This window comes from Desulfospira joergensenii DSM 10085, from assembly GCF_000420085.1.
Taxonomy (GTDB): Bacteria; Desulfobacterota; Desulfobacteria; order Desulfobacterales; family Desulfobacteraceae; genus Desulfospira; species Desulfospira joergensenii.
Genome location: NZ_ATUG01000001.1, coordinates 980416 through 1037322, shown reverse-complemented (window position 1 = coordinate 1037322; position 56907 = coordinate 980416). Strand labels below are relative to the sequence as shown.

General features: G+C 52.4%; 54 protein-coding genes and 1 pseudogene (1 of these 55 only partly in view). 30 read left to right on the top strand and 25 right to left on the bottom strand.

Annotated elements, in window-relative coordinates; all coding sequences use genetic code 11:
- From F608_RS30775 to F608_RS30770, 3 genes are all read left to right on the top strand, one after another.
- Positions 1 to 517, top strand: the 3' portion of a protein-coding gene (locus F608_RS30775) for an ABC transporter ATP-binding protein (protein WP_051148495.1). It extends 176 nt beyond the left edge of the window; the window shows 517 of its 693 coding nt (coding positions 177-693); its start codon lies beyond the left edge, outside the window; the stop codon is at positions 515 to 517.
- Between the two features lie 657 nt (positions 518 to 1174).
- Positions 1175 to 1426, top strand: coding sequence for a type II toxin-antitoxin system prevent-host-death family antitoxin (locus F608_RS0105190; RefSeq protein ID WP_022664560.1), 252 nt, complete (start codon positions 1175 to 1177; stop codon positions 1424 to 1426).
- A 358-nt stretch (positions 1427 to 1784) separates the two neighbouring features.
- On the top strand, positions 1785 to 1973 hold the full coding sequence (locus tag F608_RS30770; RefSeq protein ID WP_022664558.1) for a helix-turn-helix domain-containing protein: 189 nt from the start codon (positions 1785 to 1787) through the stop codon (positions 1971 to 1973).
- Positions 1974 to 2497: 524 nt separating this feature from the next.
- On the opposite strand, the gene F608_RS0105165 is transcribed toward F608_RS30770, so the two are convergent.
- Genes F608_RS0105165 through F608_RS0105145 form a run of 5 tightly spaced genes read right to left on the bottom strand, consistent with a single transcriptional unit; the run spans position 2498 to position 8071 of the window.
- The gene (locus F608_RS0105165; RefSeq protein ID WP_022664555.1) at positions 2498 to 3436 is read right to left on the bottom strand and encodes a GSU2086 family protein; all 939 of its coding nucleotides are present in this window, start codon (positions 3434 to 3436) and stop codon (positions 2498 to 2500) included.
- Positions 3423 to 3998: a D-sedoheptulose-7-phosphate isomerase gene (locus F608_RS0105160; RefSeq protein WP_027362498.1), complete on the bottom strand. Its 576-nt coding sequence runs from the start codon at positions 3996 to 3998 to the stop codon at positions 3423 to 3425. The genes F608_RS0105165 and F608_RS0105160 overlap by 14 nt, the downstream gene beginning before the upstream one ends.
- Before the next feature lie 29 nt (positions 3999 to 4027).
- Positions 4028 to 5287, bottom strand: coding sequence for a tetratricopeptide repeat protein (locus F608_RS0105155; RefSeq protein WP_022664553.1), 1260 nt, complete (start codon positions 5285 to 5287; stop codon positions 4028 to 4030).
- Positions 5284 to 6684 (bottom strand): L-seryl-tRNA(Sec) selenium transferase, encoded by a 1401-nt coding sequence (selA, locus tag F608_RS0105150; protein ID WP_022664552.1) that lies wholly within the window; start codon positions 6682 to 6684, stop codon positions 5284 to 5286. Before selA ends, F608_RS0105155 begins: the two co-directional genes overlap by 4 nt.
- 10 nt (positions 6685 to 6694) lie before the next feature.
- Positions 6695 to 8071, bottom strand: coding sequence for an HDOD domain-containing protein (locus F608_RS0105145; RefSeq protein WP_022664551.1), 1377 nt, complete (start codon positions 8069 to 8071; stop codon positions 6695 to 6697).
- 308 nt (positions 8072 to 8379) lie between these two features.
- Between F608_RS0105145 and F608_RS34405 the strand changes: the two genes are divergently transcribed.
- Positions 8380 to 9807, top strand: coding sequence for a hypothetical protein (locus F608_RS34405; protein ID WP_051148494.1), 1428 nt, complete (start codon positions 8380 to 8382; stop codon positions 9805 to 9807).
- Here the strand turns inward: F608_RS34405 and ilvN are convergent.
- The 3 genes from ilvN to F608_RS0105120 all read right to left on the bottom strand — a co-directional run bounded on the left by ilvN (position 9804) and on the right by F608_RS0105120 (position 11986).
- Complete coding sequence (ilvN, locus tag F608_RS0105130; RefSeq protein ID WP_027362496.1) at positions 9804 to 10289, bottom strand: acetolactate synthase small subunit; 486 nt, start codon at positions 10287 to 10289, stop codon at positions 9804 to 9806. The two genes, F608_RS34405 and ilvN, sit on opposite strands and share 4 nt — an antisense overlap.
- A 77-nt stretch (positions 10290 to 10366) precedes the next feature.
- Positions 10367 to 11434, bottom strand: a complete 1068-nt coding sequence (locus F608_RS30760) for a GGDEF domain-containing protein (protein ID WP_022664549.1) — start codon at positions 11432 to 11434, stop codon at positions 10367 to 10369.
- A 189-nt stretch (positions 11435 to 11623) separates the two neighbouring features.
- Entirely contained in the window at positions 11624 to 11986 is a 363-nt protein-coding gene (locus tag F608_RS0105120; protein WP_022664547.1) for a CoA-binding protein, read from the bottom strand.
- An 86-nt stretch (positions 11987 to 12072) separates the two neighbouring features.
- Between F608_RS0105120 and uvrB the strand changes: the two genes are divergently transcribed.
- The 5 genes from uvrB to F608_RS0105095 all read left to right on the top strand — a co-directional run bounded on the left by uvrB (position 12073) and on the right by F608_RS0105095 (position 18757).
- A complete protein-coding gene (uvrB, locus tag F608_RS0105115; protein WP_022664546.1) occupies positions 12073 to 14067 on the top strand; it encodes an excinuclease ABC subunit UvrB in 1995 nt (664 codons plus the stop codon).
- 3 nt (positions 14068 to 14070) lie between these two features.
- On the top strand, positions 14071 to 15933 hold the full coding sequence (uvrC, locus tag F608_RS0105110) for an excinuclease ABC subunit UvrC (protein WP_022664545.1): 1863 nt from the start codon (positions 14071 to 14073) through the stop codon (positions 15931 to 15933).
- Between the two features lie 111 nt (positions 15934 to 16044).
- Positions 16045 to 17493 carry a 30S ribosomal protein S1 gene (locus F608_RS0105105; RefSeq protein ID WP_022664544.1) on the top strand — a complete coding sequence of 483 codons (1449 nt, stop codon included), beginning with the start codon at positions 16045 to 16047 and terminating at the stop codon, positions 17491 to 17493.
- Positions 17494 to 17508: 15 nt separating this feature from the next.
- Positions 17509 to 17904, top strand: a complete 396-nt coding sequence (locus F608_RS0105100; protein WP_022664543.1) for a response regulator — start codon at positions 17509 to 17511, stop codon at positions 17902 to 17904.
- Positions 17891 to 18757: an HAD family hydrolase gene (locus tag F608_RS0105095; RefSeq protein ID WP_027362494.1), complete on the top strand. Its 867-nt coding sequence runs from the start codon at positions 17891 to 17893 to the stop codon at positions 18755 to 18757. Before F608_RS0105100 ends, F608_RS0105095 begins: the two co-directional genes overlap by 14 nt.
- A 56-nt stretch (positions 18758 to 18813) precedes the next feature.
- On the opposite strand, the gene F608_RS0105090 is transcribed toward F608_RS0105095, so the two are convergent.
- From F608_RS0105090 to F608_RS0105070, 5 genes are all read right to left on the bottom strand, one after another.
- Positions 18814 to 19791: a response regulator gene (locus tag F608_RS0105090; RefSeq protein ID WP_244154241.1), complete on the bottom strand. Its 978-nt coding sequence runs from the start codon at positions 19789 to 19791 to the stop codon at positions 18814 to 18816.
- A gap of 279 nt (positions 19792 to 20070) precedes the next feature.
- On the bottom strand, positions 20071 to 20790 hold the full coding sequence (locus F608_RS0105085) for a pyridoxine 5'-phosphate synthase (RefSeq protein WP_022664540.1): 720 nt from the start codon (positions 20788 to 20790) through the stop codon (positions 20071 to 20073).
- Positions 20791 to 20808: 18 nt separating this feature from the next.
- A complete protein-coding gene (gene ybeY / locus F608_RS0105080; protein ID WP_022664539.1) occupies positions 20809 to 21273 on the bottom strand; it encodes an rRNA maturation RNase YbeY in 465 nt (154 codons plus the stop codon).
- Positions 21170 to 23554, bottom strand: a complete 2385-nt coding sequence (locus tag F608_RS0105075; protein WP_022664538.1) for an HD family phosphohydrolase — start codon at positions 23552 to 23554, stop codon at positions 21170 to 21172. Before F608_RS0105075 ends, ybeY begins: the two co-directional genes overlap by 104 nt.
- The gene (locus F608_RS0105070) at positions 23535 to 24479 is read right to left on the bottom strand and encodes a PhoH family protein (RefSeq protein ID WP_027362492.1); all 945 of its coding nucleotides are present in this window, start codon (positions 24477 to 24479) and stop codon (positions 23535 to 23537) included. The genes F608_RS0105075 and F608_RS0105070 overlap by 20 nt, the downstream gene beginning before the upstream one ends.
- 109 nt (positions 24480 to 24588) lie before the next feature.
- Here F608_RS0105070 and F608_RS0105065 point away from each other — a divergent pair, with 109 nt between their 5' ends.
- Both F608_RS0105065 and mazG read left to right on the top strand, forming a co-directional pair.
- Positions 24589 to 25110 (top strand): CvpA family protein, encoded by a 522-nt coding sequence (locus F608_RS0105065; RefSeq protein ID WP_022664536.1) that lies wholly within the window; start codon positions 24589 to 24591, stop codon positions 25108 to 25110.
- A complete protein-coding gene (gene mazG / locus F608_RS0105060) occupies positions 25098 to 25898 on the top strand; it encodes a nucleoside triphosphate pyrophosphohydrolase (RefSeq protein WP_022664535.1) in 801 nt (266 codons plus the stop codon). The genes F608_RS0105065 and mazG overlap by 13 nt, the downstream gene beginning before the upstream one ends.
- Here the strand turns inward: mazG and F608_RS0105055 are convergent.
- The 4 genes from F608_RS0105055 to F608_RS0105040 all read right to left on the bottom strand — a co-directional run bounded on the left by F608_RS0105055 (position 25895) and on the right by F608_RS0105040 (position 28615).
- Positions 25895 to 26353 (bottom strand): hypothetical protein, encoded by a 459-nt coding sequence (locus F608_RS0105055; RefSeq protein WP_022664534.1) that lies wholly within the window; start codon positions 26351 to 26353, stop codon positions 25895 to 25897. The two genes, mazG and F608_RS0105055, sit on opposite strands and share 4 nt — an antisense overlap.
- A 173-nt stretch (positions 26354 to 26526) precedes the next feature.
- Positions 26527 to 26829, bottom strand: a complete 303-nt coding sequence (flgM, locus tag F608_RS0105050) for a flagellar biosynthesis anti-sigma factor FlgM (RefSeq protein WP_022664533.1) — start codon at positions 26827 to 26829, stop codon at positions 26527 to 26529.
- A gap of 12 nt (positions 26830 to 26841) precedes the next feature.
- Positions 26842 to 27264, bottom strand: coding sequence for a DVU0524 family FlgM-associated protein (locus F608_RS0105045; RefSeq protein WP_022664532.1), 423 nt, complete (start codon positions 27262 to 27264; stop codon positions 26842 to 26844).
- Positions 27265 to 27322: 58 nt separating this feature from the next.
- A complete protein-coding gene (locus F608_RS0105040) occupies positions 27323 to 28615 on the bottom strand; it encodes a class II fructose-bisphosphate aldolase (RefSeq protein WP_022664531.1) in 1293 nt (430 codons plus the stop codon).
- 404 nt (positions 28616 to 29019) lie between these two features.
- Between F608_RS0105040 and F608_RS0105030 the strand changes: the two genes are divergently transcribed.
- From F608_RS0105030 to F608_RS0104985, 8 genes are all read left to right on the top strand, one after another.
- The gene (locus F608_RS0105030) at positions 29020 to 29616 is read left to right on the top strand and encodes a TetR/AcrR family transcriptional regulator (RefSeq protein ID WP_022664529.1); all 597 of its coding nucleotides are present in this window, start codon (positions 29020 to 29022) and stop codon (positions 29614 to 29616) included.
- A 123-nt stretch (positions 29617 to 29739) separates the two neighbouring features.
- On the top strand, positions 29740 to 31800 hold the full coding sequence (locus F608_RS0105025; RefSeq protein WP_022664528.1) for a (Fe-S)-binding protein: 2061 nt from the start codon (positions 29740 to 29742) through the stop codon (positions 31798 to 31800).
- A 50-nt stretch (positions 31801 to 31850) separates the two neighbouring features.
- Positions 31851 to 32639 carry an electron transfer flavoprotein subunit beta/FixA family protein gene (locus F608_RS0105020; RefSeq protein WP_022664527.1) on the top strand — a complete coding sequence of 263 codons (789 nt, stop codon included), beginning with the start codon at positions 31851 to 31853 and terminating at the stop codon, positions 32637 to 32639.
- Between the two features lie 2 nt (positions 32640 to 32641).
- Entirely contained in the window at positions 32642 to 33610 is a 969-nt protein-coding gene (locus F608_RS0105015; protein WP_022664526.1) for an electron transfer flavoprotein subunit alpha/FixB family protein, read from the top strand.
- Positions 33611 to 33778: 168 nt separating this feature from the next.
- Positions 33779 to 34594, top strand: coding sequence for a substrate-binding periplasmic protein (locus tag F608_RS0105010; RefSeq protein WP_161626819.1), 816 nt, complete (start codon positions 33779 to 33781; stop codon positions 34592 to 34594).
- Between the two features lie 160 nt (positions 34595 to 34754).
- Entirely contained in the window at positions 34755 to 35723 is a 969-nt protein-coding gene (locus tag F608_RS0105000) for a GlxA family transcriptional regulator (protein WP_022664523.1), read from the top strand.
- A 33-nt stretch (positions 35724 to 35756) separates the two neighbouring features.
- Positions 35757 to 36506, top strand: coding sequence for an MBL fold metallo-hydrolase (locus tag F608_RS0104995; protein WP_022664522.1), 750 nt, complete (start codon positions 35757 to 35759; stop codon positions 36504 to 36506).
- 461 nt (positions 36507 to 36967) lie between these two features.
- Complete coding sequence (locus F608_RS0104985; protein WP_022664519.1) at positions 36968 to 37441, top strand: histidine kinase dimerization/phospho-acceptor domain-containing protein; 474 nt, start codon at positions 36968 to 36970, stop codon at positions 37439 to 37441.
- Between the two features lie 240 nt (positions 37442 to 37681).
- On the opposite strand, the gene F608_RS0104980 is transcribed toward F608_RS0104985, so the two are convergent.
- From F608_RS0104980 to F608_RS0104960, 5 genes are all read right to left on the bottom strand, one after another.
- Positions 37682 to 38602, bottom strand: coding sequence for a hypothetical protein (locus F608_RS0104980; protein ID WP_153307448.1), 921 nt, complete (start codon positions 38600 to 38602; stop codon positions 37682 to 37684).
- A gap of 93 nt (positions 38603 to 38695) precedes the next feature.
- Positions 38696 to 39229, bottom strand: a complete 534-nt coding sequence (locus F608_RS0104975; protein ID WP_022664517.1) for a hypothetical protein — start codon at positions 39227 to 39229, stop codon at positions 38696 to 38698.
- A gap of 154 nt (positions 39230 to 39383) precedes the next feature.
- A complete protein-coding gene (locus tag F608_RS0104970; RefSeq protein WP_022664516.1) occupies positions 39384 to 40628 on the bottom strand; it encodes a nickel-dependent lactate racemase family protein in 1245 nt (414 codons plus the stop codon).
- A 12-nt stretch (positions 40629 to 40640) separates the two neighbouring features.
- The gene (locus F608_RS0104965) at positions 40641 to 41591 is read right to left on the bottom strand and encodes a hydrogenase iron-sulfur subunit (protein WP_022664515.1); all 951 of its coding nucleotides are present in this window, start codon (positions 41589 to 41591) and stop codon (positions 40641 to 40643) included.
- A 15-nt stretch (positions 41592 to 41606) separates the two neighbouring features.
- Positions 41607 to 43040 carry an FAD-binding oxidoreductase gene (locus F608_RS0104960; RefSeq protein WP_022664514.1) on the bottom strand — a complete coding sequence of 478 codons (1434 nt, stop codon included), beginning with the start codon at positions 43038 to 43040 and terminating at the stop codon, positions 41607 to 41609.
- Positions 43041 to 43123: 83 nt separating this feature from the next.
- Here F608_RS0104960 and F608_RS37100 point away from each other — a divergent pair, with 83 nt between their 5' ends.
- The 9 genes and pseudogenes from F608_RS37100 to msrA form a co-directional block, all read left to right on the top strand.
- On the top strand, positions 43124 to 43258 hold the full coding sequence (locus F608_RS37100; RefSeq protein WP_022664513.1) for a hypothetical protein: 135 nt from the start codon (positions 43124 to 43126) through the stop codon (positions 43256 to 43258).
- Between the two features lie 3 nt (positions 43259 to 43261).
- Positions 43262 to 45199, top strand: a complete 1938-nt coding sequence (locus tag F608_RS0104950; protein ID WP_022664512.1) for an ASKHA domain-containing protein — start codon at positions 43262 to 43264, stop codon at positions 45197 to 45199.
- A 12-nt stretch (positions 45200 to 45211) separates the two neighbouring features.
- Positions 45212 to 46783 carry an ASKHA domain-containing protein gene (locus F608_RS0104945; RefSeq protein WP_022664511.1) on the top strand — a complete coding sequence of 524 codons (1572 nt, stop codon included), beginning with the start codon at positions 45212 to 45214 and terminating at the stop codon, positions 46781 to 46783.
- 33 nt (positions 46784 to 46816) lie between these two features.
- Positions 46817 to 47527 (top strand): response regulator transcription factor, encoded by a 711-nt coding sequence (locus F608_RS0104940; RefSeq protein ID WP_022664510.1) that lies wholly within the window; start codon positions 46817 to 46819, stop codon positions 47525 to 47527.
- A 46-nt stretch (positions 47528 to 47573) separates the two neighbouring features.
- Positions 47574 to 49049: a sensor histidine kinase gene (locus F608_RS37095; protein ID WP_022664509.1), complete on the top strand. Its 1476-nt coding sequence runs from the start codon at positions 47574 to 47576 to the stop codon at positions 49047 to 49049.
- A gap of 207 nt (positions 49050 to 49256) precedes the next feature.
- Positions 49257 to 49928 (top strand): spondin domain-containing protein, encoded by a 672-nt coding sequence (locus F608_RS0104930; protein ID WP_022664508.1) that lies wholly within the window; start codon positions 49257 to 49259, stop codon positions 49926 to 49928.
- A gap of 165 nt (positions 49929 to 50093) precedes the next feature.
- The gene (gene msrB / locus F608_RS0104925; protein WP_022664507.1) at positions 50094 to 51344 is read left to right on the top strand and encodes a peptide-methionine (R)-S-oxide reductase MsrB; all 1251 of its coding nucleotides are present in this window, start codon (positions 50094 to 50096) and stop codon (positions 51342 to 51344) included.
- Entirely contained in the window at positions 51341 to 51553 is a 213-nt protein-coding gene (locus F608_RS0104920; protein WP_027362490.1) for a hypothetical protein, read from the top strand. Before msrB ends, F608_RS0104920 begins: the two co-directional genes overlap by 4 nt.
- A gap of 12 nt (positions 51554 to 51565) precedes the next feature.
- Positions 51566 to 52147, top strand: a pseudogene (msrA, locus tag F608_RS0104915) (peptide-methionine (S)-S-oxide reductase MsrA); the annotation flags it as partial.
- A 78-nt stretch (positions 52148 to 52225) separates the two neighbouring features.
- Here msrA and F608_RS0104910 read toward each other — a convergent pair.
- Genes F608_RS0104910 through F608_RS0104900 form a run of 3 tightly spaced genes read right to left on the bottom strand, consistent with a single transcriptional unit; the run spans position 52226 to position 54115 of the window.
- Positions 52226 to 52519, bottom strand: coding sequence for a cupin domain-containing protein (locus tag F608_RS0104910; protein WP_022664506.1), 294 nt, complete (start codon positions 52517 to 52519; stop codon positions 52226 to 52228).
- Positions 52509 to 53678, bottom strand: coding sequence for an MFS transporter (locus F608_RS0104905; protein ID WP_022664505.1), 1170 nt, complete (start codon positions 53676 to 53678; stop codon positions 52509 to 52511). The genes F608_RS0104910 and F608_RS0104905 overlap by 11 nt, the downstream gene beginning before the upstream one ends.
- The gene (locus F608_RS0104900; RefSeq protein WP_022664504.1) at positions 53675 to 54115 is read right to left on the bottom strand and encodes a MarR family winged helix-turn-helix transcriptional regulator; all 441 of its coding nucleotides are present in this window, start codon (positions 54113 to 54115) and stop codon (positions 53675 to 53677) included. Before F608_RS0104900 ends, F608_RS0104905 begins: the two co-directional genes overlap by 4 nt.
- A 271-nt stretch (positions 54116 to 54386) precedes the next feature.
- Between F608_RS0104900 and F608_RS0104895 the strand changes: the two genes are divergently transcribed.
- Both F608_RS0104895 and F608_RS0104890 read left to right on the top strand, forming a co-directional pair.
- Complete coding sequence (locus F608_RS0104895) at positions 54387 to 55175, top strand: substrate-binding periplasmic protein (protein ID WP_022664503.1); 789 nt, start codon at positions 54387 to 54389, stop codon at positions 55173 to 55175.
- Positions 55176 to 55442: 267 nt separating this feature from the next.
- Complete coding sequence (locus F608_RS0104890; RefSeq protein WP_022664502.1) at positions 55443 to 56786, top strand: sigma-54-dependent transcriptional regulator; 1344 nt, start codon at positions 55443 to 55445, stop codon at positions 56784 to 56786.
- The last annotated feature ends 121 nt before the right edge of the window (positions 56787 to 56907 follow it).

The following is a 56907-nucleotide window of genomic DNA, read 5'->3' as shown; positions in this document are numbered from 1 at the left end:
TGAGCCGCCTGATTCCGGACAGGTCTTTTTTAAAGACCGGCTGGTTTCCGACTCAAAAAAGCGGCCCGGGCGGCTGTTTTACCGCAGGGTTCAGATGGTCTGGCAGGATCCTTTTGTGTATCTGAACCCCTTTCTGCCGGTTCGCACATCCATCATCGAACCCATGGCTGCCTTTGGTATTGATTCGGTTCGGGACCGGCAGAACCGGGCAGATGAGCTGATGCAGGCCATGGGGCTTGATCCTGCCCTGGGAAGCTGCCGCCCGGGCATGCTTTCCGGCGGACAATGCCAGCGGGCGGCCATTGCAAGAGCCCTTTCAGTCTCGCCGGATCTGCTGATCTGTGATGAAGCCCTTTCCGGCCTGGATCTGCCTTTACAGGTGGATATCATGGAACATCTGACATCCATCCGGAAAAAACTGGGTATGGCGTTGCTCTTTATTTCCCATGACCGGGACTGCACCACGCGGATGTGCACCCGGATCATTACTTTTCCTGACTCCATTCCGTTCAGGTGACGTCCGGCTTCACAAGGCAGTGCCCGAGCCGGAACCCATAGCCTTTTCAAAGTCGGATCTCTGCCGGCTCCCTTTTTTCACCACAGAGACCACTGAGATTTCCCGCTTGCGTGCTGAATGCGCCATTGAAAATTGCCTTAAAGTTTTCCGGGCTGCTTAAAAGGGGAAAGGGAAGACAGAGGAGCGACGTCCGGCCGGCGCAGGGTGCAGCTCCGCAGGGTTCCCGATTCCTACAGCCTCTAACATACCCTTCCGCAAAAGAAGAAAACTCGCATTCGCTCAAACAATTCTTCTTTTTCGCTCCACGCCATGAAGAGTCTCTACGCAATCGAACCCGATGGCTCCGCCTGCACCCCACCTCGGCCTCCAGGAGAGTCCGAGGGGCAGTTATATTTCAAAATCCGGAAAATCAAGGTTAGGATAATACTGTTCAATTCAGACAAATCCATTGAAAACTTAGAATCCAAGATCTGGCCCTGAAATTCACTTGTCAGAAAACCGGAGAGAAGCGAGAAACTGCGGTTTACCCGTCAGCATTTTTGTTATTTTAAATAATTGTATCTTTTGTTGTCCGAGATTTCGACTTGATACATACTATAAAAAGTATTATATATAATACTATGAACAATTATTTTAGAATGAATATAGGAGTTTGTCATGAATACTATCACAGCCAATCAACTAAAGACAAAGGGAGTTTCTGTGATTCAAAACAACCTTTTGGAGAATCAGGAGCTGGTTATTACAGTTCGTGGTAAAGAGAAATTTGTTGTAATGGATATGAAGCATTATAATTATCTACGGGAATGTGAACTCGATACTGCACTGCACCAGGCAAAAACTGATTACGAATCTGGAAACTATAGAACAGAAGATGTTGAAGCTCATATCAAAAGAATTACAAAATGACTTATACCCTCATCTATACAGATAGTTATATTAAAAGGGCTTCCAAATTTGTCAAAAAGCACCCTGATTTAATATCTCAATATGAAAAAACACTGAAACTATTAGAAATTGATCCAACTCATCCCTCATTGAGGCTTCATCCATTGAAAGGAAAATTGAAAGAGTTACATTCGGTTTCCATTAATGTCTCATATAGAATTACCCTTGAGTTTATTTTTGTGAACAAAGAAATCATTTTGGTGAATGTTGGGCATCACGATGGGGTGTATTAGGTGAATCCATGAGGGTATGAATCTTTGGACTTCGCCTAACAGTTTTGCTAATAAATCTTAACTGTTAGAAAAAAGGAGGCCCAAAGATGGATCAGCAAGCACAAAGAGACATCAATCGAAAACTTAAAGTCCTGAACCACGCAAAAGATTCCGGTAACGTTTCAAAAACCTGTCGCTATTTTGGAATAGCAAGAACAACTTTCTACGAGTGGAAAAACAATTATGCTGAAAAAGGTGAAACTGGCTTAATAAACAGCAAACCATTCCCAGTATAGAAATGCAACTGCAAAGTTATATATATAAATAACTATAGTTTTTTCAGGATAAGATATGGAACAATCTGAATGTGACATGATTTTCAATCTCGCTGGGAGGCCGGGGTGGGGCGGGGCGGAGACATCGGGTTTGATTCTGCTTAAGCCTTTTCATGGAGTGGAGCGCAGCAAGGGCCGGCTGTCTGAGCGGAGCGAGTTTCGCCCTTCCGCGGAATGGAATGTTAGAGGCTGTCAGAATCGTTAACCCTGCGTAGCCCCGCTCCACCCCGGCCGGTCTTCCATACTTCTTTTTCAACTACTTGGGCCATGCCCGATACCGGCATCAGGCCAGGGGCGGAGGGGGCAGCTCTCCCCTTTCCAGAGTCAGCCTGGCCTTTTTAACGGAGATGATGTCTTCGCAGGGGGGGGGCACCCGGCAGAGGCCGAATCCGTATCCTTCAAACTGCTGAATAAATGTTTGAGGCTTTATTCAGCAGCCGGGCATGATTTGTCCCGGCAGAGAACCCTCCGGTCTGAAATCCGGGTCAGAGGGCTTCGATAATCCCGGCGGCGATCAGGGGAATGAGAATCTCATGGTGGCCCACCAGGGCATAGCCTTTGCCCTTTCCCAGGGTGGGGCGGTTGACCACGTTGGTCATGGGCCGGTATTGGCGGATAAAGTCCAGGTTGACCGTGGTGAAGTCATCCACAATATGGCCCAGGTTCCGGACCAGGGTAAGGGCCTTGAGAAAGACTTCGGGCATGATCACGGCGGATCCCGCATTGATGAACACCCCGCTCTCCAATTGGGAGATTACGGCGGCAAAGATCTTGAAATCATCGTGGGAGGCCTTTCCGCAGGCTGCCGCGTCAAAGTCCGGGTGCATGTGAATGATGTCCGTGCCCATGGCCACATGGACGGTGACGGGGATGTCAAGACGGGCGCCGGCTGCGTTGAGGCTCAGGTCTTTGTAATCCAGGTTCTCCTTCAGGATCATCTCGCCTACGGCCCGGCCCAGTCCTATGGAGTTCTTTTTTGCGTCCCGGATGGCCTGGTTCAGAAAGGCCGAGGTTTCCCGGGCCATGCCGAAAGAACCGTCTTTGATGGAAAGGGCCACGTCTTCCGAAGTCCGGCCGGTCATGGCCACCTCCAGATCGTGGATGATGCCGGATCCGTTCATGGAGATCATGGTCAGGATCTCTTTTTCCATCAGATCGATGATGACCGGGTTCATACCGGTCTTGATGACATGGCCGCCCATGGCGAAACAGACCTGACGCTTGGCTTTCGCCGCATCGACCACGGCTGAGACCACCTCCCTAATATCCCGGCCCGCCAGAATATCGGGCAGGGATTCGATAAATGAAGACAGGGAATTCCCCTTTGTCCAGGGCCGGGTAAAATCATCCTTGGAGACCAGGCTTTTCCTGTCTTTGACGGAATAGGTTTTTACACGGGAAAAATCCAGTTCAGGCCGGGTCATGGAAGATCATCCTTTCCGTGAGGTCGCAGAGGATGTGGGCCAGGAGAATATGAACCTCCTGGATCCGGGCCGTGACCGGGGAATCCACACAGAATGCCATGTCGCTGATTTCCCTTAATTTGCCCTTGGCACCGGAGAATCCGATGATGAAAAGCCCCATGGTCTTTGCCTCTTTTGCCGCCTTGATCACATTGGGGGAGTTGCCGCTGGTGGAGATGGCCAGGGCCATATCCTCCTTATTCCCCAGGGCCTGGACCTGTTTAAGGAAAATATCATCATAGGAGTAATCGTTGCCGATGCTGGTGATGACCGAGGTGTCGCAGGTCAGGGCCAGGGCCGGAAGGGGGCGCCTTTCCATCTGGAAGCGGTTGACGAATTCAGCGGCAATGTGCTGGCAGTCTGCGGCACTGCCCCCGTTTCCGAACAGCAGCAGCTTCCTTCCCCGGGACAGCCGGTCGGCCATGGTCTTGGCACAGGCCTCAACAGTCCCGGCGTGGGATTCAAAAAAGTTCTGTTTGGCCTGGATACTTTCTTTCACGGATCTTTCAATGATTGGATTCATGCTATTTTTTTGTCTCAAATATTTGTGGATCAAGCCGATTTAATACCGGGTTCCCTGTTCTGCTCCGCTTTTTCCCATGACCGGGTGATCTCTTCCAGGCGGGCTTTAAAGATCAGGTTGTCCGGTTCCAGGACCAGGCTTTTTCTGGCAAAGGTCAGGGCGATTTTCAGATTTTTCCCCTGGTCGTACATGGCCTTGGCATATCCGGACAGGGCGGCCCCGTCCGAGGGATTGATCTTTACCGCCTTATTGAATTCCTGTCCTGCCCGGACCGCATCCTTGAGTTCCAGGAAGAGTTCCCCCATCATCCTTGTGGCCGGACCGGATTCCGGATCAAGTTCCAGGGCCGCTTCCAGGTGTGTCCGGGCATTGTCATGCTGCTTTTGTTTCAGCAAAAGCTGTCCCAGGAGGAGTTCCACCTCAAAAATTTCCGGATTCAGGGCATGGGCTTTTTTCATGTAGATGACGGCCTTGTCGGCATTTTCCCGGATCTGGTGAATCAGGCCCATATTATAGATGACCATGATCTCACCCGGGGAAAGGTCCCTGGCCTTTTCAAATTCTTCCATGGCCCGGTCCAGGTCTCCGGTGACCCCGTAGCAGACCCCCAGACTGTTTATCAGGTTGATGTTTTTGGGTTCCAGTTCCAGGCCCTTCTGGTATTCCTGTACCGCCTTCTCATACATCTTGAGCTGGTACAGCCGGTCTCCGCTGATGTTCAGGGAAACAGCGTCAAAATAGACCAGGTGATCCGGTCCGAAAAAGGCGGCATGATCAATGGCTTTAAGGGCATTGGCCATGGTTTCACTGCGGCTGAAGTCATGGAAGGGGGAAAGGGCCGCGCCCATGAGAATCCGGGTTTCAAGGGAGGATGAGATCTTTTCCTTCAGGGAAGTGATGAGATTTTCAGCCTTTCTTTTCTGGGTATAATCCCAGAAGGCAAGGATAAAGGATCTCTCGTCCAGGCTTTCCCAGAGACCCCGGTTCCCCGAGGTCTTTGCCTTGGTTTGTCCTGATTTTTTGCCCAGCAGGGACTCAAAACAGGCCTCGAACACATCCCGGGCCTTTTCCAGTCGTTCCTGGGTCAGATCCCCGGAGATCCGGACAACCGAGCAGAAAAAATTTTTCCCGGGGATCTTCGCCTTTTCCAGGCGCTGTTCAAAGTTTTGAATCTGGCCGGTCCGGGCATGAACCAGGTCTGAGTAATAGGTTTCCGGTGGTCCGGCAAGGGTTTCGTCGGAATCGGTCTTTAGAAAATGGATTTCCTTGGAGGAGAATTTTGGGGTCATTTTTTTTTCAATACGCTTTCAAGGGTTTGGGCAATGCTGTTTTCCTGTTCCGGCTGAAGGGTCCTTGGATCCAGGATGTACCGGTCCTCTTCTATCCTGGCGATGACAGGGGGGGAAGAGGCGCGCATCCCCTTTTCCAGCCGGGTCACCGACAGGGTGAGGGGTCTTATGGCCACACACCGGGTGGGCAGTTTCAGTTCAGGGAAAGAACCTCCCCCGGGCCTGGATTCCAGGTCGGCTGTTTCCGCCTCTGCCAGGGAGCCGGTCTTTTCCCGGATGAGTTTGAGAAGTGTTTCCGCCCGTTTACAGGTCTCTTCAAAGGACATGGTCAGCATCCTCAGGGTGGGGATGGCCTGAATGGCCCCTGGTTCATCCCGGTAAAGTCTGAGTGTGGCCTCCAGGGCGGCCAGGGTGAGCTTGTCTATTCTCAGGGCCCGGGTCAGGGGGTTGGCTTTGATCTGGTCGATATACTTTGCTTTCCCGGCAATAATACCGGCCTGGGGGCCTCCCAGGAGCTTGTCTCCGCTGAAGGTGACGATGTCTGCCCCGGACCCCACCTGGTCCGAAACCAGGGGTTCGCTGGGCAGTCCGTACTTGGAGAAATCGACCAGGGTGCCTGATCCCAGGTCTTCCATGACCGGGATATTTTTATCCCGGCCCAGTTCAACCAGTTCTTTGAGTCCTACGCTGGCCGTGAATCCCTCTATTTTGTAGTTGGAGGTATGGACCTTGAGAAAGAGTCCCGTGGCATCTGTCACGGCATTGGCATAATCCCGCAAATGGGTCCGGTTGGTGGTCCCCACCTCCTTCAGGATGCATCCGCTCTTGGTCATGACGTCGGGCACCCTGAAGGATCCGCCGATTTCAACCAGTTCTCCCCTGGACACCACCACCTCCGTGTTCTGGGCCATGGTGTTCAGGGCCAGGAATACGGCACCGGCATTGTTGTTCACGGCCATGGCTTTTTCCGCGCCGGTGAGTTCGCAGAGGAGTTCTTCCACAGCCGAGTAACGGATCCCCCTCTTGCCCGTGGAGACGTTCAGCTCCAGGTTGGAATAGCTTCGGGCAATGGTCCGGATATTGTCCAGGGCCGGCTCACAGAGAAGGGCCCGGCCCAGGTTGGTATGAAGAACCACGCCTGTGGCATTGATCAGCGGGACCAGCCTGGGTTTCATCTTTTCACAGGCAATGAATCCGGCACGGTCAAGCACGGCGCTGTCCGAGAGATCGGTCTCTTTGCCTTCCAATAGTTCCCTTCGGAAATCTTCCAGTGCCCTGCGGATGGATTCCAGGACAATGGATCTGGGAATTTCTGAGAACCGGGAATCCTCCCTGGTTTTTTCCAGGATCTGGTCCACGCCGGGGATCTGTTTCAGTCTGTCACGGGGGTCTGTCATATTTTGCCCTCTAAAATCCAAAGGGGTTGTTGTTGTTCATGCCGATGATGGGAATTCCATCTATGATTTCAGGGACCTGGGACATGGAGATCCCGAGGCGATCGAGAACGGGGCCGATGCTGCCGACCTGCATTTTTTCCAGGTCAACTCCGGTGTTAAACCTCTCCATGAGCAGATCGGCCAGATAGACCAGGGAGACCATATCCCGATGTTCTTCCGGGGCTTTTTCCGGAAGGTGGTGGTGGGCAATGGTCTGGTACAATGTCGGGGAAAACTGCCAGTTTTTGGCCAGAAGAGCACCGGCCTCGCAATGGGTGATGCCCAGAAGCTTTTTTTCCGAGCTTAAAAAGCTCTCCCCCTCCCGGCTCAGATTGCGGAACAGCAGGGGCACGGAATCCGCCACAAACTGATCCAGGACCACCTTGCCGATGTCGTGGAGGAGCCCTGCGGTATAGGCGTGCTTACCCGGAACCTTTCCGCTCTTCTCGGCAAGCTTTTCCGCGGTTGAGGCGACGTTCACCGCATGGAAAAAGAGCCCGCCCTTGCACAGGGAATATCCCGATGAAATGACCTGGCCGTAATAGGAATTGACGGCTGCGGTGATTACGGATTTGACCAGAAGCTCTTCCCCCAGGAGGATAACTGCGTCCTTAAGGGTTTCAATGGACATGGTTCCCGCAAACAGGGCGGAATTGCATATCTTCAAGGTCTGGGCGCTCAACACCTGGTCCTGGGAAAGTTCCCGGGTGATGTCTGCGATACCGGACCGGTCATTCTGAAACATCCTCAGGATCTTCAGGGCGGTCTGGGGGATGGGTTTGAGGGTATTTACCGTGGATTTGATATCTTCAATGGTCGGTCTTGCACATTCGGTTTCGGATTTGAATTCCTCTTCCCAGGGGGGCTTTATCCTTGCTTCCCCCGTGGCCATGTCCAGTTCAAGGGTACAGTTGAAAAATCCTCCGGTCTCGGAACAGATAATATGGATGCCTTCATTTTTGAGAATGTTTGCAGCAATTTCCGCTGACCTTCCCCCGATGTCCAGGCCCATATCCTGCCGGTTGACCGGCCCCACAAGCCCCCCGCCGGCCAGGGTCGCCCTCAAATTTTCCGTCCGGCAGCCGAGGTTTTTCAACTGCTCAATTAAAAGGGGAATCCCGGTGGACGCATATTTCTCAGGGAACTTTCCCTGGCCCATCCCCGGAGGTTCGGGCAGAAGAATATGAATCAGCCCTCCGGTCCGGGTGGTATGGTCAAACAGGGTCACACCGAGACAGGTCCCCAGAAAGGCCTGGAAAATGTGGGATGAATTGGTGTCAGCTCTGAACTGTCCGGCCGCTATGTGTTCGAATTTTTGATAGCTCATGTTCGGCTTGTACGGATCCATGGGTTAGTATACCTGGCAAACGTTTTTAAATATCATTAATTTTCCGGAAGTTTCAACATTTATCTTTTTCTTGTTTGAATCAAGCTGTACAAAAAATTGCCGATCCTTATTTCTATGGGAAAGAAGAGAGTCTCTTCGAGGAACAAAGGGCCTGGCCGTTTGATGGAAAACATCCATTTCCTTTTTCCCATGTTTGTCCGGGCCCGGGCCCTGCTTTCCTTTTTCAGGAGATAAAGGAGCGCAAGGGATGCCTGCCCATTGAGATTTCTTGCACAGGAACTTTTTAAACTCCAGGGAGGGAGTGAATTATGAAAATTTCCAGGTCGGACATTGTCCTGTCATCCAATGGTTCAGCAGAGCAGATGAACCTGAACCTGGAGGAAAGATCCAGTTCCCGGGTACTGGCCGGGAGCCTTTCCCGGAGGGAGGGGGTCCTGGAAGCGGGATCCCCCATTGCCCTGACGGACCGGGTAAGCATCTCCGGGAGCAGACAAGATCAATTCCAATCCAATTATTCGGCCCGGATAGAGTCGTCATCCAAGGTGGAAAATTCCAAAACAGGGGAGACCGGCCTGTTTGAGCATCAGGATCTGATGGAGACCCTTGTGGGAGCGGTGATCGATCAGAAAGCGGTTGTCAGGAGGATCCGGCAGGGCAGGGCGGTTTCCATGGATGGGGGGAAAACCGGGGCAGGCTTTTCCGGTTCCCGGGTCCGGGAGTTCCTCCTGGAGCGGACATCCATTCATTATGAAGAGGAACAGGCTTCCTTTTCCTCCACCGGTTCCGTGGTCACCGAAGACGGAAGAACCATTTCCTTTTCCCTGGATCTGGCCCTGGACCGCGCCTCTTTATCCGAGACCCGGGAGGAGACCCGGATCAGGATGGAACAAATGCAGGTGGTGGATCCCCTGGTCATCAGTCTGGATCATGGTCTACCTTCTCTCTCAGACCTTACCTTTGAATTTGACCTGGACAATGACGGGGAGATGGACAGGGTTCACTCCACCTCTCCGGGTTCCGGATTCCTGGCCCTTGATAAAAACAACGACATGGAGATCAACAACGGATCCGAACTTTTCGGACCAGGCACGGGAAACGGGTTTGAAGAGCTGGCCGCCTATGATGGGGACAACAACAACTGGATCGACGAAAACGACGCCATCTTTGGGCAGCTCAAGGTCTGGACCCGGGATGAAAATGGTGAAGACAGGCTGATCACCTTGAAAGAGGCCGGGCTAGGGGCCATCTACCTGGAGAATGCATCCTCGGGATTTGATCTGAAGGATTCCAATGATACCCTGAAAGGCCGGGTAAAGAGTTCAGGCATGTTCCTCTTTGAAAACGGGGATGTGGGATCTGTCCAGCAGATCGATCTTGCCAAGCTGGAAAAGGGATCGGATCAGGGAAGCCCGGCCCAGTCTTTTTTTAAGCCGGGGACCCTGGGTGGTGAAGCCGGAGATCCGGTTGATGATTCTTCTTCGGAAGCAGGCCTTTCATCGATGATTGCCCGGCGGTTTGGACCTGCAGACTTTTTTCCATTCGTGAATGCGCCGGAACAGGTTGACACTCCCCTGGAGCAGCTCCTGAAAGAGATCCAGGAGTTGAAAAAAGGAATGGAAGATCTTCTGAATCCGGGGCAGGGAAAACGAAACAGGCCGGGGCATCAATTCTACCGGATGATGGATCCGGGCTCTTCCTTTGCCGGCAGAGGCTTTTCCCGAAGAGCCTGGTTTTAAGACTCCTTGTACAGGGCCAGTATCCCGGACCGGGCCAGTTTTTTGATCCCAAAGGGCTCCATCTGCTCCAGCATCAGGTCCACACAGTCTTCGTCTCCGGTCACCTCAAAGATATAGTGCTGGCCTCCCTCGTCCATGATCTTTCCCCGGAAGGAATGGATGATCTCCTTGATCTGATCCTGGTTTTCAGGCCTTGCCTTTACACAGACCAGGGCCATCTCCCTTTTTACGGCCTTTTCTCCGGTCATGTCCCTGAGCTTGATTACATTGACAAGCCTTTTGATCTGTTTTTTGCACTGCTCCAGAAGGTGGGGGTTTGTCTGGGTGGTGATGGTGATCCTGGACATCTTGGGGTTGGCCGTGGGCGCGCCGCAGATGGTTTCGATATTATATCCCCGGCCGGCAAATAATCCGGTAATCCGGGCCGTTACCCCGGGTTCATTTTCAACCAGCATGGTCAGGGTGTACTTCTGATTGCCCATGGGAGGCACTCCTTTTTATTGTCGGTTTCCATGGAAGGCGGATGTAAAAATTCCTTTTTCAGGATAGGGGGAGCATTTCATTGGGCAGCAGGATTCTCCCGGGTGAATCCCTCCACTACTTCATCTTCGGTTATCGTCCGGTTTCTGCCGGTTTGCTTGGCAAAGTAAAGTCCGTTATCGGCTCTCTTGATGAAATCCTCGATCCCTTCCCCCTCCCTGTACTGGGCAATTCCCGTTGAAACGGTGATCATTCCGATGGATTTCCGGGTGTCCTTGGCCACCCATTTCATTTTCCCCAGGGTTTTCCGGATCTGTTCAATGAGGATCCGGGCCCCTTCAAGGGGGGTGTCCGGCAGGACCAGGAGAAATTCTTCTCCCCCGAACCGGGCGGCCGTATCCTTTCCCTTGATATGGTCCTTGAGAACCTGGGCCAGCATTTTAAGGACATTGTCCCCGATCAGATGGCCGTGCTCGTCGTTCACCCGCTTGAAAAGGTCAATATCCATGAGGGCCAGGGATATGGGGGCCTGGCTCTGACGGACCTTGTCCAGAACCCTGGGAAAGATCTCATCCAGGCCCCGCCGGTTGATCAGCCCGGTCAGCATATCGGTGATGGCCGTCTGCTTGATCCCCTCTATTTCCTTTCTCAGGGAATGAATTTCCATGGTTGTGGCGTCCATCTGGTCTTTCAGGGAACGGGTGGATTGGATCACGGCCTTTGTTTCTGCCAGAATGTTCCGGGCAATCCGGGAGATGGCCTCCATGGATGTGGCCCGGCCCAGTTCGTCGGCATAATTTTTAAAGGTATTGTCATGGGCATCCAGTCTGACTCCGGATTTTCCGAATTGCTCGGCGATTTCGGTCAGGACCTTCTGGAATTGCCGGATATTGGTTTCCGCCTTCAGGAGCTGGCTTTCGGCGATATGGCGCCGGAAAAGTTTGATCATCTGGTCATAGGTGATTTCGCCCTGCCCCAGTTCCTGCAATTCCCGGGAGAGTTCAGGGTTTCTTCCGGCGGCGTGTTCATACCATACGGCATAGGTGATGGGGGTATAGGGAAGCCTGTGGCCTGCAATGTGCTGAAGCACCATTCGCAGGACATTCCCGGACTGTTCCACCGATTCTCTGTAAAAATCTTCTAACATTGGTCGCCTGTTTATATCATGGGACTTTGACCCGAGTCAGGCGGCAGTCTGGAAAGCCCTGCGTCGGACAGATTTTGAAAATGCAGAATTTCCCATCGTACCCCATCCTGATCTCCTGTTCGATATAGACTGCCATGGATATCCCTTTGATGTCAAGCTCGGAAGGCAGGATCCCCCAATGGCGGGAGATTAAAACTGGTTTGTCTTTAACAGAACCAGGGTGCAGGCCTCCACCACTTCAATACCGGCCTGTTTAAGCCGTTCGGCAGCGGCCCGGTTTTCCGTATCCGGGTTGAATATCACCCGGCCGGGTTTGATCTTCAGGATCTCTTCCACAACGGTTTCCTGCCGGGCCGGGCCCAGGTAGAGGGATACGGTATCGATCTTTTCCTGGATCTCCCCCAGGGAGGAAAAAACTTTTTTTCCTTCAATGGTTTCATGTGCGGGTGCAACGGGAATGGGCGTGTGCCCGTGTCCAGCCAGCATTTTCATGGCCTTGTTCGAATATCTTTCTTCTTTGGGGCTTGCGCCGACCACAGCTACCTTTTCCATTTGATCCTCCTGTCTTTCTGAGCGGTTGCTAATAGAAAATAGAGACTTAATGTGATAGGATAATCACTTTAACAGGGGACGCAAACATGGGATTGTTTCATCTTACATCTTCTTTTTCCCCCACCGGGGATCAGCCAAAGGCCATTGAATACCTGTCAGAGGGGGTTCTGGCCAATGAGCCCCACCAGGTTCTCCTGGGGGTGACCGGGTCGGGCAAGACCTTTACCATGGCCAATATCATTGCCCGGGTGGAAATGCCGAGCCTGATCATTGCCCCCAACAAGACCCTGGCTGCCCAGCTCTACAACGAATTCAAGACTCTTTTCCCGGACAATTGTGTGGAGTATTTTGTTTCCTACTACGATTATTACCAGCCCGAAGCCTATATCCCCTCCAGCGACACCTATATCCAGAAAGATTCTTCCATAAACGAGGTCATTGACAAGATGCGCCATTCCGCCACCCGGTCGGTGCTGGCCAGAAAGGATGTAATCGTTGTGGCCTCGGTCTCCTGTATCTACGGCCTGGGAGCCCCGGAAGATTACCTGGACCTGAGGGTGCCCCTGTCCCGGGACATGGAAATTTCCAGGGACGCGGTCATCGCCAAACTGGTGGACATCCAGTATACCCGGAACGATACGGATTTTCACCGGGGGGTGTTCCGGGTCCGGGGGGACCGTCTGGAGGTCTTTCCTGCCTATGAAGAGGACCGGGCCGTACGCATCGATTTTTTCGGGGATACCATTGAGGAGATTTCCGAGATCGATCCCCTTAAGGGGGAAGTGTTAAAATCCTTTGACCAGACGGCCATCTATCCGGCATCCCACTATGTGACCAAAAAACAGACCCGGAAAAGAGCTGTTGAGAGCATTATCAAGGAGCTCAAATCCAGGCTGGCATATTTCAGGGAGAACAATAAGCTGCTGGAGGCCCAGCGCCTTGAGGAACGGACCCAGTACGACATCGAGATGCTCAACGAGATCGGTTATTGCAACGGGATTGAAAATTATTCCAGGCATCTGACCGGCAGGTCCCCGGGCCAGCCCCCGCCCACTCTGCTGGACTATATTGACGACGATTTTTTATTGTTTTTTGATGAAAGTCATATCTCCGTTTCCCAGCTGGGAGCCATGTACAAGGCCGACCGGTCCAGGAAGGAAACCCTGGTGGAGCACGGGTTCAGGCTCCCCTCGGCCGTGGACAACCGGCCCCTGAAATTTGAGGAGTTCAAAAAACGGGTTCCCCGGATCATCTATGTGTCTGCCACTCCGGCAGACTATGAAATGGAAAAGGCCGGTCCCCGGGTGGCCGAGCAGATTGTCCGGCCCACAGGACTTCTGGACCCGGCTCTCGATGTGAGGAGTGCCAAGAACCAGGTGGATGATCTGTACGAGGAGATCATCAAACGGGTGGAGGCGGGAGAGCGGGTCCTGGTCACCACCCTGACCAAACGCATGGCAGAGGATTTGACCGAATACTACGCAGATCTGGACATCAAGGTGAAGTATCTCCATTCGGACATCGGAACCGTGGAACGCATCGATATCATCCAGGATCTGCGCCGGGGCCTGTTCGACGTGCTCATCGGTATCAATCTGCTCCGGGAGGGTCTGGATATCCCCGAGGTTTCCCTGGTGGCCATCCTGGATGCGGATAAGGAGGGGTTTTTGCGTTCCTTCCGTTCCTTTATCCAGATCTTCGGGAGGGCGGCCAGGAATGTCTTCGGCAAGGTCATCATGTACGCGGAAAAGGAAACCGGATCCATGAAAAAGGCCATGGCCGAAACCCGGCGCCGGCGGGAGATTCAGAGAGAGTACAACGAGGTCCACGGAATCGTTCCGGCCACCATCCGGAAAAATATCAATTCCTTTGACTATACCATGAATGAATCGCCGGGCAACCGGGAATCCCTTTCCGTGGATGAAGAGATCCGGGAGTATGAGGGAAAAGAACTTGACCTGGATGTCCTGATCCGGGATTTCGAGGACAAAATGAACCTGGCCGCGGAAAAGCTGGAGTTTGAAACAGCTGCCCAGTACCGGGATAAAATCAGGGAACTTCAGGCCATCAAGGCGGAATGATGCATGAGCCAGGTTGAAGAAAAAACCCGGAAGACAGGGGAAAAAACAAGGGAACACCTGATGGAAAAGTACCGTCAGGCCCCTTCGGGTCCGGGGGTCTATCTGATGAAGAACGGGAAAAACAAGATCATCTATGTGGGCAAGGCCAAAAATTTAAAAAAACGCCTCTCCTCCTATTTCATAAAAAACCGGAACCACGATCCCAAAACCGCCGTCCTCATCTCCATGATCAAGGATTTTGACCTGGTCATCACCGCTTCGGATCACGAGGCCTTTATCCTGGAATCCAATCTGATCAAGGAGCACCGGCCCAAGTACAATGTGATTTTAAAGGACGGGAAAAATTATCCCCTGCTCCGGGTGGATATGAAAGAGGAGTATCCCTCCATCCAGCGGGTCAGGAGGATTCAGGAGGATGCTGCCGTTTATTTTGGCCCCTATTCCTCCTCCCGGAGCGTGAACCAGACCTTAAAGCAGATCCAGAAGATCTTCAAGCTCAGGAGATGCCGGGACTCCCAGTTCAGGAACCGGTCCCGTCCCTGTCTCAACTATCAGATCAAGGCCTGCCTGGGTCTCTGCACCATGACGGTCTCCCCCGGAGTTTACAAACGGAGGGTCAGGGATGCGATCCTCTTTCTCAGGGGAAAGTCCGGCCGGGTTTTGAAAAAACTGGAAGCTGAAATGAAAGCCCATGCCAAGGTCCATGAGTTTGAAAAGGCCGCCCAGGTCCGGGATACCATCTTTGCCATAAAAAATGTCATGGAAAAACAGGCCGTGGTCTGCCCGGACATGCAGGACAGGGATATCTTTGCCCTGGCATCGGACAGGGGCAGGGCCGTGGTCACCGTAATGATGGTGAGGTCCGGCCGCCTCATCGATACGGCCCATTATCCGGCCCATCTGGGGTTCAAGGAAGAGGATGAGATTCTGTCTGCCTTCCTGGATCAGTACTATGAAAAAAGCGGGTTTATCCCCTCGGACATCCTGGTGAGCCGGGAGATGGAAAATCAGACCATCCTTGAACAGAATCTGAAGGAGCGCCGGGGAAAGACGCTTGTGATCCATGTCCCGGCAAGGGGGGAGAAAAAAAGACTCATGGACATGGCCCTGCGCAACGCCTCCCGGGAACTTGAAAAACTTCTGAAAAGGGAAGAAGAGGAACAGGCCTCCATGGTCATGCTTCAGACCCTGCTGGGCATGGAAAAACCGCCGGAACGCATCGAATGCTTTGATAACTCCAACATATCCGGCCAGGATCCGGTTTCCTCCATGGCCGTGTTTACCCATGGCCGTCCGGACAAGGGGGCCTACCGCAAGTATATTATAAAGGATATCCCGTTCCAGGACGATTATGCCTATATGTTCCAGGTCCTTGAGCGCAGGTTTTCAGGTTCCGGAAAGACCATGACCTGGCCTGATCTCCTGGTGGTGGACGGGGGCAAGGGCCAACTCAACATGGCCCTGGCCGTTCTGCGGGACCTGGGCATTGAAAATGAATTTGCCCTGGCCGGCCTGGCCAAGAAAAACGCGGCCAAAGGGGAGACCGAGGACAAAATCTACATCCCGGGCCGGTCCAATCCCCTGAATATCGGCCAGGCCAAAAAAGGACTTTTTCTCCTGGAGCAGGTCCGGGACGAGGCCCACAGGTTTGCCATCAGCTTCCAGAGAAAGCGGCGGGAAAAGCGGGGGAGCCTCTCTGTCCTGGATACGATTCCCGGCATCGGCCCCATGCGGAGGAAAAGTCTTTTGACCCGTTTCAAGGGGATTGAAAAGATGAAAAAAGCCGGTCTGGAAGAGATTGCGGCCCTGCCCGGCATGAATAAGAAGAGCGCCCAAATCCTGATCACCCATCTCAATTCCCAATGAAGAGCAGCTTCAGGTTTCCAGGGAGTCCCAGAAATTGAGCTTTTTCACTTTACAGCCGCTTGTTTACAGTATAGTAGACACTGGTAAATAATAATTCCGCGGAGAAGAGGTATGACAGACAAGTTTGACGAATCGGAAAATATGGATGGGATGAGCTTTGAAGAACTTTTTGAATCCTATGATGAAAAGATAAACCGGGACCTGAAAGAGGGGGATATGGTGGAAGGCCGGATCATATCCGTGGGCAAAACCCGGGTTTATGTGGACACCGGTACCAAGAGCGACGGGGTTGTGGACAAACTGGAGCTTCTGGATGAAAATGGTGAGTTCCCCTACCAGCCGGGGGATGAGGTGAAGCTCTACGTGGTTTCCATGAGCGAGAGTGAAATCATCCTTTCCAAGGCCATATCCGGTGCGGGAAAGGCCGCCATGATCCAGGATGCATTCCAGGCCGGAACTCCTGTGGAGGGAAAGGTGACTGGTGTTGTCAAGGGGGGATTCTCCGTGGATCTTCTGGGGAAAAGGGCCTTTTGTCCGGTGAGTCAGATGGATGTCCGTTACGTGGAAGAGGGGGAAGCCTACCTGGGCCAGTCCCACCATTTTCTCATCACCAAGTACGAAGAAAGGGGCAGGAACATCGTGGTTTCCAGGAAGGAACTCCTCCTTGAGAAGATCAGGGAAGACCAGGAAGCTTTTCTGGCAAAGGTTTCCCAGGGAGATACCGTCCCGGGAACCGTGACCAAGCTCATGTCCTATGGTGCATTCATTGAACTGATTCCCGGGCTGGAGGGCATGGCCCATATATCTGAGCTGAGCTGGTCCCGGGTGGAGAAGCCCGAAGAGATTCTCCGGGCCGGAGATTCGGTGATGGTGAAACTGCTGAAAATAGAAACCCGGGAAAAGGGGGCGCCTAAAATCTCCCTGTCCATCAAGCAGACATCCGACAATCCCTGGGACAGAATGGAAGAAAGCTTTACAGTCGGAGACCAGGTCTCCGGGAAGGTGGTCCGGCTGGCACCCTTTGGCGCTTTTGTGGAGATCGCCCCGGGGGTGGACGGTCTGGTCCATATCAGTGAGATGAGCCATACCCGGAGGGTGCTCAGGCCCGAGGATGCGGTGGAACAGGGAGAAACGGTCCAGGTGGTGATCAAGGCCATTGATATGGACTCCAAGCGGGTTTCCCTGAGCATCAAGGATGCCCTGGGGGATCCCTGGACCGGTGCCGGCGTAAAATATGTCCCGGGCACGGTCATGGAAGGACAGATTGAAAAAAGGGAGCAGTTCGGTCTGTTTATCAACCTGGAGCCGGGAATTACCGGCCTCATGCCCCTGTCCAGCATAAAAAATTCAGCTTCTGCCAAGGAGTATGACAAGCTCAAGCCGGGGGATCCGGTTCAGATCCTGGTCCAGGAAGTGGATGAGGAAAAACGGAGAATGACCCTGGTTCCCCCGGATCAAAAAGACCCGGACAATTGGAAACAATTTGTAAAAACGGAGAAGGCCAGGCCCATGGGAACCCTGGAAAGCGTTCTCCGGGAAGCCATGAAGAAAAATAAATAGCCGCGGGGATGACAAATGGAAAAGACCATCCCCAAGGGGGGAAGCGAGACCATTTTGTTTGTAGATGACGAATCCTATATCGCAGATGTGGGAAAGGAGATGCTGGAGGACTTCGGGTACCGGGTGGATATCATGACCAGCTCAAGACAGGCCCTGGAGTTTTTCAGGGCGGATCCCCTGAGATATGACCTGGTCATCACCGACTATTCCATGCCGGAAATCCCGGGGGATCGTCTGATCGGGGAAATTCAGCGGATCCGGCCCGGGATCCTGGCCATCATGTGCTCCGGGACCAACATGACCCCTGAGATAACGGATAAAGTGAGTCTGGCCCGGGTATTGATCAAACCCTTTGATATGGAAGACCTTCTGGGTACGGTCCGGGATGTTCTGGACCATGGAACCCCATAGCTCAATGAAAACCGGCCTCTTTGTCACAGATTTGGACGGCACCCTGTTTACCGATGAAAAGACCCTGTCCGGAAAAGATTGGCAGACCCTGACCCGCCTCCGGGAAAAGGGGGTGGTAACGGCCATTGCAACGGGCAGGAGTTTTTTTTCCTTTTCCAGGGCAATGGATCAGATCCGGGTTGAGATCAAAGATCTTCCGGTGGATTATCTGATCTTCTCCACCGGTGCCGGCCTCATGTCCCTCCCGGATGAAACCGTCATTGAAAAGCATAGTCTCCAGGGTTCTGATGTAAAGAGGATCTGTGCCTATTTTGATGAAGCCGGATTTGACTACATGGTCCACAGGGCCATTCCGGACACCCCTTATTTTTTATATAAATCCCATGGCCGGGACAATCCGGATTTCAGGACAAGGATCCGGCTCTACCGGGAATTTGCAGCCCCTCTGAACAGTCAAGCTACCCTGTATGAATCGGCAACAGAAGTCCTGGCCGTGGTTCCCGGGAAAATGAATACCCTATTCCTGGACAGGATCCGGTCCGATCTGTCCGGATTCAGTGTGATCCATGCCACCTCTCCCCTGGATCATTCTTCCTCCTGGATTGAGGTCTTTGATAAACAGGTATCAAAAAGCCTTGCCGCCCAGAGACTGACCGACCGGTTGAGGATCAGACGGGAAAGGGTGGCTGCCGTGGGGAATGATTACAATGACCAGGACCTGCTGGCCTGGGCCGGCAGCGGATTTCTCACCGCCAACGGGGCAGGCGATCTTCAATCCTGTTTTACAATAGTGGGTTCCAACAATGAAAGCGGGGTGAGCCAGGCCGCAGAACAGGCCGGTTTCCTGGAATGAAAGCAATATGGGAGGGCGGGGGTTAAATTCTTGCTTTCGTTTTTAATTCCAAGGAATTATACATCAAAATCATTCTCATCCACCCGATTGAGATTCAGGTCGGGATAGAGTTTGTCACAGCAGACCGGGCAGATCCCGTGGGAAAAGACCATATCCACAAAAAAATCTTCCACCTGAACCCATTTACTGCCGTCCTTGACGCTTTTGCAATTGGCACAGATCACCTTCATATCCGTTGACCTGCTGGGCTGTTCCTTAAGAAAATTTTGATATTTTTTTCTCAGTTCAATGAGCTTGGTGACGTCCCTGACAACGGCAATGGCGCCTATGTATCCGTTTCTGTCGTCGAACAGAGGGCTGCAGGCCAGTTCGATATGGACCGGATTCTTCCCGCAGTCAATCATCTGAATTTCGTACCGGCTGGTTTTGCCCTCCCGCCGGACCAGGGTCTGTTCCCGGACGATGCGGAAGCTCTTCTGGGGGGTCAGTTCTTCAAGGTTTTTATTGAGCAGGGCCCTGGAGGAGTAGCCGAGCATCCTGCAGAAGGCCGGGTTGGTAAAGGTGATGTTTTCATGTTCATCCACCGTGAACACCCCCTCTGCCACCTGCTCGGTAATGGTTCTATACCTGGCTTCGCTTTTTTCGAGTCGGATCCTGTACCGGCGGTTTTCTTCGGTTAAATATTTATTCTCCAGGACTTTCCGGATCACATGGTGGACCATGTCCAGGTCTTCAATGGGCTTGGTGATATAGTCTTTTGCACCCATGCGGAGAGCCGCGATAATATCTTTTTTTTCTCCATATCCGGAGATGACGATCATAGGGGTTTCAGGACTTCTGGTGCTGATTTCGTCCATGACCTGGATACCGTTTTTCTGGGGCATTTTCAAATCTGTGATCACCACGTCAATCTGGTCCTTGAAAAAGAGATCAAGCCCGGAACGGCCGTCTTCCGCCCGTAGGACCCGGTACCCCTCGTCTGAAAAAAAAGAGGCAAGACTCTCTCTGACCGAGGGTTCATCATCTATGATCAATATGGTTTCTTGATGCATGGTGACCGGATTGAATGGGTTAATAAATTTTCGCCAACTATATCACGATTTGGAGAAAAGTAAAATCCTTTGGAATCTTATTGTTCTCCCGTCCCGAATCCTTCAGACGGATTCTGATTATCCCATTGGGATCTATTATCGCGTTGCAGGAAAATTTAATCCTTGAAATATTCCAGGGATCCCTTTGGATAAAATATTCCAGGGCTTTGAATGAAAATCAAAATTTTAGGGATGGGAGCTCCCCTTTGCACTCCATTCGGATCAGAGCCCTTGGACCTGTTTCTTCATATCCCGGACCGCCCGGTCCATACCCGTAAGAACCGCCCTTGAGACGATGCTGTGTCCGATGCTGAATTCAGTGATTTCGCCTAAGCCTTTAAAGGCGCTGATGGTGTTGTAACAGATCCCGTGGCCGGCATGGACACCCAGCTTCAGTTTTGCTCCTATCTTGGATGCATCTACGATTCTGGCCATTTCCCTCTGTTTCCGGGACTGGGATTCGGCATCGCAGAACGCCCCGGTATGAATCTCGATTGAATCTGCATCGATTTTGTGGGCGATCTTGATCTGATCCAGGTCGGGATCGATAAAGATGCAGACCTTGATCCGGGCGTTTTTCAGGGTGGACACGGCCTCACGGATGACATCCTGGTGGGTGATCAGATCCAGGCCTCCTTCGGTGGTCAGCTCCTCCCGCTTTTCAGGCACCAGGGTCACGGTATCCGGCTTGATATCCAGGGCGATCCCCAGCATCTCGCTGGTGGCGGCCATTTCCAGGATAAGCCTGGACTGGACCACCTGACGCAGCAACCTGACATCCCTTTCCTGGATATGGCGCCGGTCTTCTCTCAAATGGACGACAATGGCATCTGCTCCGGCGGTTTCCGCTGCAAGGGCGGCCGCTACAGGGTCGGGATATCGGGCTCCCCTTGCCTGCCTCAGGGTGGCTACATGGTCTACATTTACGGCTAATTCTGCCATTTTATAGGTCTCCTTTTTCTAAAATGCGGATAGATTCTGGTTCTCTTCAATCAACCTGAGGAGTTCCAGACTTTTCTTTTCCATGTCCCGGGCCTGTTCCGTTCCCTTTTCATGGTCAAATCCCACCAGGTGGAGAATCCCATGGATGAGAAGCTGGGACATCCTCTCTTCCAGAGCGATACCGGCCTCTCCGGCTTCCCTTTCTGCGGTCTGGGCGGAGATGACCACATCTCCCAGCAGCCCCGGGGAGATGTTACCGAACTCTCCCTCCTGCATGGGAAAGGCCAGGACATTGGTGGGATTTGGAACGTTTCGAAAGGTTTTGTTCAGCTCTTTGATGCCCTTGTCGTCCATGATCACCAGGGATATCTCGCAGGCCTTACAGCCCAAGGCGTTTAAGATCTGTTCTGTTTTTCTGGACAGGGGCTGGCTTTGGACCTTCGGTTTTTGCCGGTTGTCGATCAGAATCTTTTGGGGTTCCATTTTTTTCTTTTTTCTTTTCCTGGGGTTTATCCGTATATTCAATTCGGCTGTGGTAGATGCTGGTCAGAATATTGTTGAAGCTTTTGGCGATCTCGTGGAGGTCCTTGAGGGTGAGTTCGCATTCCTCCAGCTGACCGTCGGCAAAGATGTCATTGATCAGCCCTTTGACACGGCCCTGGATCCTTGCCGGGGTAGGACGCTCAAGAGCCCTGACCGCGGCCTCTACCACGTCCGCCAGCATGACGATGCCGGCCTCCCGGGTCTGGGGTTTGGGCCCCGGATATCTGAAATCTTCTTCATTGACATTATCTTTGCCGGAACTCAGGCTTTTATTGTAAAAATATTTGATCAGGGAGGTTCCGTGGTGCTGGATAATGCCTTCAATGACCTCATTGCCCAGCTTGTGTTTTCTGGCCAGTTCCACCCCTTTTTTGACATGCTGAATCAGGATCAGGGCGGACATGGACGGAGAGAGCTTGTCATGCCGGTTCTTGCCGTCGGCCTGATTTTCAATGAAGTACATGGGTTTGTTCAGCTTGCCGATGTCATGGTAATACCCCATGACCTTGGCCCGGAGTCCGGAGGCGTTGATGGCGGACGCGGCCGCCTCGGCCAGGGTGGCAACGATGAGACTGTGGTTGTAAGTACCCGGGGCCTCAATCATCAGCTTTTTAATCAGGGGCTGGTCCAGGTTGGAAAATTCAAGAAGCTTGGTTTCGGTGGTGTAATTGAACAATAGCTCAATGAGGGGGGTGAATCCGATGGTCAGGGTGGCGGCCAGGAGGCCTCCGCAAAAGGCCAGAAGAATTTCCCTTGCCAGGACAATGGGATCGGGCTGGGCCAGGGAATAAAACCCCAGGGCAATGGCCAGGGTGACGTTGAACAGGGCCAGCTTGAATCCGGCCATGATGAAATTTTTCCGCTCCTGCCTCTCCCGGATCCAATAGGCCGCGGTGATGCTGCTTAAAAGAAAGAAGAGCAGAACCTGGAAGCTGCCGCCAAAGGAGAGACTGGCCATTACGGAGAGGACCAGGGTGAAGTAGAGGGCAATGTCGAATCCCAGAAAAAGGCAGACGATCATGGCTGCCCCGGGAACCGGGATAATCATGTAAAAGGAGGTGGACGCGATTTCCCAGGCCGCATCCGGATTGGCTGAACGGGCCAGGTAAATGGCCGTCTGCACAAAGGCGAGGTAGAGAACCAGGCCCAGGGCCAGAAAGATCATGTGCTTGTTGTGATCTTTTTGTAATTTTTTATGGTCTTTAAAAAACAGGAAATAGGAGATCAGGATCAGGGAGAGGGTGATCATGGCAATGCCGGTGACGGACATGGTCACATCTTTTTCTTCGACCTGATCCTCCAGGGCGTGGAGTTTGATGAGCCGGATCTTATCCACCAGCTCCCCCTCCCTGAGGATCATTTCTCCGGCTTTGATCTGGTACATGACCGGTTTGATTCCGGACTGGGTCTCTAAAATCCTTTTTTCGGTTTCGCTTTTGTTCAGGGTGATATTGGGCTGGAGGAGCTGCTGGCAGATATCCACGATCAGGTTGGACAGATTGTAGTTCACCTTTTTCAGCAGGGGTTCTCCCTCTATCCTGACCATGGCCTTTGCCTGATCCGGTCCGTAAAAGACCTTGAGGTTGTTTACGATTTTTTCTTCCCGGGTCTGGATGGTTCTCAGGATGATGCCCTTGTTCTCTTCCCTGAGCAGGATCTCCTTGTTGCCCACAATGCCGTTGGACAGGACCTTGTCCATGATGGTTTTTATCTTTTCACTGATATCCCGGGAAAATCTGTACTTGTATAAAACATTGTAGGCCCCTTTGCTGATCTGGATTCCCAGCTTTTCTTCAAAGGCCGGTTTGGTTTCCAACACCATGGCAAAGGTCGGGTCCGGGGCATTATCGGGGGATTCGCTGTCCGAGGTCCCGTCAAACAAAGCCCGGCCGATCCGGATGGCCTCATCCACATTGGATGAGATGTCCTTGAGCAGCCCGGCATCAAAGTCATAGACAATCCTCACTGTGTCCTTGACCTGGTCTTTTTTTTCCTGGGTGACCTCTTTATCTTCAATAAAAAAGTCTTTGTGGGCCTTGATATCTCTTTTTGCCACGTCTCCAATTTCATAGGAAAAGGAGACCTTTTTCTGTTCCGGGGGAACCTGAAACAGGGTAAAAAGGGCTGTGACAGAGAGGAGCATGAACCAGAGCAGATAGGGGGTGGTCAAAAGAAAATCCCCGGCCTGTTTCAGCCCGGTATCATTTTTTGTTTTTTTCATAGGCGTCTATAATCTCTGAGACCAGACGATGCCTTACCACATCATCCTTGGTAAAATAGAGGAAATCTATTCCCTTTATGCGGGTCAGGATCTTGCCGGCCTCAACCAGCCCCGAGCGTTTGCCGCCCGGGAGATCAATCTGGGTGATATCTCCTGTTATAATGGCCTTTGACCCGTATCCGATCCGGGTTAAAAACATCTTCATCTGTTCGGAGGTTGTGTTCTGGGCCTCGTCCAGGATGATGAAAGCATTGTTCAAAGTTCTGCCCCTCATGAATGCAATGGGGGCAATTTCAATGGTTTCCTGTTCAATATAGGCCCTGGCCTTTTCAAAATCAAGCATGTCGTAGAGGGCATCATAAAGGGGCCTCAGATAGGGATTGATTTTATCGGCCAGATCACCGGGAAGAAACCCCAGGGCTTCTCCGGCCTCAACCGCGGGCCGGGTCAGGATGATTTTTCTCACATCCCCCCGGGAAAAGGCCGCCACGGCCATGGCCATGGCAAGATAGGTTTTTCCGGTTCCGGCAGGACCGATGGAGAAGAGAATGTCATTGGATTGAATGGCATTGACATAGGCGTTCTGGGCCGGGTTTCTGGGGGCAATGGCCCGGTTCCTGGCCGTTACAAAGACCGTATTTGAAAATATGGCCTTCAAAGAGGCCCCTTTGTCCTTTTTCAGGGTGGAGACGGCCGCATCCACGTCTGCCGGTGTCAGATCAAAATTATCCTCCAGGAGTTCATAGAGCTGGATCAGTATCCTGCGGGCAAGATCCGCATCCTTTGGGGCGCCTGAAATGGTCAGTTCACTCCCCCTGGAGTTGATATCCAGGTTAAAATGCTGGGATAGTTTTTTCAGGTGAATATTATGAAAACCGAACAGCTTCCTGGCAAGAGCCGGGTTTTTAAACTCAAGATTTTTCATGGGGTATAAAGTGCATTTTATTTGAAAAAAGGTCAATAAAAATCTTGACTGGAAAAATGCTTACCTGCTAATTGTGGATCTTTTAAGACAGGTGAAATAAAGGAGACAAATGAACGGATTTGACGTGCTTGTCCTGGTGATCCTTGCGGTCTGCCTGGTCCTGGGGTCTTTTAAGGGATTGATCCGTGAGGTTTCGGGCATCATCGGGGTGATTGCGGCCTTTTACGGGGCCAACACCTATTTCAACCATCTCACCCCTTATCTTGAGGATTTTATTCAGGCGCCCTGGGTAAGGAATCTGGTCTGTTTCTTTGTCCTGTTCTGTGTCATCCTGACCCTTGTCGGCCTTTTGGCCGCATTGATCCGAAAATTTCTCCACCTTGTCTTTCTGGGATGGGTGGACCGGAGCTTCGGGTTTGTTTTTGGAGCGGCCAAGGGTATCCTGATCGTCTCGGTTATCTTTATCATGTTCACGGTATTTATACCGGGCAGCGGATCTTATCTGGCCGGTTCCAGAACAGCGCCCTATCTGGCCAAGGTTTCAAATGCAATGATCGTTTTTGTTTCCAAGGGGATGAAATCTGATTTTTTCAGGCAGTTGAAAGGAATGAAGACAAAGTGGAAACAATAGCACCGATTCTGGAAATCATCAGGACCCTCAGGGGAGAAAACGGGTGTGCCTGGGACCGGAACCAGACGCCTCTGACCATGTGGAAATGTCTGGCCGAAGAAGTGTATGAACTCCAGGAGGGCCTGGTGAAAAAGGACAGGCTCAATATCTGTGAAGAACTGGGGGATGTGCTGTTCCAGGTTGTATTTATCATGGAGATCTTCCACGAGGCCGGGGAGATTCCCATTGACCAGGTCGTTGACCGGGTGGCCCAAAAGATGATCCGCCGCCATCCCCATGTTTACGATACTGCCGTGGTGAATACAGAAGAAGAGCTTCACCGGCAGTGGGAAGAGATAAAAACCCTTGAAAAGGCGGAAAATTCTGCAAAGCCGGAAAAGGGCAGGCCGTCGGCCCTGGATTCCGTGCCCCAGGGAATGCCCGGGCTTTTACGGGCCATGAAGGTGTCAAAGTGTGCGGTAAAGGAGGGGTTTGACTGGGAAAATATCCAGGGAGTCCTGGATCAGGTCAAAGAAGAGATCCAGGAGTTTGAAACCGCCCTTAAACAGGGAGACCTGGATGAAACCGCACTGGAATTCGGAGATATCCTCTTTTCCCTGGTCAATGTGGCAAGATTTGCCGGGTTTCATCCGGAAACCGCCCTGGGGCAGTCCACCTCAAAATTCGAAACCCGGTTCAGACTCATGGAAACCATGCTGGCCAAAGACGGAGTGACTCTCAAGAGCCTGTCCCAGGAAGACAAGGATGCTTACTGGGACCGGGCAAAAGAAAAAGAGAAAAGGAGTTAGCTTAGATAATCTCCCCGCTGGAATTTAATGTATTCATTCTGGGCCGTCACCGCTGTCCGGGTGGCAATCTCTTTTAAGTCGGATTCCTCCTGACCCAGGGATTCGGTTTCTTTCAAAAGGGCGGAGGCATTTTCGTTCAGTTCCTCAACCACAGGTGCCATGCTTTTCAGGGAGATCCCCGGGTCTTCCAATTGGGCGGCAAGAGTATCAAGAAGCCCCAGCAGTTTGTCTGTTTCTCCCGTTACAATGGAGGATTGCCCCTGGATCTGGACATAGGCAGATTCAATTTCCTCCAGGGCCGGTGAAGATGTCGTCCCCATTTCACTTGCCTCCGTTTTGTCAATGGCTTTGGAAAGCGCATCCTTAAAGGCATCAGTATTCTGGTCTTTTGAGGGCTTTTTTTCGGCTCCCCCCAAGGTCTGTGCAGATTCGTTTATTTGATTGATGTTCACCATTGTCATCTCCTTGTCTCTTGGCTGCCAGTATGTCAAAAATAAATGCAAGGGCCATACCAAGATGCAGCTTTTAAGGAAAACTGGCTGAAAAGCCTGTAAAACGGGTCTGTTAAAAAAAATAGGGCAAGTCAGGATCTGACCGGGCCGGAGAAAATAGGGAAAAAATTGCTGTTCTAGGTCAGTTCGTCCGTAATGGAACCGATCATTTTTTCCGCGATCTGTTCGGCATTGATATTGTACTGGTTGGCCTGGACCTGGTCCTTGATTTCCTTGAGGCGTTCAGTCCGGTCTTCCGGCTCGGTTTCCATTGCCTGGCTTATCTTCTGGAGGTCCCGGGTTTTTTCGGAAAGATTGATGCTGTCGGTCTTGGTTTCAAGGGCGTCCGATTCAACAGCAGCCTTCTCCGGATTGGCCTTGGCTGCCGTGTTGGTATAGGTTTGGTTGATGTAATCCAAAGAGGAATTTGATATTTTCATGATGTAATCTCCCTAAGACTCCATGTTGTTGTCAGCGACCTGGCGGGCCAGTTCAGTCATCCGTTTCAATACGAATTTTGAATCTTCCACTGACAGGGTCTTGGACACCTTGTTGTTGTCCTTGTCAACGGCCGTATAGGTAAATTGATTTTTATCCCGGGTGAAATTTATTTTTTTCCCCAGTTCTTTTTCGATCTGATCGGTAATCTGGGCCTCACTCTTTTCCTTTGGCCCCTCGGTAATGATCTTATCAACGATATTGGCGGCAACCTTGTCTATAATGGCCTGGCGTTTGCCTTCCGAGGAGATGCTCACGCTGTCGGCAGATGCTTCGTTGGAACTGATAAATTTATTCCGGGTCAGGATTTTTCCCTGGCTGAGCTGCCTGGAATACACCTTCAGAACGTTTTGTATCTGATATGAGGGTATCTGCATTTAATTTTCTCCTTGAACTCCCTATCGGAAAGGGAAAATTAAAACTTTAAATTTTTTTTTAATCGTCAAAATCTCCCTCAGGACCCTTGTCTGAATCCATTTTCGCCGCCTTTTCCAGGATTTTTTCCCGGGTCCATTCCTGGTCTGACTCTATTTTTTTTGCCTTGCTTCCCGGGTTATGGGATTGGGTTTTTAAAATCTCCTCTATAACAATGGGTGCGGTATCCCCGGCATTGAATACATCCTTGAGAAGGGTGTAAACAAAGTCTTCCACTCCCTTGGCCATACGCTCCCGGATCTCTGCAGACTGGGCCAGGAGACCGGATTCAAAGGGAAGGTTCAGTTTTTTGAAATCGCCGCCCTTAAGCCCTTTGGTTTTGGCATGGTCCAGCATCCGGGTCCACATCTCCGGGGAAACCCCCATCTCCTCCTGCTTGATAAACTGAGAGTTCTCATCCAGGATGGCATTTCCGTAATCGTTTACCTTAAGTCCCCAGGAGATCATCTGAAGGGCCGTGGCCACATTGGCTTTGGTGGTCCGGGTTTTGGAGGCGATTTCCCTGAGCCGGTCTGAATTGTTCCCCGAGGTTCCGTGCTGGGCCCCGGAAATCTGATACTTGGAAAGCGCCTCATGGATCTGGGCCGTAAGATCGACATTGATACCGGCATCATTCTGCTCAATTCCGTGGGTGGTGCCGTTGTTCAGGGCGATCCAGTCCGGGAAAATATTGTGGGCATTGAGTCCCTGGATGAGGAACAGGGCTTCCTCGGTGGTGGAGAGTCCCAGTTTTCCCTTGATTTCCCCCACCTCGGTTTCAAGACCTGCCCAGTCCGGGATATAGGGGCTGAGCTCGATATTGGCCAGTAGATTCTGGTCATCCGGCATGTGGGAGGCATCTATGGCAATGGAGGTGATTCCCGCATCAAACAGGGACTGGATCTCGGGTTTGGCCGGTTCAATATCTGCCGGGGTCTTTATACCGAAATGGTCGGCGTGGATGGCCACGGGGACGGTGATGCCCAGTTCGTTCATGGCCGCATCGGTGATCCGGGCGATGTTCCATAGATTTACGGCACAATAGGCCTGGGTTCCGCCTTCAGATCGTGCAATCTCTATGATGATGGCTGCATTGGCCTTTTGGGCCGCTGCCAGGGCGCCCCTGATCACGAAGGAACTTCTTCCGTTGGCGGCAATGGTCATGCAACTGCCTTTCCTGAGCATGGCCTGGTCTACGTATTTGCCGCTGACGATCAGGGCCTTGGAGTTGGGGAATATCTTTTTTACGTTGGGCGGCCTGCCGTAATCAAGGGCAGACAGAAAATCTTCCGAATATTGGATAGATGAATTCATACTAGTTTACTCCTTATCTTTTGGGGGGTTATCAATGTCTCCCTTAAAGAGCTTCGGATACCGCCGGATCAAGATCGAAGATGCGTGCTGAACACTTGGGTTAACCTGTCCTCTTTCTGTCACGAAAGCAGCGTAAAATCAAGAAAAATTGGATAATGAATAGTCATTCATGATCTGTTTTTCCGGGAGAGATCTGGATAAAAAATATTTATCCGCAGGATTTCTATTTTATAAGCAATTGAAAATTAATGATTTATTCTCATTTAGCCTTGTGGATATTATAATTTCATTTGGCTTGACATTTATGAAAAACTAATGTTAGATAATGAATGATTATTCATTTAACTGGCTGGGTACACGGATCAAGCGATCCCCGCCGCCGAACCAGGAAAGGTGCTGAAAGCTTGCAGAAAAATAAAACGGAAAAATATCATAAGATCCTTCATAGTGCCGGTGCTGTATTTGCGGAATTCGGGTTTCACAAGGCAACCATATCCCAGATTGCCGCCCAGGCCGGTGTGGCCGACGGCACCCTCTACCTTTATTTTAAGAACAAGGATGACATTCTTTACCAGTTCATCAGTTTTAAGACGGAAATCGTTTTTCAGAAGATGAATGAGGCCGTGAAGTCGGGCCGGAATGCCGAGGATAAATTGAGGAACCTGATCCGCTGCCATTTGGCAGAATTCCAGAACGACAAACACATGGCCATCATCTTCCAGTCCGAGGTCAGGTACCTAAGGGACATTGAATCCCAGATCAAGGATATCTCCAAAATGTATCTGGACCTGTTGTCGGATATCATCGAACTGGGACAGATCGAGGGCTCCATGCGCCAGGACCTTTTTGTGGGGCTGGTCAAGCGGTTTATCCTGGGGGCTGTGGAAGGGGTCATCAACACCTGGGTCACGGCCGAGGGACGGTATGATCTTGTGGCCATGGCCGATCCCCTGGTGGACCTTTTCTTAAGCGGCGTCCGGGGCCGGGTAAACGGCAGTTAGTAGATAAATTTGATAAATTTGCTGAATCAGGCTTTTTGCTTGACGGCGATCTCCATGTTTACTAAAGCAATTTGAGTTCAAATTTAATGAATTTTAAAAAATTATTTTGGAGGAATAAAAACCATGGATTCAATCATTGGTCCGGCAAGTTATAAATTGTTCGGTTTTTTCCCGACTTTTATCCTGTCCGTTGCTTTGCCCATAGCCGGTGTGGGTCTCTTCGCCTATATCATGGCCCGGCGCGTGGCGCCCCTGGTCAGGTCCGCCCCTGATCATCGGTTCGACCATATTTTCCAGCGTGTGAAAAACCTGGTGGTTGTCTGGCTGGGTCAGATCCGCCAGCCCCGGTATATGCTGGCCGGAGTGCTTCACATCATCATCTTTGCGGGGTTTCTGGTTCTCTCCATCCGGTCTTCCTCCCTGGTCATCATCGGGATGTCCGACGGGTTTGTCCTGCCCGGATTCGGAGGGGTGCTGGGCCATGTGTATAATTTTTTCAAGGACTATGCCGCCACCCTTGTTCTCATCGCCTGTATCGTTGCCGGAATCCGCAGGGGAATCTACAAGCCCAAACGGTACGACGTACCGGCAAAATACGGGAAAGACCATACGGCCGAGGCTGTTTTTGTCCTGGGGGTCATCTCCACCCTCATGATTTCGGAAAGTCTGTTTGAAGCCTCTGAAATCGCCTATGAGTTTCACCACACCGGCCAGATTCATTTTCTGGCTCCCCTGTCCCTGGTATGGATTTTCAGCCGGCTTTTGACATCCTCTTCACCTGAATTTCTGCAGGGGCTTCATATTTTCATGTACTATGTCCATGATCTTGCTTTTTTCTTTTTTCTCTGCTTTCTGCCTTTGGGCAAACATTTCCATGTGATTACCTCCATATTCAACGTATTTTTCATGCGGGTGCAAAAGGGAAATATCAAGCCTGTCCGCCACGGGGTAGAGGATGAGGAACTGGATGACCTGGAATCCTTCGGAGTCAAGAAACTGGAGGATTTTACCTGGAAGCACATGCTTGATTTTTATTCCTGCGCCGACTGCGGACGCTGCAGCGACCATTGCCCGGCCAATGCCGTGGGAAGACCCCTGTCCCCCCGGTTCATCACCATCAAGGCCAGGGATCTCATATTTAAGAACTATCCTTTGTCCGGTGAAATTTATAAGAGCAACCTCCTGGTGGAGGACATCTATACCGAGGACGAAATCTGGTCCTGCACCACCTGTGGGGCCTGTGAAGAAGAGTGTCCCCTGGGGATCGAGTACATCGATAAGATGGTGGACCTGAGAAGGGGAATGGTGGACGAAGGCATGGTGCCCCAGTCCCTGCAGAAACCCCTCAAGGCCCTGGAAAAACGCGGCAACCCCTATGGCAAGATGGAAAAGAAACGGGCTGACTGGGCCGGTGACAAAGAGTTCAAGGCCAAGCATGCGGTGAAGAACCTGGCCAAGGACAAGGCCGACACCCTATATTTCGTGGACAGCATCACTTCCTATGACGACAATATCCAGGAAATCGCGAGAAGAACCTCTATCATCCTGGAAAAGGCCGGAGTGGATTTCGGAATTCTGGCCAAGGAGGAAAAGGACTCCGGCCATGAGGTGCTCCGGTTCGGCGAGGAAATGCTGTTCCAGGACCTCAAGGAACAGAATACCGAGGCCATCCTGGAATCCGGGGTGACCAATATCGTGACGGCTGATCCCCACGCCTACAATGCCCTGAAAAACGATTACAAGGGCCTGCCGCAGGTGAAACACATCAGCCAGGTGGTGGCCGAGAAGATCACCAGTGGCCAGCTCACCCTTAAACCCTGTACCAGCCCGGACAAGACCTATGTCTACCATGATCCCTGCTACCTGGGACGTCACAACGGAGTATACGAAGATCCCAGGGCTGCCCTGGATGCCATTGACGGCCTGACCCGGGTGGAATTGGAAAAGAGCCGGGACCGGTCCTTCTGCTGCGGCGGCGGAGGGCTCATGCTCTTTTACGAGCCCGAAGAAGAGACCCGGATGGGGGTGCTGAGGGTGAATATGGCTGCCGAGGCCGGGGCCGATGTCATTGTTACGGCCTGCCCCTTCTGCCTGGTGAATATCCAGGATGCCATCAAGGTGGCGGGAAAGGAAGGGGAGATGGAGGCCATGGACTTTACACAATTGATTGAACAACATTTATAGATAAAAAGAACGGGCCAGTTTGCCGGCCCGTAAAATCAAAGGAGGCGACAATGGAAATTTTAGTATGTGTCAAGCGGGTTCCGGATACGGCTGAGAACGAATTTGAGCTGAATTCCGCAGGCAACGACCTTGACCGTGACGATTTGGTTTATTCGGTAAATGAATGGGATAACTACGCGGTGGAAGAGGCAATCCAGATTGTGGACGACAAAGGCGGCAGCGTTACCGTGATCACCGTGGGGGATGATGAGTCCGAAGAGGTGTTGCGCCGGGAAATGGCCATGGGTGCCGACAACGGCATTCTGCTCACCGATGACGCCTTTGAAGGGTCGGACGGAATGGGCATCGCAGCCATTCTCAAGGCTGAAATCGAAAAGGGAAGCTACGATCTGATCCTGACCGGAGCCCAGGCCGATGAAGGAGCCGGCCAGGTAGGGGGAATGCTGGCGGCCATGCTGGACCTTCCCTATGCGTCCCTGGTCAACAAGATTGAGGTTGTGGACGACAAGACCCTGAAAGTGGGCCGGGAAATCGAAGGCGGAAACCAGGAGATGAACGAGATCTCTCTGCCTGCGGTTCTTTCCATCCAGACCGGTATCAACGAACCCCGCTATGTCGGGATCCGGGGCATCCGAAAGGTGGCCAAGGTGGAAATTCCGGAAAAATCAGCCTCAGACCTGGGGCTGGACGCCGGCAGCATAGGGGAGGCAGGAGCCAAGACCAAACGCGTGGACTATTTTGTACCCGATCTCGGGGACGGAGCTGAAATGCTCGAGGGCTCCACCGAAGAGATCATTGAAAAGCTCATTGAAAAACTGAAAGCCAACGGAGGACTCTAATCATGACACAGATCTATGCATATATTCCATTTAAGAACGGCAGTGCAGAAGATGTGGCCCTGGAGTTCCCTGCCGCTGCAAAGAAGATCGATGAAGCCGCTTCCCTGACCGCAGTGGTCACCGGTTCCGGCGCCGATCTGGACAAGGTGGCCGGGGAAATGGCCAAGATCTATGGTGAAGTCATCAAGATCGACCATGCCGATCTGGCCTATCCCAACGGGGAGATTATCCGCAAAGCCCTGACCCATGTCCTCCCGGCTGATGCCGTTGTCCTGGTCGGCCATGATACCCTGGGCATGGACCTGGCTCCAGGCCTGTCCGTGAAAATGGGCTCTGCCTATGCCGCAGATATCGTTGATTTTCAGGGCGTGGACGGGTCTGTTCTCAAGGCGGTCCGCCAGGAACTGGGCGGTGCGGTTTCCACCCATGTGACGATTGATATTTCAGCCGGCGCCGTCATGACCATTCGGCCGGGCTCTTTTGCTCCGGTTGACGGGGCCGATGCCGGCGGATCCGTTGTGGATAAATCCGGGGAAGCCGGAGACCTTTCCTCCAGCCGGAAGTTTCTGGAAGTGGTGGAGGCGGAAGCCGGGGATGTGGATATCACCAAGTCCGACGTCCTGGTCTCCATCGGACGGGGAATTGAGGATGAGGAAAACATCGAAGTGGCCCAGGAACTGGCCGATGCCATGAAGGCCGTTGTCTCCTGCTCCCGGCCCATCGTGGATGCCAAATGGCTGGAAAAATCCCGCCAGGTCGGGACCTCGGGTCAGACCGTCAAACCCAAAGTCTACATGGCCATGGGGATTTCCGGCTCCTTCCAGCACATGGGCGGGATCAAGGGCAATCCCTTTATCGTGGCCGTGAACAAGAATCCCAAGGCCCCCATCTTCCAGGTGGCTGACCTGGGAATCGTCGAGGATATCCTTGCGTTCATGCCCGAACTCACCGAGGCCATTGAAGATCTCTAAACCGGTCTAAACCAGCACGATCAGCAAAAGGGTCCTGGATTCCAGGGCCCTTTTTCCGTTTTGGGGCAGATGATTTCCCTTGACTTCAGGGAAGAGAAATCGTTTATACTATTTTCAAATCATTGCCCCATTTTTTACAAAGGGTTTGGGGCGGTAACACCCATTAAAATGCTTCAAATTTTGATAAGACAATATTTACCCCGATTCAGGTGCATCCGGATTCTTTCCCTTCTGGTCTGTATGCTGGGTTTTGCCCATTCCCTGTCCGCCGCTGAAAACAATAAAATCGGAAAAATCTCCTTTGCCAGTTCTGAATGGCAGCCTTTTTCCTATGAAGACCGGGGCGAAAGAAAAGGGTTATACATTGATATCCTGAAACAGGTCTTTGAGGTTGAACTGGGCGGGGAACTCCATTGTCAGTTTTCACCATGGAAAAGGGCCCAGCTCAAAGTAAAAACCGGGATTGCGGATTTCCTGGTCACCGTGCCCACGGACAAGCGCCTTGAATATGCCATAAAAAGTGAGCACCCCATTCTCCAGCTCTACCTCTATGTATACACCTACAAAGACCATCCCAGACTGGATGCCATCCAGACCATCTCTTCCGGCATGGATATCAAGCGATTAAACCTGACGCCCGTGACCAATTTTGGAAATGGCTGGCATAAAAACAATATTGATAAGTATGGTGTTAAAACCATATATGTTCCCAATGAGGAGAACGCCTTTCGTTTTCTGGCCCTTAAACGGGCGGACATCACCATCGAACCCCTCTATGCCGCCAGTTTCCAGATTAAAAATTACGGACTGACAGATAAGATCCTTCCCACCCGGGCCAGATTCGGTCCCATTGTCTTTCATCTGCTCCTGAGCAAAAAATCCCCCTATGCCGGGAAAATAAAAGAGATAGACCGGGCCATTGGAAAGGTGATTGCCTCCCCCGGGTACCGGGAAATCCTGGAGCAATACGAAAAAATCAACTAGGGCCGAGGCTGTTGAATTTCAGATCCCATGCCCAGTTCCAAAAGCCGCATGGATTTTTTTTGGCAGAAATTGCATTTTTTTTGTCATTGCAGCCTTTTACTGAATCCTCCATACTCTTTTCAAATCAATGAGGAAGAATTGACTCCAGAGGCGTTGACCCGTGACCCATAAAATTGAATTCATTGTATTCCCGGATGCGTTGGGACTGGATATCACAGGTCCCCTGGAGGTCTTTCACACCGCGTCCCAGGTCCTTGAAAGACGGGGAAAGAAAAATTCGGGATACCAGACCCGGTTTACCGGTATCCAAAAAGGACCGGTTGCCTTGAGTTCCGGCCTTGAGGTTGTGGCGGATTCGGATCTCAATGATCCCATTTCCTCGGATACTTTGCTGATTCCCGGGGGCAGCGACAGGGAAGGCCCAATCAATGATTCCGGATTCATGGCATATATCCGGGCAAGGGCAGACCGGGCCAAGCGGATCGTATCGGTCTGCGAAGGCGCCTTTATCCTGGCGGCCGCCGGAATTCTGGACGGAAAAAAAACCACCACCCACTGGGCATCGGCCGAAGACCTGGCCAGGGCCTATCCCGATGTAAAGGTCGATTCAGAGGCGATCTTCACCCGGGAGGGCCGGATCTATACCAGTGCCGGGGCCACGGCAGGGATTGATCTGGCCCTGGCCCTGGTGGAGGAGGATTTCGGCATGGACCTTGCTCTGGAAGTGGCCCGGCTCCTGGTCCTCTATTTTCGGCGCCCGGGATCCCAGGCCCAGTTCAGCCAGCCGTTAAAGGCCCAGGAAGCGGCAGGAGCCCGGTTCGCAAAACTTCATAACTGGCTGATTTCAAATCTGGATCAGCCCGTTTCCGTGGAGGACATGGCCGGATATGCCGCCATGAGCCAGCGCAACTTTGCCCGGGTCTTTAAATCCTCCACCGGGATGACCCCGGGCAGATACCTGGAGCGCCTGCGCCTGGACCGGGCCCGGGAGATCATCGGCACCTGTCCAGATTCCCTGGAAACCATTGCCGTGGACAGCGGATTCGGCCGGGAGGAAAGGCTTAGAAGGGCTTTTGTAAGGCGTTTCGGCATCACCCCCTCCCAGTACCGGCTCCACTTTATGGAGTAACCCGGTTACCCATGATTCAATGAAGGAGAACCCATGAAAATTCAACTGATCCGAAATGCAACCATGAAAATCACCTATGCAGGACAGACAATTCTCACTGACCCCATGCTCTGTCCCAGGCACGGGGTAAGGTCCTTTGCCGGCATCGAGGAGAATCCCATTGTCGATCTTCCCCTGGACATGGAAGAGATCCTGGAAGGGATCGACAGTGTCATGGTCTCCCATCTTCATCCGGATCATTATGAAGAGACCGCCGAGGAGGTTCTGCCCAGGAATATCCCCATTTTCTGCCAGCCCGGAGACAGATCCCGGTTTGATCAGGTCGGATTTACAAAGGTCTTCCCGGTTACAGGCTCCCATATCTGGGAAGGGATCACCCTGACCCGGACCGGGGGAAAACATGGAAAAGGTGAAATCCTGGAACGCATGGGAGAGGTGTCCGGGTTTGTCTTCCAGGCCCCGGGAGAGCCTACGATCTACTGGGCAGGGGACACCATCTGGTGCCGGGAAACGGAAACCGCGATTCAAACCCATTGTCCGGACATCATCATCACCCATTCCGGAGGCGCAACCCTGCCTGGTTTTGATCCCATCATCATGGATTCGGACCAGACCCTGGAGGTGCTCAATGTAGCCAAAAAGGCTGTTGTTGTGGCCGTCCACATGGAAGCCCTGGACCATTGCCCGGTTAAGCGGGCGGATCTGCGCAGGGCAGGGGATAAGGCCGGGGTTGCTTCCTCCCGTCTGGTGATTCCGGCAGACGGGGAAACACTTACATTTTAAGCTCTTTTGATCTTCGGCTGCACCGGAACATGACCTGCCCGGACAGGAAATATAGTTTTCATTTTCCCGGTGGATTCGTTGTATAAAAAATCAAAGACAGGAGAAATTACCAGCAATGGTGCTGCTGCCGGAGTTTGTGGGCGCACCCAGGTTTTTTTTGTTGATTTTTGGGGGAATAGAAAGGATAATCTTCAGTTCAATCGATTGTCAGATAATACTAAAATCTTCATCATGGCCGAAAATAGGTATCAATACACTTCGGCCTAAGCGGGTTCAATGGAATGAAAAACTGTGACATGGAAGAACGCTTGCAACCACTTAGTCCTAGAGCATGAACCGAGCTGTTCCGGCAGAACCAAGTGTTCCCCGCTTGCAATGAAATCGAAAATAAGGGTACTCTCCAATAAACTTGGTTTTCGTAAAATTTTTACCTCAAAAATGATGAAATATAAAAAGCGTGTATGAAATATATTCCTCCATATGTAATTTCGGGATTTATTGGGTCTTTTTTGGTCAGTTTGATGTCTTTGATTCATCATTCATTTGTTTTAAAAATACCGAACACACCAAAATCATTCATTATCCCTGTAGCCGTTGGTTTTGTATCCGGAATATCAATACAATATTTTAAAACAAAGTGGGAAAATGAGGCCATTGAAAAAGAGAATACAAAACTTGAAACGCTTAGAGAAGTAACAGGTGCAGTTTGCCATGAGTTAAATCAGCCTTTAATGGTTATTAATGGGTATCTTGAAATGTTAATTGAGGATTTTTCCGAAAAAGATATAGGGCACAAAAATATCATGGAAATTCAAAAGCAAACAAAGCGTATTTCTGACTTGATAGATAAAATGACTGAAATGAACGATTATGTGACCAAACCGTATCTATCAGGAAAAATAGTCGATATCGAACAATCCTATATCGAAAAATAAGAGCAAACCCCAATAACCATCCGTTTATTACCCTATCATCCCAAGTCTCCTTCCATAAAAAACCGGGCTGTCAAAAGGGAAGAGAAAAATCTTGTCTCTGTCGGCAAGGGGGTTTTCTTGTGATTGAATAGATATCATATCAATCTAATTTCAACAGGACACCAGGATTGCTGATAGGTCATTTTCGATTTTCGGCGGGACATTCGTGCTGACTCCATGGCAGATGAAGGACAAATCAGATCATTCATCTATATATCTGGAGGCCAATACCAGTTCATGGGCCAGGATGGGGTTGTCCAGGCTGCAGTCATCCTTGTTCCAGTTGTCCTGGGCCCGGCGGATGAAAAAGACCCCTTTGGGATAGGGTTTTGCTGCAAACATCTCCTGGATGGCCATGAGACCGTCACACAGATAGCGGTTGCAGATGTGGGACCGCATCTCCTTTGGCAGGCTGCAGCCTGAAGCCGTGTGGTTCACGCAGGAGTCCTTGAAGTTTTTTTCAGGCAGGAAGCCAGTATAGGCATCCATAACATTCTCAGGGCTTTCATCCGGATGCTTCTCCATAACCCGGGAAATCGTTTCCGGTTTCAGAAAGGCGTGGTCCCCGCCGGCTTTGCAGCATCCTCCTCTGCAGATGGAGCAGGCCTTGATCTGAAAGGCCTGTTCGAGCTTTGAAGGGGGATTTCCGGGATGGTCCGGTTCTTCTGCAGGGGGGACAGAAAGCGGATCGGAAACCACTTCACAGATCAACTCTGAGACATGGGTTCGAAAGGCCTGTCTTCGAAATGCGGGAAGGTCCTCTATCTTTTTGGCATTGGTGGGGATCACCGAAAAGGGATATTCCTCCGGGTTGAGACCCAGTTCTTCTTTTACGCTCCTTGTCCAGCAGGCAAGGTTTTCCCGGGTCTCTTTTGCCTTTTTCTCCTCCATCTTTTTCCGGATGACCGTCACATACTCAATGGTCTTCTTTGCCTGCCCGGCCTGGAGCCGGAAAAAGAGGTCATAGGCTTTTTTGCCCATGTGCTGCTTTTTGCCCAGGACGTGCTTGCACTCAGCCCTGAGGCATAAGGGCTCGGAATCCCGGGAGAAAAAATGGGCCGGTTGTCCGCAGACCATGCACAAGGGTTCGGTCCCCGGTTGGACTCGACCTGGAGGTTTCATTCAATTGTCTTCCATACCTGGAAATCCGTCCTTTTCGGGCAGGTGGACATGAAGGGCCCGGCAGATCCGGATACCAGAGGGAGTCAACAGACCTTAACTTGTCACATCAACAACCGAACCGCCCAGTTCCTGTATCTTTGCATCAATGATCTCAAGGGTGTTGGCCAGGGTCTGGTATGAGATGTCAGGAAGATTTCCTCCCCAGGCTTTTTCTGCCTGGGCAAACCCGCGTAAAACACCTTCTCTCCCGGCTTTCAGCATGTCCAGGTCGTCACCGACGGCCGTGAGCACAAAATTGGAAATCCGCTGGGATGTTTTGGCAACTCCGAAATATCCGTCCTCGCCGATAAGATCGGCCGCCTCCTGGGAATTGAGTTCGGAAATGGGGGATCCATTATACATCAACTGGGACTTTTCTTCGTTGCTGAGCTGATTGAAATTATAAAGGGCGTTCTGGTCGCCGATGTTCTGCCGGGCCTCTGTTCTGATTCTGAGGCCAAAATTAAGGAGCTTTTCCTGGGCAGAATATGTGGAAACACCCTTGTTGCCCTTTGCTGTGCCCGAAGCCTGGAAAGAGCGATATTGGAATGCGGTTGAAACGGATAGATTGTTCTGGATGGAAATCATAGGGAACCCCTCCTTTTTCTATAATTTCATAACATATCGGTCTTTTTATGCCCGGACTTGAGTCTTGAGAATCCCCACACCCGGATTCACCATGAAAAAGGGCGGGGCAAATTTTTGCCCCGCCCTGAAATGACGTCCTATCCCTTGTCCTTTTCTAGGTAACCATGGGAACGGTGAGCCCGCCGTCCATGAGAAAAAGCAGGGAAGCCTCTTTCCCCTTTTCCTCAAATGCCCTGTCAAGGGCGGTCTGGAGATCCTGGAAGGGGGTGATGAAGAGTTTTGAGATCACATCCGGTTCCACGTCGGTGACAGCCCACATCTGGGCCCAGAGACCGATTTCGGCCATCTTGGCAGCCTTGTGATAGCCCAGCACATATCCCTGTTCGATTTTGTCCAGGGCCGCCTTTGGGGTGTCGCAGGATCCCAGGAGGTCGGCAAAGGCCTTGCCGCCGATGCCGCAGCGGCACTTGGCCACCAGGATCATGATGCCGTCCTGTTTCAGGGCCAGTTTTGCATTGTCAATACCCTTCTGGGCCTGGTACAGATCAATGTCCTGGGGGAATTTCACCACAGAGACCACGATATCGGCCTTTTCTTTCAGGGGGGCGGCAAAGACCTCGTTGGCCCGGTCAATGGCCGCGTGAAAGGAGTCGTTGATCTGTCCCGAACAGGCGGCATAGACCTTGTGGTGCTTGTCCAGGACCGTCATGATGGAAAAGATCTCCTGTTTAACGGTCTTGATGGCATCGATCATGTCCTCGTGGACCGGATTTCCCGTAAGTGCCAGGGCCTTTGCTTCGGGAACCAGGGCCAGTTTGTGATTGGCCTCCACGGTTTTATACCCGGCAATACCCGGCAGGAATGACTTTCTGCCCCCGGTATACCCGGCAAAGTAATGGGGCTCCACCGAGGAGATGATGATGATCTTGTCCGCCTCCACCCCGGCTTTGTTCACGTACATGGGGGTGCCGTTGGTGGAGTTACCCAGGAAAACCATGTCCTCTTCTTTTTTGGCATCATGGACAATGATCCGTTCCCGGATTCTGGAATAATAATCCCCGAAGATCTGGACAAACTCTTCTTCACTGGGGCCCCGGTGGACCCCGGTGGCAATGATGAAATTATAGTCGGTCCGGCTCAGGTCCTCGAAGATCACGTCCAGAACCCTGGCCGTGGGTGTGGGCCGGGTGGCGTCATTGACGATGACCAGAACCTTTCCGGCATTGTCCAGGAACTCGGCAAAGCCTTTGGAGTTGATGGGGTTGAGGATGGAGTTCTTTATGTTGTCATCTTCATTTCCGATGTCAACATCATTGGCCTCCAGAAATTTGACCGGAACATGCTCGGGAATTACGACATCCATGACGCCGTCTTTTCCATAGGGAAGGTCTATCTTCAATTGGCGCTCCTTTCAGCGGAGAGGTCCCATGCTGTTGAGTTTGTCGATAAAGGTGTCGATCTCGGCCTGGAACAGGGTCTTGTCCCCGGGGGGAATTTCAACCAATTGGATCCTTTCGGGATCCATTTTCAGTTCCTGAAAGATCTTTTGGGTGTTCTCCACCAGTTTGACGGCCTTTTTATTGCCCTCGTGCTGGCAGTCCCCGTCGGGACAGCAGGCCACCAGGACGCCCCAGGCGTTGTTGAGAAAGGGCGACATGAGCAGCTGGGCCTCGATCCTTCCCCCGCACATGTTGACCAGGATCTCGTAGTCCTTGTCATGGGTTTCGGACTCGGGCAGGACCGAGGCCTGGAGATCCGGATAATAGGACCAGTTGCAGGCAAATACAATGGCCTTGGCCGATGCATGGGATTTTAAAAATGCAGTGGAGCGTTCGATCAGTTCTTTCCGGGCCGTGCCAAAGTGGTTTTCAATTACGGCGGCTCCGGCCGGACAGACCTCTACACAGATGCCGCAGGCCTGGCATTTGACCGGATCGACCACAACCGCCTCGCTCCCGTCAAAGGACCGGGCATCATGGGGACAGGCCCCGATGCAGATCAGGCATCGGGCACAGTTCATATGGGTGACCGAAGTGGTTCCCGGACCCTTGAATCCCATTTTGGCCAGGTCCTTTTTGGCGTCGGTGAATATCTCGGTCAGGGGAACCCCGGAAGAGCAGGCCGCTTCGCAGCGCTTGCAGTAAAAGCAGTTGAACAGCTTGTCCGAGGATGCCTTGGTCAGCTCCACATTGCCGGATAAAAGGCCAAAGGCCGTGATGATCTTTGCCCGGGGCGCATCGGATTCCCAGCCCGTATATTTAAACATGGGGCAGTGCTCAAAACAGTATCCGCATCGGATACAGCTGGCCAGAGTTCCTTCCCATTTTTCCAGATTTTTGAATTCTTTGGTGATTGTTTTCATTATATACCCTTTTTATTAGCTGTTTACAGAATATCTTAAATCCGATGAGGTGACCCAGTCGTCCGGAGCCTGCATGAGTTTTCCGGGATTCAGGATGTTGTTGGGATCCAGGGCCTTTTTGATGGTTTTGAGCAGGTTCAGGGAATCGGATTTTTCCGCCTTGAAGGATTCAGCCTTGGACAGGCCGATGCCGTGCTCGGCACTGGTGGTGCCGTTGACCGAACGGACATATTCATAGATTTCGGTGATGGCCTTTCTGGCCGATTGCCACTGGTCCTTTCTTTTGGTGTCCATGAGGATCTTGGTGTGCATGCACCCGGACCCGCAGTGGCCGTAGGCGGTCATGATGATATTGTTTTTGGCGGCCACCTCATGGATCTTTCCGGCCATTTCCGCCATCTTGGAATAGGGTACGGCCATGTCATCGGCCAGGGAGGTGGATGCCAGGCTGTCGTCGTACTTAGACAGGGCCGGGAACAGCTTTTTGCGCCCCATGAAGATCTTGGCCCTTTCCTTGGGATCGTAGCTGGCCCAGATATCCGCGCCCTTGTGTTTTTCACAGATTTTTTTCATCTTTTGAATTTCATAGTCCACGGCCTCCTTGACCATGCCGTCGGCCTCAAAGATCAGGGAGGCGGCAACCTCCTTGAGCCCCAGGTTCATGGTCTTATTCACCGCCTTTATGGCCACGGAATCCACCAGCTCCAGCATGGAGGGGATGGCTCCCGACGACATGATGGCGCCGATGGCCTCCCCGGCGTGGGCCAGGGAATCAAAATTGGCCACTCCCATGCACCGGAACTCGGGGATGGGCACAAAGCTTAAGGTGGCCTCTACCACAATCCCCAGGGTGCCTTCGGATCCGACCATGAGTTTGTGCATCTGATATCCGGAAGCCTCCACCCTTGTACAGGCCCCCAGGGTCACCAGTTCACCGCTGGGCAGAACCACCTTCATTCCCAGGACCGCGTCCCGGGTGGCCCCGTACTTGACCGACCTCACTCCACTGGCATTGTTGGCGATTTCCCCGCCAATGGTGGCGATCCGGGAAGAGGCCGGTGTGGGCGGGAAAAATACACCATGGGGTTTGAGAGCCAGATTGAGGTCATCGTCCACAACACCGGGCTCCACCCGGCAGTAGACATCGGGCATGTTGATCTCCAGGATCCGGTTCATACCCTTCATGTCCATGATAATGCCCCCCTGGACCGGGACGGTCTGGCCGCACATGCCGGACCCGCCTCCCCGGGCGATCACCGGGATTTTATCCTGGTTGGCGTACTCCATGATCTTCTGGATCTGAAGGGTGTTGTCAGGTCTGACAATCACCCAGGGTATGGCATGATGGACAGAAGAGTCAGATCCGTAAATATATAGATCCGAGGGGTCTGTTTTAATATTCTTTTCCCCGACAATTTCCCTTAATCTGGGCTCGTCAACTGATTTCATCTTGGCTCCCTTATTCATGGATAAAAAACAAACAATTTTTAGTGATGGACTCTTATTATTTTCATAAACCTAGGAAAATTTCAATGCCGGAAAATAAAAAAATCTCCAGCCTTGGCAAAACAGGGATCACGGTTTATAATTCCACGGATTTGAATCCTGAGGCCGAATTTAGGGTTTACGGACCCTCATATATAAATGGTGTATTCCAGAAAGGGTAAACCGTGATACATACTATTAAATTCCTTCCCCATAACACCCAGATAAAAGTAGAAGAGAACGAAAGCCTGATCCGGGCGGCCATGGAAGCCGGAGTCCATATCAACGCGTCCTGCGGCGGTTCCGGGGCCTGCGGCAAGTGCCGGGTCCTCATTGAAGAGGGAGAAGTGGCCGGCGGAATTTCAGAGCATCTTGATCCTGAAGACCGGGAAAAGGGATACCGTCTGGCCTGCATGGCCCGGGTGGTTTCCGACATCACCGTAAGAATTCCTGTGGAATCCCAGATGGAAACCAGCCGTCTCAACCGACAGCCGGTCAACCGCCACACGGCCAAGGCCATGCACGTCAACGTGGAGGAACTTAAAGAACACGGCCTGTTTATTCCTCCTGTGGAAAAGATCTTTCTGGAACTTGATCCGGCAGTCGCCGGGGACAACCAGGCAGATGTGGCCAGGATCATCAATCATCTGAGGCTTCACCACGACGAACACCGGCTGATCATGAGCCTGAACCTGATCCGCAAGGTCCCGGACCTGATCCGGCAGGGCGACTTCAAGGTCACGGCCACCATTGTAAGACCGGTGCGAAAGGACGGCAAGAACCGCATCGTCAATATTGAGCCCTTTGATACCACGAACCGGAACTTTGCCATTGCCGTGGATGTCGGCACCACAACGGTCTACGGTCAGCTCCTGGATCTTCTTACGGGCCAGGTCCTGGCCGAGCACGGAGAATTCAACGGCCAGATCTCCTACGGGGAGGATGTGATCACCCGGATTATCTTTGCGGAAAAGGGAGACGGTCTTAAGATCCTCCATCAAAAAGTGGTGGAAACCATCAACACCATTATTAGAAAGATCATCAAGAAAGCCGGGATTGAACAGGGAGAGGTCTCCACCATCACCCTGGCCGGCAATTCCACCATGACCCAGCTGCTCCTGGAGATCAATCCCACCTATATCCGGAAGGACCCCTATGTCCCGGCATCCGTTGTATACCCGCCTTTTAACGCCACCCAGGTGGGCATTGAGTTGGCCGACCACACCGTGGCCCTGATCTATCCCGGGGTCTCCTCCTATGTGGGGGGGGACATCATTGCCGGCATCATGGCCTCGGGGATTTACCTGTCCGAGGAACTGACCCTGTACATGGACATCGGGACCAATGCGGAGATCGTCATCGGCCACAAGGACTGGATGGTCTGCACGGCCGCATCGGCCGGTCCGGCCTTTGAGGGCGGTGGCATCACCTTTGGGATGCGGGCCATCAAGGGTGCCATTGAAGACGTGTCCATCAATCCTGAAACCTTTGAACCCATGCTCATCACCATCGGCGGGAAAAAGGCCAAGGGGATCTGCGGGTCCGGCCTGATCACCCTGGCGGCCCGGCTCCTGGAGACCGGTCTCATTGACTCCAGGGGAAAGTTCAACCGGGAAGCCCCTACAGACCGGATCCGCCAGACCGACGACATCTGGGAATATGTCCTGGTCTACAGGGAGAATACCGATATCGACAGGGACATCACCATTACCGAGCCGGATCTCGACAATCTGATCCGGGCCAAGGGGGCCATGTACTCCGCCGCCCTGACCCTTCTGGAAGAGATCGGGCTGAGCATTCAGGACCTGGAAAAGATCATCCTGGCCGGGGGATTCGGCTCCTATGTGGACCTGGAAAGCGCCATCACCATCGGACTGCTTCCGGAAATCGAGCCGGACAGGGTGACCTATCTGGGCAATGGATCCCTTCTGGGATGCAAGATCAACTCCCTGACCAATTCCCTGCGCCGCAACGTGGCCGAGGTGGTCAACATGATGACCAATTTCGAACTGGCCACCATCTCCTCCTACATGGATCATTATATGGGGGCCCTGTTCATGCCCCATACGGAACTCAATTATTTCCCCAAGGTCAAGGCCAGACTGGAGGCCCTTAAAAAATAGGGCGGACAGAAGATGACAGAGACAAAAAACGGGGTTGTCCGATACATAGAAGTTGAAAAACCGGTGCTGGGCAACAATACCGGAGATGACCAGCGCTTGGAGCAGGCCCTGAAGCGGGAACTCAATGCTTCCCGGGTCAAGATTCCCTATACCGTTCTCCGTCACCTTCCCTCAAGACTCAGGGCCTGGGATTTCAGGGCAAAGGCCGTTGTTTTCAAAGAAAGGAGATCCTGGCGCCTGGTGGATCTGCTGGATCCTGAATCCAGTTCTTCCATCCTGGGGGCGGCCCTGGACATCGGCACCACCCGGATCGTGATTCAGCTTCTCGATCTTGAAACCGGACAGGAACTGGGCCGGACCGGCCTGGACAATCCTCAGGCCTCCATCGGTCCGGATGTCCTGGCCCGGATCCACCATTCCGGCCGGGAGGGGGGGCTTGACCAGCTCCAGGATCTGGTCATCCGGGCCGTGAATGAGAACCTAGACCGGCTCTGCCGGGAACAGGGGAGAAAAAAAGAAGAGGTCTTCCTGATTGCCGGGGCCGGCAATACGGCCATGACCCACCTGTTCCTGGGCATGGAGGCCTTTGAGATCATCAAAGAACCTTATATCCCCTGCGTCAATATCCCGGATACGCTCCGGGCCGAAAGATTAGGCCTTGGGATCCATCCCCGGGGTCTGGTTTTTCTCTTTCCCAATATCGGGTCCTATTTCGGGGGGGATCTCCTGTCCGGGATATTCTTTGCCGATTTGGATAAAAAGGAATCCCCCTGCATCATGGTGGATGTGGGCACCAATGCCGAGATCGTGGTGGGCTGCCGGGACTGGCTCATGGCCTGTGCCGGAGCAGCCGGCCCCGCCCTGGAAGGGGGAATGTCCAAGATGGGCATGACCGCAGGACCCGGGGTCATCGACCGGGTGGCCCTTGATCCGGAGACAGGGATGCTTACCATTCATACCATTGAAGATAAAAAGCCCGTGGGGATCTGCGGGTCCGGCATGATCGATCTGGCCGCGGCCCTTTTTGCCGGGGGGATGATCGACATCCGGGGCAAATTCCACCCGGACAAATGCACGGGCCGTTTGGAGGAGAGGGACGGGATCCTGTCCTATATCCTGGTGGATCCGGAAAATTCCGGTACGGGCCGGGCCATTTCCCTAAGCCAGGTGGACCTCAATTCCCTGACCTCTTCCAAGGCCGCCATGTACACCATTCTGGAGGTGATCGTCCGGAACACGGCCGGACTGGAGTTTGAGGATCTGGAAAAATTTTACGTGGCCGGGACATTCGGCTCTTTTATTGATCCGGAATCGGCGATTTTCATCGGCATGCTCCCGGATATCGACCGGTCCGGATTCGAAGTCCTGGGCAACTCATCCCTGGGCGGTGCTGCCCGGCTGCTCCGGGAGCCAACGGCCTTTGACCGGGTCATGGAGATCCGGGAATCCATCACCTATATCGAACTCAACGTGAACCAGGAGTTCATGAACATGTTTTCCGGGGCCAAGTTCTTTCCCCACACGGACCGGGCCAGGTTTCCCTCCGTGGAAAAGGGACTTTTAAAAAACCATCCAACCGGCTGAGGCAAAACCAGGGAAAAGGAGCAGGGGGTTGACATGACAAGAAAAATTCTGGTCATCGAAGATAATCAGGACCTTGCCAAACTTCTGGAGCTTCACCTGAGAGACCTTTCCTTTGATGTGGATCTGGCCTTTGAGGGTTCAGCCGGATTCAAAAAACTCAATGACCAGCCCTATGACCTGGTTATCCTGGATCTCATGCTCCCGGGAATGGACGGAATGGAGATCTGCCGGAGGATCCGGGGGAAACAATCCTATACGCCCATATTGATCTTAACCTCGAAGTCCACCGAGCTTGACCGGGTTCTGGGGCTGGAGATGGGGGCGGACGATTATGTTACCAAACCCTTCAGCATCCGGGAGCTTATGGCCCGGGTAAAGGCGATTTTTCGCCGTGTCGATGAGATAAAGGGGCATGATCCGGCCAAGAGGCCGTCAATTGTCCGCATCGGCGGATTCAGTATAGACCCCCAAAGCCGCACCGCCCGGCTTGGGGATCAGATGCTCAACCTTACGGCCAAGGAGTTTGATCTGCTGCTTCATTTTGCATCCCATCCGGGGCGGGTCTACACCCGCTCCCAGCTCCTGGACGAGGTCTGGGGATACGGACATGACGGATATGAGCACACGGTCAACTCCCACATCAACCGGCTGCGGGGTAAAATCGAAATCAACCCTGCCAAGCCCGACCACATCATCACGGTCTGGGGAGTGGGATACAAATTTGATGCCTTGGAAGACGGGTAAAATCATGGGCCGGGAAACCATTTGATTCAATTTTTGACGGGGAATCATGTTTAGAACCTTATATTCAAAACTGGCGCTGGTATTGACCGGCCTGCTCTGTCTTGTGGGGATGGCCATTATTCTTGTGGCCGGGTTTTCGGCTGAAATGTATCAGAAGGAGGCGGCCCAGCGCCTCAACCTGGATCTTGCCGATCATATCGTGTCCGAACGTCTGCTGATCCGGGACAACCGGATCGATGAGGAGGGCATGAAAGATATCTTCCACATGCTCATGGTCATCAATCCCAGAATCGAGATCTATCTTCTCGACCCCGAGGGGCGGATTCTGGCCTATTCTGCCGATCCGGGCAAGGTGAAGCGGAAAGAGGTGAGTCTGGTCCCTGTCCGGGCCCTTCTGGAGAAGGCGCCCCGCCTGCCCGTACTGGGGGACGATCCCAGGAACCCGGCCCGGCAAAAGGTGTTCTCGGTTGCCCGGATCCCGGAAAAGGGGGAACTCCAGGGGTATCTCTACGTGATCCTGGGGGGGGAACGCTACGACAGTGTGGTTCAAAAACTCAAGGGCAGCTATATCCTGCAGGTCAGTGCATGGCTGATATTTGCCTGTCTTCTTTTTTCCCTGATCGTGGGTCTGGTCCTTTTTGCCACCATGACCGGGCGGCTGCGGCGGCTGTCCAACACCATCCAGGCCTTTAAAAAGGGGAGTTCGGACGCCTCTCCAGGAACAAAGATTCCCGGGGGAGGTGTCGATGAAATCACCCTTCTGGAATCTGTTTTTGCCGAGATGAGGCAGCGGATTGAAAGCCAGGTGGATGAACTCCAGCGGGCAGACACCGAACGCCGGGACATGATCGCCAATGTTTCCCATGATCTGCGCACCCCTTTGGCCACCCTCCAGGGGTATATCGAAACCATGCTTTTAAAGGACAAGAGCCTGCCCGAGGCTGACCGGCGCCTCTACCTGGAAACCGCATTGAAACATTGCGGGCGGCTGAGCGTCCTGGTGAGCGAACTTTTTGAGCTGGCCAAGCTGGAATCCTATGATTCTCTGATGGTTTGTGAACCCTTTCATCCGGGGGAACTGGTTCAGGATGTGGTTCAGAAATTCAAACTCAAAGCCGCTGAAAAAAAGATCTCCATTTTAACAAATATTGAAAGAGACCTGCCCCTGGTAAATGCGGATATCGGCCTCATTGAACGCGCCCTGGAAAATTTGATTGAAAACGCTGTCCATTATACCCCGGAAGGCGGAGAGGTCCGGCTGAATCTTGCCCCTGACCAGGGGAATATCCGGGTCCAGGTCCGGGATTCCGGCTGCGGGATCCCGGAAGATGAACTGCCTTTGATCTTTAACCGGTTTTTTCAATCGGACAAGAGCCGCTTGAACAGCACAGGCCATTCCGGACTGGGCCTTTCCATTGTTCAAAAGATCATGGAACTCCACGGCCGGGACATTGAAGTGGAGAGCAAAATCAATTCCGGCACCACATTCACCTTTCACCTGCCCTGTCATTCCCCGGGGTAAATTTCGTCTGTCTTCTTTGTTTCTTTCTGTCGGCAGCCGCGACGTATGATCCCTTTCCCCTTTTTACCGGGGATACAAACGTTTCTGACTTGTGATCTAATTGTGTCGGCCCTGTGAAACTTTCGTGACATATCGAGCCTATTCTTAAGTGTAAGTCCGCATGCATGCGAAGATGATTTATACTTTCAAAGCAATAGGAGGAATACCATGGGAAAATTCAGAACCGGCCTGATCGCATTGGCCGCAATGCTCTTTATTACATCCGCTCAGACTGTCTGGGCCAAAGATTGGCACAAGGGCAGAACAATTACAATTACCATCACCAATCTTACCCGGGGGCAGATCTTCAGTCCCCCTGTGGCGGTGGTCCACGACAGCAGTTTCAAGCTGTTTGAACTGGGGGCTCCTGCAGATCCCTCATTGGCTTCCCTGGCCGAAGACGGTCAGACCGACCCGTTGACCAGCGATTTTGATGAAATGGGAAGCGTATTTGACCATAAGGTAGCTGCCGGACCTGTTCTTCCGGGACAATCCGTAAGCGTTGAATTAACCGCCAGGGGCCGGTATCGGTTCGTATCCCTGGCCGGGATGCTGGTAACGACCAATGACGCTTTTTTCGCTGTCCAGGGAGTGCCGGTTAATTTTTTTCGGGTGAGATCTGCAACGGCAGAGGCCTATGACGCCGGCAGTGAATTCAACTCCGAAGACTGCGGTTATATTCCCGGACCGCCCTGCGGAAGCGGTGGTGTCCGGGACACCGATGGCGCGGAAGGCTATGTTTACATTCACGGGGGTATCCACGGCGGGGTCGATCTTGACCCGGCAACCGCTGACTGGCGCAATCCAGTGGCAAAGATAATGATTAGCCCCGGGAAATAGGATGATTATATTCAGTTAAGATATTGATAATGGAATTCTGTAAAGGGCCGGTGCCCGGGTTTTGGCGCCTCTGTCCATGCAGCATCACTTAAAGCCTCTGCTTTCTTTTTCCCATGGTGCTGAATCCGGGGACCGGCCATTATCAAACCCAACAGGAGGTGTCTGATGAAACGAACAATGATGATAATCCTTTTTATGCTTCTTGTCTTTTGGGGGTGCAACCGGGTGAACAGTGTGGAGAACAGCCCGGAACCGTCCATGGACTCCATGCCTGAAAATACCCGGACCGCTTTTTTTGCCGGCGGCTGTTTCTGGTGTGTGGAATCTGATTTTGAAAAAAAAGAAGGTGTGATCGAGGCTGTTTCCGGTTACACCGGGGGAGATGAAATGAACCCCACATACAAACAGGTCTCCATGGGGAAGACCGGTCATCTGGAGTCCGTAAAGGTGATCTATGATCCGTCCCGGGTCAGCTATGAAGACCTGCTTGACCTTTTCTGGCGCCATATCGATCCCACGGATCCGTCGGGCCAGTTTGTGGACAAGGGGGCCCAGTACCGGAGCGCCATTTTCTATGCAAACGACAGGGAAAAGCATCTGGCAGAAGAGTCCAGGCAGGAACTGGCAGCATCGGGACGGTTTGATAAACCCATCGTAACCCAAATCCTTCCCCTGGGGCCCTTTTACCCGGCGGAAGAGTATCACCAGGACTACTATAAAAAGAATCCTGTCCGGTATCACTGGTATCGCTCCGGTTCAGGCAGGGACAGGTTCCTGAAGATGGTCTGGAAGGAGAGCCCGTCCCATATGGATTCAAGCATGGATAAGAACAAGATGGATGCAACTTCCATGGAAGAAAAGACGATGGACAAGGGGAAGATGGATTCCATGACCATGGAAAAGAAGTCTATGGACATGGAAGAAAAGTCGATGGGCCCTATGGATCAGGAGGCGGGAAAAATGTACTCCCGTCCTTCGGATGCCGAACTGAAGAAACAATTGACCCCCATGGAGTACAAGGTTGCCCGGAAAAACGGTACAGAACCTCCCTTTAACAATGCATACTGGGATAACCATGAGGCCGGCATTTACGTGGACATCGTTTCCGGGGAGCCCCTGTTCAGCTCCATGGAAAAATTCGATTCCGGAACCGGATGGCCCAGTTTTACAAGTCCCCTGGAACCGGACAATATCGTCGAAAAAAAGGATACAAAGTTTTTCATGGTCCGAACCGAGGTCAGGAGCAAACACGGGGACTCCCATCTGGGACACGTGTTTGACGACGGACCTGCCCCCACCGGGCTGCGCTACTGCATCAATTCGGCTTCTCTGCGGTTCATTCCCGTATCCGACCTGGAAAAGGAGGGATACGGCAGTTATCTGGAATCCTTTACAGAGAAAGGAGCAATGAAATGAAGCACAATATCTGGGTGAACAGGATGGGAACTCTCATCCTGCTGGTTTCAACACTCCTGCTGGGGGATTATTCCCCCGGCATGGGAACAGAGCCTGACTCAACCAGGAACACCGCAGGCTCCGGGGGAGTCCGCGGACCCCTGGCCCTCCCTCCCATTGACGCGGCCGCTTCCCCTGTCTATGAAACCGCCTCCTTCGGCCTGGGCTGATTCTGGGGCGCTGAATCCCGGTTCGGGATTATAGAGGGGGTGATCCGCACCCGGGTGGGATATGCCGGAGGCCGGACAGAGGCGCCGGATTATCGTCACATGGGGGATCACACGGAAACCGTGCAAGTGGATTACGACCCTTCCCGCATCACCTATGGAAAATTGCTGGAGATTTTCTGGAAAAGCCACGATCCCACCGGACAATCCTGGTCAAAACAGTACAGGAACGCTGTCTTTGTTCATAACGAAGAGCAGCGCAGGCAGGCCATGGATTCAAAGTCCGCCCTGGAGAAGAGGACAGGAAAAAGAGTGAAAACCCAGATTCTGGATATCCGTTCCTTTACCTTGGCGGAGGATTACCATCAGAAGTACCTTTTAAAACAGAACCCTTTGAAAAAAGAGATGGATCGGTTTTATCCGCGCCATCGGGATCTTGTGGATTCAACTGCGGCCGCCCGCCTCAACGGCTATCTGGGAGGGGAGGGCACACGGAAACAGCTCTTCCGGGAGATTGAGAGTCTGGGGCTGAGCGATGAGGGCAAGAAGCGTCTGACCGGGATGGGTTTCCCGGGAACGATGTCCTATCCCCGCTGAGAATCGCCTGCACAGGGACTCTGTTCCGGAAGTTTTTTTTATCCAATATCCCGCCATCCAGCCGGGAAAGAACAGACCTTATCCGCGGTCCGGGTGGATGATCACCACTTTGGTGGGGGGTTCCTTCACCCGGATCACATGTCTTGTGCCGGCGGGGATCTCTTTGAGGGTCAGACCTTCCAGCATTTGCCGATCCTCTCCCAGCTCAAGTTCCAGCCGGCCGGTCAGCAGCACCAGCACTTCGTCAAATTCGTGGGCCTCGTCAGGGGAGACCGCTCCTTTCTTGGCAAAAACAGTTTCCACTTCAAACTCATTTCCAGCTCCGATAAAAAGCCTTGAGATATCCGGGATGGGGGGATTTTCATTTTTCATGGGACCTCCTTTGGGATTTGCGGGTAAATGGGATGGATATGGCGGCCAGGAGAGCCGCCGCGCCGATAAAGAAAAAAAGCATGAGAAAGATATTCTGGATTCCGGATCCAATGGTCAGGGCAGCCGCCTTTTCCGTGAGCACGGGGCTTGCAAACTGCCCGGCAAAGAGAAAACAGGTGACCACCGAGGTCCCGGCCGTTCCCGATGCCCGGCCGGTTTTCTGGGTCACCCCGTTCATGATCAGGGGAACCAGGATTCCGAAACCGATCCCGTTCAGGACAAGGGATCCCATCATGGGGACCCGGCTCGGAAAGGCTGAAAGACAGAAAAAGGAGATGGAAAAGGCCGCAAGACTCATGGCCGGAAGCCATCTCCCAAAAAAGGTGTAAATCCGGCCGAACCCCAGGCCGGTGACAAAGGAAGAGGCCGTCATGAGGGCCATGGCAAGACCGGCCATGCGGGAGTCCCCCAGTCCGTTGTCAACGATGTATAGGGCGATGTTCACCGGGATGGTATAAAAGGCCGCCATGACAAAGAACATGCCCGCGCCCCAGAGTCCATACCGGGCAAGATTTCCGGCAGCTTGGTCTGTCCGGGGGCTGTCGTTCTCTTTTGTAACGGGATGATGCTCCGGGATAAAGGCAAAGACCAGGAAGAGGACCGGGAGCCCCAGAAGATAGATGGAAAAGGCCGCCCGCCAGTGGAGGGATGCCAGGATCCCGGAGAGCAGGGTGGCGATGATGGCGCCCAGATTGGTGGAGGCCGATGAAAACCCCATGATTCTTGTCTTTTCCGTCCCGGAATAGAGATCGGCAATGATCCCCGTGGCCAGGGGCATGAGAATTCCCACCCCCACGCCGAGAACGGCCCGCATGGCCAGAAGAAGGGGAATGGATCCAACCGTTCCCCCGCCGGCTCCTCCGATAATATAGAAGAAGATCCCGGAATAGAGCAGTTTTTTCCGGGAAACCCGGCTGCTAAGGAATCCGGTGAGCAATGAAACCGGGATAATGGTCAGGGCCGGGGTGGTCAGAATCATCTTGCCCAGGAGAGCCGGGGAATTCGGAAAAAAGGCGATGATTTCCGCCAGGGCAGGGGCCACGGCCGCACCGGACATGACGGTCAAAAGGGAGAGGGAAAGAACGGCCAGCTGGATCATTTTATCTCCTTTACCATGTTAACGGCATTTTCATGGATCCTGAAGCTCAAATCAAAATAGGTCTCTATCTCCGTTTTGGAGAATCCCGCGAACAGCTCCCGGGTGGTTTTTTTCAGGATCCCATGGAGTTCGGCCCTGACGGCTCCGGCTTTGGGCGTGGTCCGGATGATGTTTTTCCGCCCGTTTTCCGGGTCAGGGGTCTTGGTGACATATCCTCTTTTTTCCAGAAGAGCCACGGCCCGGGCAGCCGAACTCTTGTCAAACAGGAGGGCTTCGGCCAGGACATCCTGGTGCACCCCGTTGTTTTCAAAAAGATAGGTTAAAAAGGGGATGGTGAAATTCCCCAGTTCCAGATGCCGGGTCTTGGCATCGATATACCTTCCCATGCTCCTGGAGATAAAAGAGATTTTTTTGCCTATGGACCGGTGTTCCGCCATCTTTGAGGTTCCTTTTTGTTTGCTCCTCGAATCTGGGAAGATATTCTATACCGAAACTGTTGCGTATGCAACAGTTCTTTTGGGGCCGGGACCGAATGTCTGGTTTCGTGCTGCCGGAAATCTATGATGGCCCTGTCTGACCCTGGGTCTTATGATGCCGGCGGAACCCCTCTCCCTTTTATCAAACTGGCTCTGGACAGGATTTACTCAATAGTGCTACTTAAAAAATTTGGACGGATTCAGATTTTAATTTTTAGCTCAGGGTTCCTGAATGGTGTATCGATATTTTCTGATTTTCCTTTTTGTTCTGCTTCTGGGCAGTGTGGGGAAAGCCCAGGAAAAAATGGTGAGAATTGCCACCCTGGAGGATTACGCCCCTTTTTGCATAAAGACCGGGCAGAACACCATCAGCAACTCAATCATCCCTCCGGGGAAGGATGTTAAAGGCTTTAGCGGTTACTGCTGGGATGTTGTCCGGGAGAGTTACCATGGAATGGGATATACCATTCATCTTACCGTGGCGCCCTGGGCCAGGGCAATGAAGTATGTGAAATCCGGAAGGGTGGATGTTCTTTTCCCCACCGGGAAAAATTCAGAACGGCTCAAAATCTTTCACTACTCCGAAGACTGCACCAACCAGGCCAATTTCCTGATTTATGTCCGGGCGGACAGCCGGATTCAATGGAGGGGACTTGCCGGTCTGGCCGGACAGATCATCGGGGTAAAAAGAGGCTTTAATTACGGGGACAGATGGGAAGCGGTTACCGGCATCATCAAACAGGATGTAGCGAAAATATCCCAGGGCTTTGAAATGCTCAGGGCCGGCCGGATCGACGGCTTTCTGGGGTATGAGTACAATTGGGATTATGTTCTCAAACAGGAAAAAGCAAACCACCGGTTTAAAAAACTGCCGGCCTTTGATTCTTCGATGGAATATCTGGTTGCCCTCAAGAAAAATCCCCATGGATTCACGCTGTTAAACGCATTTGACCGGGGCAAAAGAAAGATCATCCTGAATGGACAATTCGCAAAGATCAGGACTGCCTGGTTCGGGGAATAAGCTTCCCACCGGTTGCCCCCCTCCTTTTCCTTAATCCAAGTGTTTCATCTTTCTTTTGCTTGATGTATCCACCAGGCAAGTCATAAAGAAGTTCCCTGCGCAGGCTCTGCTTCGGGGGATACAACGGCTTGACTTTACAGATCAAATTTCATAGGACTGATAAAAGCGGCCCTGAAGCTCTATTTTCCATCCCGGGTTCTTCATTCCCGGGTTCTTCTTTCCGGAACGGTCCTGACATCCTTTAATCCAAACTTGTGAGGAGGGGAATTGGTCAAGATACTGGTGGTGGATGATGAACAATCCATTCTTGAAACCCTTTGCATGTTTCTCGAGGAAAAAGGGCTGATCGTATTTACTGCCGGTACCGGGGAAAAGGGGCTGGAGCTGTTTGACCGGGAAAGGCCCCAGATCGTGATCCTGGATATCCGGCTGCCCGATGCCAATGGCCTGGATCTTCTTACATCCATGGGAGAAAGGCCTTTTTTCTCAAAGATTATCATGATCACCGCGTTCCAGGATATGGAGACAACCATCCAGGCCATGAAACGGGGGGCCTTTGATTATATCCACAAGCCCCTGGACATTGACCAGGTGGAACAGGCCGTGGACCGGGCCGCCCGCATCCTCCGCATTGACCGGGAAACCCCCTCCCTGGCCCGGGCAGGCGATCCTTTAAATTCCCAGGTGATTGTGGGCAGAAGCGAAAAGATGCGCCAGGTATTCAAGATGATGGGACTGGTCTGCACCAAGCAGGTAAACGTATTGTTACAGGGGGATACCGGCACGGGCAAGGAACTTACGGCAAGGGTGATTCACTCAAATTCCCCCAATGCCAAGGATCCCTTTATTGTATTTGACTGTTCGGCCGTAGTGGAAAATATCATTGAAAGCGAGCTGTTCGGACACACCAAGGGCGCATTTACAGGGGCGGATCAGACCACGAGGGGAAAGATAGAACTGGCCGGAAACGGGACCCTGTTCCTGGACGAGATTGCCCAGCTGCCCCTGAAAACCCAGGGAAAACTTTTGGGATTTATCCAGCGCAGGGAATTTCTCCGGGTGGGCGGCACCCGGATGATCGAATCCAATTGCCGCATTGTGGCGGCCTGCAACCAGGATCTGGCGCAAATGGTGGACAAAGGCCTTTTTAAAGAAGATCTCTACTACCGGCTCAAGGTTTTTACAATCCGCCTTCCCTCCCTGAAGGAACGGATCTCCGACCTTCCCTTTCTGGTGGAGCATTTTTTAAACAAAATCAATGGGGAACTGGGTACCCATGTCACCAAGATCCAGGACGGGGTCATGGAACGCCTCTCTTGCCACAATTGGAAGGGAAATGTCCGGGAACTGGAAAACATCATTGTCCAGGCTTTGGTGGGGTGCCGGGGGAATGTCCTTCTCAAGGATGACATTCACAAACTATTGAATGAGCACCGGTCGGAACCGGCTCCGGGCCTGGCCTCCTATTCCCTTTCCCGGGTGGAAAAAAATCATATTTCCCAGGCCCTTTCCCAACTGGCCTGGAATAAATCCAGAACAGCCAGGCTTCTGGGCATCAGCCTGCCCACCCTGAGGAGCAAGATCAAAAAATACAATATCCAGCCCGGCTGAGACCCGGTCCCTAGAAAATAATTTTCCGGTTCATGAAAATAATTTTCCGATTTTCACCGGGAAAGTCCGGACCATCCCATCCGAAGTCCTTTGCCGATCCTCTGGTATGAAGGAGATTCAC

Excerpts from the sequence above, each read along its gene's own strand:
- F608_RS0104985 (WP_022664519.1), top strand. The coding sequence starts at position 36,968 with ATGAAATATATTCCTCCATATGTAATTTCGGGATTTATTGGGTCTTTT.
- ybeY (WP_022664539.1), bottom strand. The coding sequence starts at position 21,273 with ATGGAACCCCAAAAGATTCTGATCGACAACCGGCAAAAACCGAAGGTC.
- F608_RS34405 (WP_051148494.1), top strand. The coding sequence starts at position 8,380 with ATGAAAATTTCCAGGTCGGACATTGTCCTGTCATCCAATGGTTCAGCA.
- F608_RS0104995 (WP_022664522.1), top strand. The coding sequence starts at position 35,757 with ATGAAAATTCAACTGATCCGAAATGCAACCATGAAAATCACCTATGCA.
- F608_RS0105015 (WP_022664526.1), top strand. The coding sequence starts at position 32,642 with ATGACACAGATCTATGCATATATTCCATTTAAGAACGGCAGTGCAGAA.
- F608_RS0105095 (WP_027362494.1), top strand. The coding sequence starts at position 17,891 with ATGGAACCCCATAGCTCAATGAAAACCGGCCTCTTTGTCACAGATTTG.
- F608_RS0104905 (WP_022664505.1), bottom strand. The coding sequence starts at position 53,678 with ATGATCCAGCTGGCCGTTCTTTCCCTCTCCCTTTTGACCGTCATGTCC.
- F608_RS0104920 (WP_027362490.1), top strand. The coding sequence starts at position 51,341 with ATGAAGCACAATATCTGGGTGAACAGGATGGGAACTCTCATCCTGCTG.
- msrB (WP_022664507.1), top strand. The coding sequence starts at position 50,094 with ATGAAACGAACAATGATGATAATCCTTTTTATGCTTCTTGTCTTTTGG.
- uvrB (WP_022664546.1), top strand. The coding sequence starts at position 12,073 with ATGGGATTGTTTCATCTTACATCTTCTTTTTCCCCCACCGGGGATCAG.
- F608_RS0104910 (WP_022664506.1), bottom strand. The coding sequence starts at position 52,519 with ATGAAAAATGAAAATCCCCCCATCCCGGATATCTCAAGGCTTTTTATC.
- F608_RS0105160 (WP_027362498.1), bottom strand. The coding sequence starts at position 3,998 with ATGAATCCAATCATTGAAAGATCCGTGAAAGAAAGTATCCAGGCCAAA.
- F608_RS0105155 (WP_022664553.1), bottom strand. The coding sequence starts at position 5,287 with ATGACCCCAAAATTCTCCTCCAAGGAAATCCATTTTCTAAAGACCGAT.
- F608_RS0105070 (WP_027362492.1), bottom strand. The coding sequence starts at position 24,479 with ATGAAAAATCTTGAGTTTAAAAACCCGGCTCTTGCCAGGAAGCTGTTC.
- F608_RS0105055 (WP_022664534.1), bottom strand. The coding sequence starts at position 26,353 with ATGGTGAACATCAATCAAATAAACGAATCTGCACAGACCTTGGGGGGA.
- F608_RS0105165 (WP_022664555.1), bottom strand. The coding sequence starts at position 3,436 with ATGACCCGGCCTGAACTGGATTTTTCCCGTGTAAAAACCTATTCCGTC.
- F608_RS0104895 (WP_022664503.1), top strand. The coding sequence starts at position 54,387 with ATGGTGTATCGATATTTTCTGATTTTCCTTTTTGTTCTGCTTCTGGGC.
- F608_RS0104930 (WP_022664508.1), top strand. The coding sequence starts at position 49,257 with ATGGGAAAATTCAGAACCGGCCTGATCGCATTGGCCGCAATGCTCTTT.
- F608_RS0104975 (WP_022664517.1), bottom strand. The coding sequence starts at position 39,229 with ATGATTTCCATCCAGAACAATCTATCCGTTTCAACCGCATTCCAATAT.
- F608_RS0104945 (WP_022664511.1), top strand. The coding sequence starts at position 45,212 with ATGACAGAGACAAAAAACGGGGTTGTCCGATACATAGAAGTTGAAAAA.
- F608_RS0105085 (WP_022664540.1), bottom strand. The coding sequence starts at position 20,790 with ATGGCAGAATTAGCCGTAAATGTAGACCATGTAGCCACCCTGAGGCAG.
- F608_RS0105020 (WP_022664527.1), top strand. The coding sequence starts at position 31,851 with ATGGAAATTTTAGTATGTGTCAAGCGGGTTCCGGATACGGCTGAGAAC.
- selA (WP_022664552.1), bottom strand. The coding sequence starts at position 6,684 with ATGACAGACCCCCGTGACAGACTGAAACAGATCCCCGGCGTGGACCAG.
- F608_RS0105075 (WP_022664538.1), bottom strand. The coding sequence starts at position 23,554 with ATGAAAAAAACAAAAAATGATACCGGGCTGAAACAGGCCGGGGATTTT.
- F608_RS0105120 (WP_022664547.1), bottom strand. The coding sequence starts at position 11,986 with ATGGAAAAGGTAGCTGTGGTCGGCGCAAGCCCCAAAGAAGAAAGATAT.
- F608_RS0105040 (WP_022664531.1), bottom strand. The coding sequence starts at position 28,615 with ATGAATTCATCTATCCAATATTCGGAAGATTTTCTGTCTGCCCTTGAT.
- F608_RS30770 (WP_022664558.1), top strand. The coding sequence starts at position 1,785 with ATGGATCAGCAAGCACAAAGAGACATCAATCGAAAACTTAAAGTCCTG.
- F608_RS0105145 (WP_022664551.1), bottom strand. The coding sequence starts at position 8,071 with ATGGATCCGTACAAGCCGAACATGAGCTATCAAAAATTCGAACACATA.
- F608_RS0105105 (WP_022664544.1), top strand. The coding sequence starts at position 16,045 with ATGACAGACAAGTTTGACGAATCGGAAAATATGGATGGGATGAGCTTT.
- F608_RS0105045 (WP_022664532.1), bottom strand. The coding sequence starts at position 27,264 with ATGCAGATACCCTCATATCAGATACAAAACGTTCTGAAGGTGTATTCC.
- F608_RS0105190 (WP_022664560.1), top strand. The coding sequence starts at position 1,175 with ATGAATACTATCACAGCCAATCAACTAAAGACAAAGGGAGTTTCTGTG.
- F608_RS0104980 (WP_153307448.1), bottom strand. The coding sequence starts at position 38,602 with ATGAAACCTCCAGGTCGAGTCCAACCGGGGACCGAACCCTTGTGCATG.
- ilvN (WP_027362496.1), bottom strand. The coding sequence starts at position 10,289 with ATGGGCAATCAGAAGTACACCCTGACCATGCTGGTTGAAAATGAACCC.
- F608_RS30760 (WP_022664549.1), bottom strand. The coding sequence starts at position 11,434 with ATGTTAGAAGATTTTTACAGAGAATCGGTGGAACAGTCCGGGAATGTC.
- F608_RS0105100 (WP_022664543.1), top strand. The coding sequence starts at position 17,509 with ATGGAAAAGACCATCCCCAAGGGGGGAAGCGAGACCATTTTGTTTGTA.
- F608_RS0105065 (WP_022664536.1), top strand. The coding sequence starts at position 24,589 with ATGAACGGATTTGACGTGCTTGTCCTGGTGATCCTTGCGGTCTGCCTG.
- F608_RS0104940 (WP_022664510.1), top strand. The coding sequence starts at position 46,817 with ATGACAAGAAAAATTCTGGTCATCGAAGATAATCAGGACCTTGCCAAA.
- F608_RS0104960 (WP_022664514.1), bottom strand. The coding sequence starts at position 43,040 with ATGAAATCAGTTGACGAGCCCAGATTAAGGGAAATTGTCGGGGAAAAG.
- F608_RS0104900 (WP_022664504.1), bottom strand. The coding sequence starts at position 54,115 with ATGGCGGAACACCGGTCCATAGGCAAAAAAATCTCTTTTATCTCCAGG.
- flgM (WP_022664533.1), bottom strand. The coding sequence starts at position 26,829 with ATGAAAATATCAAATTCCTCTTTGGATTACATCAACCAAACCTATACC.
- uvrC (WP_022664545.1), top strand. The coding sequence starts at position 14,071 with ATGAGCCAGGTTGAAGAAAAAACCCGGAAGACAGGGGAAAAAACAAGG.
- F608_RS0105010 (WP_161626819.1), top strand. The coding sequence starts at position 33,779 with ATGCTTCAAATTTTGATAAGACAATATTTACCCCGATTCAGGTGCATC.
- F608_RS37095 (WP_022664509.1), top strand. The coding sequence starts at position 47,574 with ATGTTTAGAACCTTATATTCAAAACTGGCGCTGGTATTGACCGGCCTG.
- F608_RS0104965 (WP_022664515.1), bottom strand. The coding sequence starts at position 41,591 with ATGAAAACAATCACCAAAGAATTCAAAAATCTGGAAAAATGGGAAGGA.
- F608_RS0105025 (WP_022664528.1), top strand. The coding sequence starts at position 29,740 with ATGGATTCAATCATTGGTCCGGCAAGTTATAAATTGTTCGGTTTTTTC.
- F608_RS37100 (WP_022664513.1), top strand. The coding sequence starts at position 43,124 with ATGCCGGAAAATAAAAAAATCTCCAGCCTTGGCAAAACAGGGATCACG.